Annotated in this window: 51 protein-coding genes (1 of these 51 cut by a window edge); 18 read left to right on the top strand and 33 right to left on the bottom strand. The window is 73.7% G+C overall.

What is annotated here, in order from left to right; all coding sequences use genetic code 11:
• Positions 1-32, bottom strand: the 5' portion of a protein-coding gene (locus tag IE217_RS05700; RefSeq protein ID WP_190176611.1) for an AIM24 family protein. The gene continues 646 nt to the left of window position 1, outside the view; the window shows 32 of its 678 coding nt (coding positions 1-32); it begins with the start codon at positions 30-32; its stop codon lies off the left edge, out of view.
• 38 nt (positions 33-70) lie between these two features.
• A complete protein-coding gene (locus IE217_RS05695) occupies positions 71-1,321 on the bottom strand; it encodes a serine hydrolase domain-containing protein (RefSeq protein ID WP_373297962.1) in 1,251 nt (416 codons plus the stop codon).
• Positions 1,322-1,634: 313 nt separating this feature from the next.
• Here IE217_RS05695 and IE217_RS05690 point away from each other — a divergent pair, with 313 nt between their 5' ends.
• Positions 1,635-3,425, top strand: coding sequence for a M4 family metallopeptidase (locus IE217_RS05690; RefSeq protein WP_190176610.1), 1,791 nt, complete (start codon positions 1,635-1,637; stop codon positions 3,423-3,425).
• Between the two features lie 74 nt (positions 3,426-3,499).
• Here the strand turns inward: IE217_RS05690 and IE217_RS05685 are convergent, their stop codons facing one another.
• The 3 genes from IE217_RS05685 to IE217_RS05675 are packed head-to-tail and all read right to left on the bottom strand — an operon-like array spanning position 3,500 to position 7,043.
• The gene (locus tag IE217_RS05685; RefSeq protein WP_190176609.1) at positions 3,500-3,877 is read right to left on the bottom strand and encodes a UBP-type zinc finger domain-containing protein; all 378 of its coding nucleotides are present in this window, start codon (positions 3,875-3,877) and stop codon (positions 3,500-3,502) included.
• Complete coding sequence (locus IE217_RS05680) at positions 3,874-5,370, bottom strand: ATP-binding protein (RefSeq protein ID WP_190176608.1); 1,497 nt, start codon at positions 5,368-5,370, stop codon at positions 3,874-3,876. Before IE217_RS05680 ends, IE217_RS05685 begins: the two co-directional genes overlap by 4 nt.
• Positions 5,367-7,043 (bottom strand): NAD(P)/FAD-dependent oxidoreductase, encoded by a 1,677-nt coding sequence (locus tag IE217_RS05675; RefSeq protein ID WP_190176607.1) that lies wholly within the window; start codon positions 7,041-7,043, stop codon positions 5,367-5,369. The genes IE217_RS05680 and IE217_RS05675 overlap by 4 nt, the downstream gene beginning before the upstream one ends.
• Before the next feature lie 221 nt (positions 7,044-7,264).
• On the opposite strand from IE217_RS05675, the gene IE217_RS05670 reads away from it, so the two are divergent.
• Positions 7,265-8,137 (top strand): universal stress protein, encoded by an 873-nt coding sequence (locus tag IE217_RS05670; RefSeq protein ID WP_190176606.1) that lies wholly within the window; start codon positions 7,265-7,267, stop codon positions 8,135-8,137.
• Between the two features lie 2 nt (positions 8,138-8,139).
• On the opposite strand, the gene IE217_RS05665 is transcribed toward IE217_RS05670, so the two are convergent.
• The 3 genes from IE217_RS05665 to IE217_RS05655 all read right to left on the bottom strand — a co-directional run bounded on the left by IE217_RS05665 (position 8,140) and on the right by IE217_RS05655 (position 10,921).
• A complete protein-coding gene (locus IE217_RS05665; RefSeq protein ID WP_190176605.1) occupies positions 8,140-9,411 on the bottom strand; it encodes a DUF4032 domain-containing protein in 1,272 nt (423 codons plus the stop codon).
• A gap of 10 nt (positions 9,412-9,421) precedes the next feature.
• Positions 9,422-10,192, bottom strand: coding sequence for an MBL fold metallo-hydrolase (locus tag IE217_RS05660; RefSeq protein WP_190176604.1), 771 nt, complete (start codon positions 10,190-10,192; stop codon positions 9,422-9,424).
• A gap of 96 nt (positions 10,193-10,288) precedes the next feature.
• Positions 10,289-10,921, bottom strand: coding sequence for an alpha-ketoglutarate-dependent dioxygenase AlkB (locus IE217_RS05655; RefSeq protein ID WP_190176603.1), 633 nt, complete (start codon positions 10,919-10,921; stop codon positions 10,289-10,291).
• Between the two features lie 198 nt (positions 10,922-11,119).
• Between IE217_RS05655 and IE217_RS05650 the strand changes: the two genes are divergently transcribed.
• Together IE217_RS05650 and IE217_RS05645 are read left to right on the top strand one after the other, a co-directional pair.
• Positions 11,120-11,827, top strand: a complete 708-nt coding sequence (locus tag IE217_RS05650; RefSeq protein WP_229865057.1) for a TetR/AcrR family transcriptional regulator — start codon at positions 11,120-11,122, stop codon at positions 11,825-11,827.
• A gap of 17 nt (positions 11,828-11,844) precedes the next feature.
• Positions 11,845-13,518, top strand: a complete 1,674-nt coding sequence (locus IE217_RS05645; RefSeq protein ID WP_190176602.1) for an FAD-binding dehydrogenase — start codon at positions 11,845-11,847, stop codon at positions 13,516-13,518.
• Positions 13,519-14,003: 485 nt separating this feature from the next.
• On the opposite strand, the gene IE217_RS05640 is transcribed toward IE217_RS05645, so the two are convergent.
• Positions 14,004-14,162, bottom strand: coding sequence for a hypothetical protein (locus IE217_RS05640; RefSeq protein WP_190176601.1), 159 nt, complete (start codon positions 14,160-14,162; stop codon positions 14,004-14,006).
• A gap of 188 nt (positions 14,163-14,350) precedes the next feature.
• Here IE217_RS05640 and IE217_RS05635 point away from each other — a divergent pair, with 188 nt between their 5' ends.
• On the top strand, positions 14,351-15,751 hold the full coding sequence (locus IE217_RS05635; RefSeq protein WP_190177002.1) for a M1 family metallopeptidase: 1,401 nt from the start codon (positions 14,351-14,353) through the stop codon (positions 15,749-15,751).
• 278 nt (positions 15,752-16,029) lie between these two features.
• A complete protein-coding gene (locus tag IE217_RS05630; protein WP_190176600.1) occupies positions 16,030-16,488 on the top strand; it encodes a DUF6098 family protein in 459 nt (152 codons plus the stop codon).
• A 92-nt stretch (positions 16,489-16,580) separates the two neighbouring features.
• On the opposite strand, the gene IE217_RS05625 is transcribed toward IE217_RS05630, so the two are convergent.
• Together IE217_RS05625 and IE217_RS05620 are read right to left on the bottom strand one after the other, a co-directional pair.
• Positions 16,581-16,835 carry a WhiB family transcriptional regulator gene (locus IE217_RS05625; RefSeq protein ID WP_190176599.1) on the bottom strand — a complete coding sequence of 85 codons (255 nt, stop codon included), beginning with the start codon at positions 16,833-16,835 and terminating at the stop codon, positions 16,581-16,583.
• A gap of 146 nt (positions 16,836-16,981) precedes the next feature.
• Positions 16,982-18,202, bottom strand: coding sequence for a saccharopine dehydrogenase family protein (locus IE217_RS05620; RefSeq protein ID WP_190176598.1), 1,221 nt, complete (start codon positions 18,200-18,202; stop codon positions 16,982-16,984).
• A 263-nt stretch (positions 18,203-18,465) separates the two neighbouring features.
• On the opposite strand from IE217_RS05620, the gene IE217_RS05615 reads away from it, so the two are divergent.
• Positions 18,466-19,185 carry a TetR/AcrR family transcriptional regulator gene (locus IE217_RS05615; RefSeq protein WP_190177001.1) on the top strand — a complete coding sequence of 240 codons (720 nt, stop codon included), beginning with the start codon at positions 18,466-18,468 and terminating at the stop codon, positions 19,183-19,185.
• On the opposite strand, the gene IE217_RS05610 is transcribed toward IE217_RS05615, so the two are convergent.
• Positions 19,182-20,096, bottom strand: coding sequence for a LysR family transcriptional regulator ArgP (locus IE217_RS05610; RefSeq protein WP_190176597.1), 915 nt, complete (start codon positions 20,094-20,096; stop codon positions 19,182-19,184). The two genes, IE217_RS05615 and IE217_RS05610, sit on opposite strands and share 4 nt — an antisense overlap.
• Positions 20,097-20,165: 69 nt before the next feature.
• On the opposite strand from IE217_RS05610, the gene IE217_RS05605 reads away from it, so the two are divergent.
• Both IE217_RS05605 and IE217_RS05600 read left to right on the top strand, forming a co-directional pair.
• Positions 20,166-20,783, top strand: coding sequence for a LysE/ArgO family amino acid transporter (locus IE217_RS05605; protein WP_190176596.1), 618 nt, complete (start codon positions 20,166-20,168; stop codon positions 20,781-20,783).
• Positions 20,784-20,859: 76 nt separating this feature from the next.
• Positions 20,860-22,287 carry an MFS transporter gene (locus tag IE217_RS05600; protein WP_190176595.1) on the top strand — a complete coding sequence of 476 codons (1,428 nt, stop codon included), beginning with the start codon at positions 20,860-20,862 and terminating at the stop codon, positions 22,285-22,287.
• A gap of 17 nt (positions 22,288-22,304) precedes the next feature.
• On the opposite strand, the gene IE217_RS05595 is transcribed toward IE217_RS05600, so the two are convergent.
• From IE217_RS05595 to IE217_RS05585, 3 genes are all read right to left on the bottom strand, one after another.
• Entirely contained in the window at positions 22,305-22,760 is a 456-nt protein-coding gene (locus IE217_RS05595) for a cyclic nucleotide-binding domain-containing protein (protein ID WP_189703747.1), read from the bottom strand.
• A 281-nt stretch (positions 22,761-23,041) separates the two neighbouring features.
• Positions 23,042-24,523 (bottom strand): aminotransferase class I/II-fold pyridoxal phosphate-dependent enzyme, encoded by a 1,482-nt coding sequence (locus IE217_RS05590; protein WP_190176594.1) that lies wholly within the window; start codon positions 24,521-24,523, stop codon positions 23,042-23,044.
• A gap of 80 nt (positions 24,524-24,603) precedes the next feature.
• Positions 24,604-24,825 carry a 3-deoxy-D-manno-octulosonic acid transferase gene (locus IE217_RS05585; protein WP_190176593.1) on the bottom strand — a complete coding sequence of 74 codons (222 nt, stop codon included), beginning with the start codon at positions 24,823-24,825 and terminating at the stop codon, positions 24,604-24,606.
• Between the two features lie 118 nt (positions 24,826-24,943).
• Here IE217_RS05585 and IE217_RS05580 point away from each other — a divergent pair, with 118 nt between their 5' ends.
• The 5 genes from IE217_RS05580 to IE217_RS05560 all read left to right on the top strand — a co-directional run bounded on the left by IE217_RS05580 (position 24,944) and on the right by IE217_RS05560 (position 28,368).
• Positions 24,944-25,396 carry an ATP-binding protein gene (locus tag IE217_RS05580; protein WP_190176592.1) on the top strand — a complete coding sequence of 151 codons (453 nt, stop codon included), beginning with the start codon at positions 24,944-24,946 and terminating at the stop codon, positions 25,394-25,396.
• A 211-nt stretch (positions 25,397-25,607) separates the two neighbouring features.
• Positions 25,608-26,516: a SigB/SigF/SigG family RNA polymerase sigma factor gene (locus IE217_RS05575; protein ID WP_190176591.1), complete on the top strand. Its 909-nt coding sequence runs from the start codon at positions 25,608-25,610 to the stop codon at positions 26,514-26,516.
• Between the two features lie 10 nt (positions 26,517-26,526).
• Complete coding sequence (locus IE217_RS05570) at positions 26,527-26,811, top strand: DUF5133 domain-containing protein (protein ID WP_308432689.1); 285 nt, start codon at positions 26,527-26,529, stop codon at positions 26,809-26,811.
• Between the two features lie 213 nt (positions 26,812-27,024).
• Positions 27,025-27,858 (top strand): DUF1206 domain-containing protein, encoded by an 834-nt coding sequence (locus tag IE217_RS05565; RefSeq protein WP_190176589.1) that lies wholly within the window; start codon positions 27,025-27,027, stop codon positions 27,856-27,858.
• 78 nt (positions 27,859-27,936) lie between these two features.
• Positions 27,937-28,368, top strand: coding sequence for a hypothetical protein (locus tag IE217_RS05560; RefSeq protein WP_190176588.1), 432 nt, complete (start codon positions 27,937-27,939; stop codon positions 28,366-28,368).
• Between the two features lie 43 nt (positions 28,369-28,411).
• On the opposite strand, the gene IE217_RS05555 is transcribed toward IE217_RS05560, so the two are convergent.
• The 11 genes from IE217_RS05555 to IE217_RS05505 all read right to left on the bottom strand — a co-directional run bounded on the left by IE217_RS05555 (position 28,412) and on the right by IE217_RS05505 (position 46,162).
• The gene (locus IE217_RS05555) at positions 28,412-30,661 is read right to left on the bottom strand and encodes an FUSC family protein (protein WP_190176587.1); all 2,250 of its coding nucleotides are present in this window, start codon (positions 30,659-30,661) and stop codon (positions 28,412-28,414) included.
• A 175-nt stretch (positions 30,662-30,836) separates the two neighbouring features.
• Entirely contained in the window at positions 30,837-32,219 is a 1,383-nt protein-coding gene (locus tag IE217_RS05550; protein WP_190176586.1) for an NAD(P)/FAD-dependent oxidoreductase, read from the bottom strand.
• Positions 32,220-32,550: 331 nt separating this feature from the next.
• Complete coding sequence (locus IE217_RS05545) at positions 32,551-34,323, bottom strand: PP2C family protein-serine/threonine phosphatase (protein ID WP_190176585.1); 1,773 nt, start codon at positions 34,321-34,323, stop codon at positions 32,551-32,553.
• Positions 34,320-35,714, bottom strand: coding sequence for a SpoIIE family protein phosphatase (locus IE217_RS05540; RefSeq protein ID WP_190176584.1), 1,395 nt, complete (start codon positions 35,712-35,714; stop codon positions 34,320-34,322). The genes IE217_RS05545 and IE217_RS05540 overlap by 4 nt, the downstream gene beginning before the upstream one ends.
• A complete protein-coding gene (locus IE217_RS05535; RefSeq protein WP_190176583.1) occupies positions 35,714-36,154 on the bottom strand; it encodes an anti-sigma regulatory factor in 441 nt (146 codons plus the stop codon). The genes IE217_RS05540 and IE217_RS05535 overlap by 1 nt, the downstream gene beginning before the upstream one ends.
• Positions 36,154-36,579, bottom strand: a complete 426-nt coding sequence (locus IE217_RS05530) for an STAS domain-containing protein (protein WP_190176582.1) — start codon at positions 36,577-36,579, stop codon at positions 36,154-36,156. Before IE217_RS05530 ends, IE217_RS05535 begins: the two co-directional genes overlap by 1 nt.
• A complete protein-coding gene (locus IE217_RS05525; protein ID WP_190176581.1) occupies positions 36,576-37,475 on the bottom strand; it encodes an STAS domain-containing protein in 900 nt (299 codons plus the stop codon). The genes IE217_RS05530 and IE217_RS05525 overlap by 4 nt, the downstream gene beginning before the upstream one ends.
• A 385-nt stretch (positions 37,476-37,860) precedes the next feature.
• On the bottom strand, positions 37,861-38,262 hold the full coding sequence (locus IE217_RS05520) for an STAS domain-containing protein (protein WP_190176580.1): 402 nt from the start codon (positions 38,260-38,262) through the stop codon (positions 37,861-37,863).
• Positions 38,263-38,387: 125 nt separating this feature from the next.
• Positions 38,388-39,272: an SDR family oxidoreductase gene (locus IE217_RS05515; RefSeq protein ID WP_190176579.1), complete on the bottom strand. Its 885-nt coding sequence runs from the start codon at positions 39,270-39,272 to the stop codon at positions 38,388-38,390.
• Between the two features lie 106 nt (positions 39,273-39,378).
• A complete protein-coding gene (locus IE217_RS05510; protein WP_190176578.1) occupies positions 39,379-41,844 on the bottom strand; it encodes a SpoIIE family protein phosphatase in 2,466 nt (821 codons plus the stop codon).
• 37 nt (positions 41,845-41,881) lie between these two features.
• Positions 41,882-46,162 carry a HAMP domain-containing protein gene (locus tag IE217_RS05505; protein WP_190176577.1) on the bottom strand — a complete coding sequence of 1,427 codons (4,281 nt, stop codon included), beginning with the start codon at positions 46,160-46,162 and terminating at the stop codon, positions 41,882-41,884.
• 284 nt (positions 46,163-46,446) lie between these two features.
• Here IE217_RS05505 and IE217_RS05500 point away from each other — a divergent pair, with 284 nt between their 5' ends.
• From IE217_RS05500 to IE217_RS05490, 3 genes are all read left to right on the top strand, one after another.
• Entirely contained in the window at positions 46,447-46,830 is a 384-nt protein-coding gene (locus IE217_RS05500; RefSeq protein WP_190176576.1) for an STAS domain-containing protein, read from the top strand.
• Between the two features lie 160 nt (positions 46,831-46,990).
• On the top strand, positions 46,991-47,362 hold the full coding sequence (locus IE217_RS05495; RefSeq protein WP_190176575.1) for a PRC-barrel domain-containing protein: 372 nt from the start codon (positions 46,991-46,993) through the stop codon (positions 47,360-47,362).
• A 160-nt stretch (positions 47,363-47,522) separates the two neighbouring features.
• Positions 47,523-47,981, top strand: a complete 459-nt coding sequence (locus tag IE217_RS05490) for an ATP-binding protein (protein WP_190176574.1) — start codon at positions 47,523-47,525, stop codon at positions 47,979-47,981.
• Positions 47,982-48,005: 24 nt separating this feature from the next.
• Here the strand turns inward: IE217_RS05490 and IE217_RS05485 are convergent, their stop codons facing one another.
• The 3 genes from IE217_RS05485 to IE217_RS05475 all read right to left on the bottom strand — a co-directional run bounded on the left by IE217_RS05485 (position 48,006) and on the right by IE217_RS05475 (position 50,824).
• Positions 48,006-48,440: an ATP-binding protein gene (locus IE217_RS05485; protein ID WP_190176573.1), complete on the bottom strand. Its 435-nt coding sequence runs from the start codon at positions 48,438-48,440 to the stop codon at positions 48,006-48,008.
• Positions 48,441-48,523: 83 nt separating this feature from the next.
• Positions 48,524-48,763 carry a hypothetical protein gene (locus tag IE217_RS05480; RefSeq protein WP_190176572.1) on the bottom strand — a complete coding sequence of 80 codons (240 nt, stop codon included), beginning with the start codon at positions 48,761-48,763 and terminating at the stop codon, positions 48,524-48,526.
• A gap of 153 nt (positions 48,764-48,916) precedes the next feature.
• Positions 48,917-50,824 (bottom strand): AMP-dependent synthetase/ligase, encoded by a 1,908-nt coding sequence (locus IE217_RS05475; RefSeq protein ID WP_190176571.1) that lies wholly within the window; start codon positions 50,822-50,824, stop codon positions 48,917-48,919.
• A 152-nt stretch (positions 50,825-50,976) separates the two neighbouring features.
• Here IE217_RS05475 and IE217_RS05470 point away from each other — a divergent pair, with 152 nt between their 5' ends.
• The gene (locus tag IE217_RS05470) at positions 50,977-51,210 is read left to right on the top strand and encodes a DUF6480 family protein (protein WP_190176570.1); all 234 of its coding nucleotides are present in this window, start codon (positions 50,977-50,979) and stop codon (positions 51,208-51,210) included.
• Between the two features lie 25 nt (positions 51,211-51,235).
• Here the strand turns inward: IE217_RS05470 and IE217_RS05465 are convergent, their stop codons facing one another.
• From IE217_RS05465 to IE217_RS05450, 4 genes are all read right to left on the bottom strand, one after another.
• Positions 51,236-52,324 (bottom strand): glutamate--cysteine ligase 2, encoded by a 1,089-nt coding sequence (locus tag IE217_RS05465; protein ID WP_190176569.1) that lies wholly within the window; start codon positions 52,322-52,324, stop codon positions 51,236-51,238.
• Positions 52,325-52,459: 135 nt separating this feature from the next.
• Positions 52,460-54,688: a 1,4-alpha-glucan branching enzyme gene (gene glgB, locus IE217_RS05460; RefSeq protein ID WP_190176568.1), complete on the bottom strand. Its 2,229-nt coding sequence runs from the start codon at positions 54,686-54,688 to the stop codon at positions 52,460-52,462.
• A gap of 4 nt (positions 54,689-54,692) precedes the next feature.
• On the bottom strand, positions 54,693-56,081 hold the full coding sequence (locus IE217_RS05455) for a maltokinase N-terminal cap-like domain-containing protein (protein ID WP_190176567.1): 1,389 nt from the start codon (positions 56,079-56,081) through the stop codon (positions 54,693-54,695).
• A gap of 29 nt (positions 56,082-56,110) precedes the next feature.
• A partial coding sequence (locus IE217_RS05450; RefSeq protein WP_190176566.1) for an alpha-glucosidase C-terminal domain-containing protein occupies positions 56,111-56,464 on the bottom strand: 354 nt, incomplete at its 5' end.

The following is a 56,464-nucleotide window of genomic DNA, read 5'->3' as shown; positions in this document are numbered from 1 at the left end:
ACGTGCTCGCTGGAAAAGAGATCACCCTTCATGCGGGCATCGTGGCCCGGAGGGGCCCGTTCCGCCAAGATCACTGGGCGAAGTCGTTCACCACCTTTCGCCCGTCGGCCGGTACCGCCTCGCGCGCCTTCGCCTTCTTGCCGCAGAACGCCGACTCCAGGGTCCGCAGCATCGTCAGGTGCACCGCGCTGTTGTTGGAGGTGTTCACCATCGCGCTCAGGCTGCGCCGGCCGTCCTTGGAGGCGAACGCGTAGGTGTAGAAGCCCTGGACGGCGCCGGTGTGCCCGTACACCGACACCCCGCACGACAGGTCGCGGCGGCGCAGCCCGAGGCCGTACGCCTGTGCCGTGCCCGCAGGGATCCAGCGCTCCATCTCGGCGAGCTGCGCGGCGGGCAGCAGACGTCCGCCGAGCAGGGCCGACAGGAAGGTGTCCAGGTCGCGGACGGAGGAGATGAGGGCGCCCGCGCTCTGCGCCCAGGAGGCCGTCTGGTCGGTGGCGTCCACCAGGCTCGCCTTCGCCTCGTCCGGGGTGAGGTAGCCGTGGGCGTGGCGGCCGGGGATCCTGGTGTCGGGGTGGACGTAGAAGGTGTCGGTGAGCTTGAGCGGCTTGATGATGCGGTTCTCGTACTCGGTGCGCACCGAGTGGCCGGTCAGCTTCTCCACCAGCATCCCGGCGACGACGAAGTTGGTGTTGGAGTACGCGTAGACGGCGCCGGGCGCGTGGGTGCGCGGGTGCTTGAGGGAGCGCGCCACCAGGTCGCGGTAGGTGAAGACCTTGGTGCGCACCGCCTCGAAGCCGCTGACGGTGTGCGCGAACATGTCGTTGGTGTAGTCGTACAGCCCGCTGCGGTGGCTGAGCACGTGCCGCACCGTGATCCGGTCGTCGGGCAGCAGGCCCGGCAGGTAGTGGTTGACCGAGGTGTCGAGCCGCACCTTGCCCTCGGCGGCGAGCTGCAGCAGGACGACCGCGGTGAAGGTCTTGGTGACGCTGCCGATGCGGAACCGGTCGGCGGTGCTCATCGCCTCCCCGGTGCGGCGGTCGGCGACGCCCTCGGTGGCCCTGTGCACGACCGCGTGGTCGTTCCAGGCCGTGGGGTGGTCGTCGATCCGCGCCATCGCGCCGGGCGCGCCCTGGCCGAGCGCGGTGCGCAGCAGGCGGCCGAGCGCCGCGGTGTCCGGCGCGGGCAGCGCGGTGGCGGCGGCGTCCGGGCGGGTCCCGGCCGTGCCCGCCCGGCCCTGGAGCGCGTGCGCCGGCCCGGCCGCCAGGGTCAGCACCAGCGATCCGAGTACCGCACTCCTGCACATCGTCCGTGAGGTCATACGAGTCCTCTCCCGTCTCCGCTCGCGCGTGGGTCCGTGCGAGATCGATCACATCGGGGCAACGCAACCATCTCTCATCGCGTCACATCTCCACGGACGACACACAGTTGGTCATCCGCTGATCACTGAGTGGGGTGGATTGGCAAAGGATTGCCATGGACTGCGCGGAATGGATCATTCGTGCTTTACATGTGCATGACTGATCCATAAGGGTTCGTTGGCGGGGCCCGACCAGCCCCCATGGCGCAACGCCGCCATGTCCCGGGGCGGTTGGCGATCCCGGCCGCCTTCACTGACGAAGGAATCCTCAAGAGTGCACAGACCCCACATACGCACCGTGGCGGTCGCCGTCGCGGTGGCGACGGCCGCCACGGGGCTGGCCGGCACGGCGCTCGCCCTTCCCGGCGCGGGACCGGACAGCGCAGCGGCGGCCACGTCCGCCGCCGCCCCCGTCGTGCAGGCCGCCCGCGCGGCCGCCTTCGCCCACGCCTCGCAGACCGGCGTCGGTCAGGGGGACGACCTGCGGGCCCAGGACGTCATGCTCGACCCCGAGGGCGCGCGCCACGTCCGCTTCATACGCACCCACCAGGGCATGCCGGTCCTCGGCGGCGACCTCGTCGTCCACCTCGACCACGGCCTGGCCTACACCGGTGTCACCCGGGCCGCCGGCCACGACGTCGAACCGGCCACCACCAAGGCCAAGCTGACGCCCGAGCAGGCCGCGGCCAAGGCCGCCTCCGTCGCCAAGGGCGACGCGGGCACCGCCCACCTCGTGGTCGACGCCCGCGGCGGCGCCTCCGCCCTCGCCTACCAGGTGCAGGTCACGGGCAGCGCCACCACCGAGAGCGGGGGCTCGCGGACCGTCGTCGTCGACGCCCTCACCGGCAAGGTGCGCAGCAACACGCCCGACAGCGACGAGTTCCTGTCCCCGAAGCTGATCGAGGCCCTGCGCGAGCGCGGCGAGACGCTCGACCCCGCCACGGACAACGCGCCGCTGCCCTCCGGCCTCACGGCCGCCGGCAGCACCGCCGTCACCTACCCGCGCACCGTCACGGGCTCCGGCTCGTCGCTGTTCGTGGGCACGGTCTCCCTGACCACCACCCAGACGGCCCGCACCAGCTTCCTGCTCAAGGACGCCACCCGCTACGGCACCGAGACGCGGGACGCCAAGAACAAGCTGCTGGAGAACTTCTCCAAGGGCACGAAGATCACCAGCACCACCAACAAGTGGGGCAACGGCTCGGTCTCCAGCCGCACCAGCGCGGCCGTGGACGCCCAGTACGGCATCACCAAGACCCTGGACTTCTACAAGAAGACCTTCGGTCGCAAGGGGATCGCCAACAACTCCAAGGGCGCCCAGGCCATGGTGCACTTCGGCAACAAGATCGCGAACGCGTTCTGGGACCCGACGTGCAACTGCATGCTGTACGGCGACGGCGACGGCACGATGTTCAAGAAGCCGCTGGTCGCCCTCGACGTCACCGGTCACGAGCTGACCCACGGCGTCGTGGAGGCTACCGCCAAACTCGAGCCGACGTACGTGGACGCCAACGGCAACCAGTTCGGCGAGCCCGGCTCGCTGAACGAGTCGCTGGCCGACATCTTCGGCTCCAACGTCGAGTTCTACGCCAACAACCCGAAGAACCCGCCGAACTACCTGATCGGCGAGAAGCTGGGCCTCGCGCAGAAGTTCCTCCGGCGCCTGGACCACCCCTCGCTCGACAAGCTCGAGGGCACGATCGACTACTGGTCTGCCAGCACCTACTACACCGAGGTGCACGCCGGCTCCGGCGTCTCCTCGCACGCGTACTACCTGCTCGCCGAGGGCAGCGGCAAGAAGACCATCGGCGGCGTCGCCTACAACTCGCCCACCTACGGCGGCCTTTCGGTGAAGGGCATCGGCCGCGCCAAGGCCACCGCCATCTTCTACCGGGCGCTGACCCGCTACATGGTCTCCACGACCGACTTCCACGACGCGCGCGTCGCGACGCTGAAGGCGGCCAAGGACCTCTACGGCGCGAGCAGCACCGAGTACAAGACGGTGGACCGGGCCTGGGCCGCCGTCAACGTCACCGCCGCCAACACCCCGGCGGACCGTCACTGACGCGTCCGCACGGCCGGCCGGCCACGCTGACACGGGGATGCCCCGCCCTCGGGCGGGGCATTCTCATGCCGGGCTCAGCGCAGCGTGTCCGCCCAGTTCGCCGGGACCCGGCCCGCCGGTCCCGGAACCGGCTGGCCGACGGGGTGGGAGGCCGGCGGGGCGAGCTCGGGGCCGGAGTCGTACAGCTCGTCGGTGTCGTAGTTCCAGAACCAGGACTCGCCCGGCTCGTAGCTGCGGATCAGCGGATGCCCGGTGGCCCGCCAGTGGGCGGTGGCGTGCTTGGCGGGGGAGTCGTCGCAGCAGCCGATGTGGCCGCACGCGGCGCAGCGGCGCAGGTGGAACCACCAGCTGCCCGCCGCCTCGCACTCCACGCAGCCGCTGCCGCTCGGCGGCACACTGGTGTCGATTCCGTCGGTGCGGCCGGTTGTGTCGTTTCCCTGGTCACTGGTCATGCGGGCTCCTCGGACGTGAGCGGGACGCCGTCGGCGGACGGGTCCGGCGCCGGGCCGTCCCCCTGCGCCGCGGCCAGCGGCAGCAGGACCTGGAAACGCGTGTCGCCCGGCACCGACTCCACCCGCAGGGTGCCGTGGTGCTTGTTGACGACGATCCGCCAGGAGATGTCCAGGCCCAGACCGGTGCCGTGGCCGACCGGCTTGGTGGTGAAGAACGGGTCGAAGATGCGGTCGCGGATCCCGGCGGGCACCCCCGGCCCGGTGTCGCCGAACTCCACCAGCAGGTGCTCGTCCCGCCGCGCGGTGCGCACCGTCAGCGTGCCCTCGCCGCCGGCGTCCCGCATCGCGGAGACCGCGTTGTCGATGAGGTTGGTCCACACCTGGTTCAGCTCGGCCGGATAGCAGGGGATCCTCGGCAGCGCGCGGTCGTAGTCCTTGGCCACCGTGATCCGCGAACCGATCTTGCCCGACAGCATCAGCAGCGTGCTGTCCAGGAGTTCGTGCACGTCGGCCACCTGGTAGGGGGCGCGGTCCAGCTGCGAGTACTGCTTGGCGGCGTCCACCAGGTGCGAGACGCGGGTGGTGGAGTCCGCGATCTCGTCCATCAGCAGCTCGGTCTCCACCGTGTAGTTGAGCCATCCCACGGCGCCCGGCAGGATCTCCGCGTCCACCGCCGCCGCGACCTGCTCCAGCCAGTCCACGTCGAGCCCCGCCTGCACGAAGGTCGGCGCGAGCTGCCAGCCCTGCTCGATGCCGTGGTCCTCGAGCCAGTCGGTGAGGGCGTCCTCCCGGTCGGCGGCCTCCAGCGGGGTCAGCGCGGGCGCCTTGGCGACCCGCTCGGCCGTGCGCTCCTGGATGTCGATGAGCCCGGCCAGCTGGTCGGGGGAGAAGGGACTGCCGGCGATGACGGCGAGCTTGCGCCGCATCTTCGCCACCCGCTCCCGCAGGGACGCCGTCGCCCGCACCGCCGCCGCGGCCGGGTTGTTGAGCTCGTGCGTCAGCCCGGCCGACAGCGAACCGAGCGCCAGCAGCCGCTCCCGCTGGCCGATCGCGGCCTGGGTGTTCTTCGACCCGAAGAACAGGCCCTCCAGAAGGTGCACCGCCATCGGGAACCACTCGCGCATGATGCTCGCGAACGTGTCCGCCGGCAGCACGAAGAACCGTGTCGGCGCGGTCACCCGCATCGAGTTGTTGTAGACCTGCCGCACCCGGTCCCCGATGTACGCCTGCATCGCGCCCGCGTACACCCCGCGCTGCGAGGTCCGGGTCACCTCCACGTCGTCCCCGCCGACCCGGCGCGAGAGCACCACCGTGCCCTCGAGCATCACGTAGAAGCAGGTCGCCGGGTCGCCCTCCGCGTACACCGGGCCGGGCTCGAAGCCCTCCACCCGGCCCTCCGCGCACAACCGGCCCAACTGCTCGGCGGACAGCTTCTCGAACAGGAACAGCGACCCGATCTCCTGCGCGCTGCACGGCAGCGGCCGGCCGCTCACGACTGCTCCAGGTACCGGTGGACGAGCATCACGGCCATGGCTCCCTCTCCGACGGCGGAGGCGACGCGCTTGGCGGACTCCGCGCGCGCGTCGCCCGCCACGAACACGCCCGGGACGTTCGTCTCCAGGTGGTACGGCGGCCGGTCCAGCTCCCAGTCACCGGGCGGCCGCCCGTCCGCGGTCAGGTCCGGCCCCGCCAGGATGAACCCGCGCTCGTCGCGCAGCACCGTGCCGTCCAGCCAGTCGGTCAGCGGGGCCGCGCCGATGAACACGAACATCCAGTGCGCGTCCACGCGCTCCGTCTCGCCCGTAGCCGTGTCCCGCAGCGTGAGCTGCTCCAGATGGTCCGTGCCGTGCGCCGACTCGACGACGGTGCCGGTGCGCACGTGAATGTTCGGCGCCTCCTCGATCTGCTGGATCAGGTAGTACGACATCGACGCCGACAGGGACGCGCCCCGCAGCAGCAGCGTGACCGACTTCGCGCCCCGGGACAGGTACATCGCCGCCTGGCCCGCGGAGTTGGCGCCGCCGACGATGTAGACGTCCTGGCCCTGGCAGGCCGGCGCCTCGGTCAGCGCCGAACCGTAGTACACCCCGCAGCCGGTGAGGTCCGCGCAGCCCTCCGCCGCCAGCTGACGGTACGACACCCCGGTCGCCAGGATCACGCTGTGCGCGGCGACCGCCGAGCCGTCCGAGAAGCGCACGGTGCGCGCCGCGCCGTTGACCTCCAGGCCCGTCACCTCGCGCGTGGTGAGGATCTCCGCGCCGAACTTCGCCGCCTGCCGGCGCGCACGCTCGGTCAGCTGGGCGCCCGAGACGCCGTCCGGGAAACCCAGGTAGTTCTCGATGCGCGAGCTCTGGCCCGCCTGGCCGCCGGTGGCCGAGCGCTCCACGAGCACCGTCCGCAGCCCCTCCGAGGCCCCGTACACGGCGGCGCCGAGTCCGGCCGGACCGCCGCCGATCACCACCAGGTCGTAGAAGTCCGCCGCGGGCGTGGTCGCCAGGCCCACCCGGGCCGCGAGCTCCGGCGCCTCCGGCTCCACCAGCGGCGTGCCGTCCGGCGTGACCACCAGCGGCAGCCGCTGCCCGTCCTGCCCGGCCGCCAGCAGCAGCCGCCGGCCCTCGGGCTCGTCGGAGGAGTACCAGCGGTAGGGCACCTGGTTGCGGGCCAGGAACTCGCGCACCTCCGAGGAGCGCGCGGACCAGCGGTGACCGACCACCTTCGTGCTCGGCACCGGACGGTGGTCGCTGCGCCGCCACGCCTGGAGCAGGTCGTCCAGGACGGGGTACAGCTTCTCCTCGGGCGGGTCCCAGGGCTTGAGCAGGTAGTGGTCCAGGTCGACGACGTTGATCGCGTCGATCGCCGCGCCCGTGTCCGCGTACGCGGTCAGCAGCACCCGCCGCGCGCCCGGATACACGTCCAGGGCCTGCTCGAGGAACTCGATGCCGTTCATCCGCGGCATGCGGTAGTCGGCGAGGATGACGGCGACGAGGTCGCCGCGCAGCTTCAGCTCGCGCAGGGCCTCGAGCGCCGACTCGCCGGACTCCGCGCGCACGATCCGGTACGACTGGCCGTAGCGCCGCCGCAGATCCCGGGCCACGGCGCGGGAGACCCCCGGATCGTCGTCCACGGTCATGATGACGGTCCGCGCGGGCTCCGCGACCTGTGTCATGTGTGAGTCACCCCGAGCACTCGGATCGGCGGCCGGCACGCCCCCGTCGTCTCCGCGCCGACTCCCGCCCATCGTATGTTCGATCGCCCCGCGGCGCTCACGAAAAGCACCGCGCCCGCGACCGCGGACGGCGGGGTGGCGGGGGGTGCTCCCGGACCGGGCGGGCGGCGTGGGGAAGACTGGGACCGGCACATGTGGACCGACCCGAGGAGGCAGACGGCATGACGCGCCCGGTCACGGCAGGGGTGGACGGATCGCAGGAGAGCCTCGCGGGGCTCTCCTGGGCGGCCCGCGAGGCGGTGCGCCGGGGGCTGCCCCTGCGCGTGGTGCACGCCTGGCGCTTCGAGGTGCACGACGCCTTCGACCTCGGCGACCGGGAGGCGCAGCGCGACCTGGTGCGCACCGCGGTCGACACGACCGTACGGACCGTCTGCGAGCGGCACCCCGAGCTGACGGTGACCACCGACGTCGTGGAAGGCGCGGCCGCCGAGGCGCTGGTCGCCGCCGCGGCCGACGCGGAGCTGCTGGTCCTCGGCTCGCGCGGACAGGGCGCGCTCGTCGGCTTCCTCGTCGGCTCCGTGGGACAGCAGGTGGTCGCGGAGTCCGCGCGGCCCGTCGTCCTGGTGCGGGCCGGGGACGAGGCGGCGGCGGAGGCCGGCGGCCGGGAGATCGTGGTCGGCCAGCACGGCGCCCCCGAGGACAGCGCCGAGGCCCTGCGCTTCGCGTTCGAGACGGCCGCCGCCCGCGGCGCCACCGTCCGCGCGGTGCGCGCCTGGACCCTGCCGCCGGTCTTCGCCTACAGCCCCGGCTCGCTGCGCCTCCTCGACGAGGCCGGGGGCCTGGAGCCGTACGAGAAGAAGGGGCTGGCCGCCGCGCTGGAGCCGTGGCGCGAGCGCTTCCCGTCCGTCCCCGTCGTCGAGCACGTGGAGATGGGCAGCGCCGGGCAGGTGCTGCTGTCCGCGGCCGGCCACGCCCAGCTGCTGGTCGTGGGACGCCGGGCCCGCCGTACCGCCGTGGGCGCGCGGATCGGCTCCGTCGCGCACGCCATGCTGCACCACGCCGGCTGCCCGGTGGCGGTCGTCCCGCACACCTGAGTTCAGTCCCCGGCCGGCTCCGGCGTCCTGCGGGCCGCGGGCAGGATGTTGTCCACGTAGTCCCGCACGGCCGTGTCCAGCCCGATGTCGTGCTGGGCCCGCTCGGAGAGGTACCACCGGTGCTCCAGCACCTGGTGGTACAGCTCCGCCGGGTCCATGTCGCCGCGCAGCTCGCGCGGCACGGCCCGCACGGCCGGGCGGAACACCTCCCGCACCCAGCGGTGGGCCAGCACCTCGGGGCGGGCGGCGTGGGGGTCCCCCCTGCTCGAGCGCAGCCGAGAGCTTGGGGGAGGGTCGCCCGGGGCGTAGTCGTCCTGGGTCGCCATCCAGCTCTCCAGGTCGGTCAGCAGCCGCCGGGCCTGGTTCTCCTCGGTGTCCAGACCGGTCAGCCTGAGCAACTGCCGCTGGTGGTGGCCGGCGTCGACGACCTTGGGCACGAACGTGACCGTGTCGCCGGTCGGGGAGGACTCGATCTGCATCTCGGCGACGTCGAAGCCGAGGTCGTTCAGCCGGCGTATCCGGCGCTCGATGTAGTGGTGCTTGCCCGCCGGATAGACCGACGTGCGGGTCAGCTCCTGCCACAGCCCCCGGTAGCGGGCGCAGATCTGCGCGCCGAACCCGACCGGGTCGACCGAGGGGTGCAGCGCGCCCGAGGCCTCCAGGTCCAGCAGCTCCCCGCTGATGTTCACCCGGGCGAGGTCCAGGTCGTACTCGCGCTGGCCGTCGCTCAGCCGACGGTGCAGCTCGCCGGTCTCGGCGTCCACCAGATAGGCGGCGTACGCGCCCGCGTCGCGCCGGAAGAGCGTGTTGGACAGCGAGCAGTCGCCCCAGGCGAACCCGGCCAGGTGCAGCCGCACCAGCAGCACGGCGAGCGCGTCCATGAGCCGGTGCATGGTGGCCGGCCGCATCGTCGTCTCGAACATGGAGCGGTACGGCATCGAGCCGCCCAAGTGCCGTGTGATCAGCACCGGTTCCAGGGGCTCGCCCGCGCTGCCGGTGCGGCCGGTGACCACCGCAAGGGCGTCCACCGCGGGGATGCCCAGCCGGTCCAGGTCCCGCAGCAGCTCGTACTCGCGCAGCGCCGGCCGCTCGGCGAGCTCCTTGACGGCGACGGTCTCCTCGCCGGCGCGGGCGTAGCGCACCACGTGCCGGGAGATGCCGCGGGGCAGCGGCACGAGGTACTCCTCGGGCCACTCCTCCAGCGGCGTCCCCCACGGCAGTTCGAGCAGGAGGGCCGGGTGCTCCGGGTTGGTGGCGCTGATCTGCAAGGCCATGGCACGCAGCCTAGACGGGTGCCGCCCGGCGCACCTGCAGTGCGTGTTCCCTGGCCCGCTGCGCGGCCAGCCTCACCGGTCCGTGGTGCACGGGGCCGTGCCCGGGCAGCATCACGTCGGCGTCGAGCCGCTCGAGCGTCGCCAACGAGGCCAGCGCCTGGGCGCGTTCGTGGTGGAACATGTCGGGCAGCAGCTGCGGCCCCCGGATGCGCGAGGTGGGGTGGCCGCTCACCAGGGCGTCGCCGGAGATCACGACGCCGGAGTCGGGCAGGTGGAAGACCGCGTGGCCCTTCGTGTGGCCCGGGGTGTGCACGGGCACCGGCCTGCCCGGCAGGTCCAGCGCGCCGGTCACCGGGAACGCCTCCGGCACGGTCACCGGCACGTGCGCGGTGCCGCCCACGCGCAACGCGTGCACGACCCAGGGCAGCACGCCCGGCCGCCAGCCGTTGCGCAGCACCTGCCCGACGCTCACCTGGTGCAGGAACTCCCGCCGGGCGTGCGGGACTTCGGCCTCGTGCAGGTGCACAGGAGTGCCGTAGGTGCGGCGCAGGTACTCGGCGGAGCCGAGGTGGTCGTTGTGGGCGTGGGTGATCAGCACGGCGGCCACCGCCTCGGGCGAACTGCCCACCTCCCTCAGGGAGTCGAGCAACCGCTGCCGGTCGCCCGGGTAGCCGGTGTCGACCAGCGTGGCCGCGTCCCCCTCGGTCACGATCACCCAGTTGGTGTTGCTGCCGTGCACCAGGTAGGTGTTGTCGGCGACTTGCCGCATGTCCGTCCGCATCGATCTCCCCGCATCCCCGGGCCGCTGCCCGACGGCACAGCCAACCAGACGCGCTCACGGTCCTGACAGGGGGTGCTCGCTCCGCCCGCTTCCCTCTCAGCGCACACCCGACGGCCGGAACTGGACGCTGATCCGGGGCTCGCTGACGCGGGCGCTCTTGGGCACGCAGTGCTCCCAGGTGCGCTGGCAGGAGCCGCCCATGACGATCAGGTCGCCGTGCCCGAGCGGCCGCCGGACCGTGGCGCCGCCGCCTCCCAGCGGGCGCAGCAGCAGGTCGCGGGGTGCTCCCACGGAGAGGATCGCGACCATGGTGTCCTCGCGCGCGCCCCGCCCGATCCGGTCGCCGTGCCAGGCCACGCTGTCCCGGCCGTCGCGGTAGTAGCACAGCCCGGCGGTGACGAAGGGCTCGCCCAGCTCGCCGGCGTAGTGCGCGGACAGGGCGTCGCGCGCCTCGGCGAGCACCGGGTGCGGCAGGGCGTCGCCGGCGCCGTAGAAGCTGAGCAGCCTGGGGACGTCGACGACGCTGTCGTACATCTTCCGGCGCTCGGCGCGCCAGGGGACCTCGGCGGCCAGGCGCTCGAACAGCTCGTCGGCGCCCGCGAGCCATCCCGGCAGGACGTCGATCCAGGCGCCGTGGCCGAGCACGGTGCGGCGCAGCCCGTCCAGCGGGCCGAGCCGGAGCTCGTCGGCCTGGTCGAACAGGGAGCCCTGGAGGTGGTGCGCGGTCATGGGTCCGAGCGTACCCCTTAATCGAATACATGTTCCTGTCGCGTGCCGGTGGACAGGGAGTGGACAGGGAGTACGCGGACGGCGGGGTCTTGAACGGCGACCGCGGTGATCTTCGGGCGTCCGAATTCCCGAGGTGGCGGGCCCTTTGGATACACGGGTGTATCGGATACATTCATGCATCGAGGAAGGGGGTCGGGCATGCCGGTACGCGACGAGGAACGGCGCGAGGGCGGTGCCGCGCGCGTCACCAGGCGCCGGGCGCGCACCCGGGCCAACCTGCTCGACGCCGCCTTCCGGGTCTTCGCCGCCAAAGGCTTCGGCCGGGTGTCGATCGAGGAGGTCTGCGAGGCCGCCGGCTACAGCCGGGGCGCCTTCTACTCCAACTTCGCCACCCTGGACGAGCTGTTCTTCGCCCTGTACCGGGAGCGCGCCGACCTGATCGCCGACCAGGTCGCCGGGGCGCTCGCGGTGGACGGCCCAGACCTGGACGTGCCGGCCGCGGTCGACCGGGTCACCGAGGTGCTCCTGCTCGACCTCGACTGGCTGCTGGTCAAGACGGACTTCCTGGTGCACGCCGCCCGCGACCGCTCCGTCGCCCGGACCCTGCTGGAACACCGCGCCCGGCTGCGCGCCGCCGTGGCCGACCGGCTCGCCCGGGCCCGCAGGCACACCGCGCTGCCCGCCGTGCTCGGCGACGCCGACGGCGCCGCCCACGCGGTCGTCGCCGCCTACGACGGCGTCACCACCCAGCTGCTGCTCGACAAGGACGTCGACGGCGCACGCGCCTGGCTCAAACAGCTGCTCACCGCGCTGCTCACCGGCGGCGAAGGCGGCCCACCGCACCCTGTGCACCCCGTAGAGCCCGTACACCCGGTGCACCCCGAACATCGGACACGAGAAAACTGAGGAAGGAGACGGTCGCCATGGACGCGGACGTCATCGTCGTCGGCGCGGGTCTGGCCGGCCTGGTAGCGGCCCACGAGCTGACCAGCCGGGGCCGCCGGGTCGCCCTCGTCGACCAGGAGAACGCCGCCAACCTCGGCGGCCAGGCCTACTGGTCCTTCGGCGGGCTGTTCCTCGTCGACTCCCCGGAGCAGCGCCGCCTCGGCATCAAGGACTCCTTCGAACTGGCCTGGAACGACTGGCAGGGCAGCGCGCAGTTCGACCGGCTGGAGGACGAGGACACCTGGGGCGCGCGGTGGGCGCGGGCCTACGTCGAGTTCGCGGCGGGGGAGAAGCGGTCCTGGCTCGCCGGGCACGGCATATCCCTGCTGCCCACGGTCGGCTGGGCCGAGCGGGGCGACCTCAGGGCGGACGGCCACGGCAACTCCGTGCCCCGCTTCCACATCGCCTGGGGCACCGGGACGGGCGTGGTCGAGCCCTTCGCCCGCCATGCCGAGCAGGCCGCGCGGGACGGGCTGCTCACCTTCCACCACCGGCACCGCGTGGACGAGCTGATCGTCGAGTCCGGCGGGGCCCGGGGGGTGCGCGGCACGGTGCTCGCCCCGGACGACTCGCCCCGCGGCGTGGCCTCCAACCGCGACGCGACGGGCGCCTTCGAGCTGACCGCGCAGGCAGTGATCGTCACCAGCGGCGGCATCGGCGCCAACCATGACATCGTGCGGCGCCACTGGCCCGAGCGGCTGGGCACGCCGCCGGCGCGGATGGTCACCGGCGTCCCCGCGTACGTCGACGGCCGGATGCTCGACATCAGCGCCGAGGCCGGCGCACGGCTGGTCAACCGCGACCGGATGTGGCACTACACCGAGGGCATCCAGAACTGGAACCCGATCTGGCCCGGCCACGGCATCCGCATCCTGCCCGGGCCCTCCTCCATCTGGCTCGACGCCCTCGGCCGCCGGCTGCCCGACCCCTGCCTGCCCGGCTACGACACGCTGAGCACCCTCAGGCACCTGCGGACCACCGAGGACATCGCGGGCCACGACCACTCCTGGTTCGTGCTGACCCGGCGCATCGTCGAGAAGGAGTTCGCGCTCTCCGGGTCCGAGCAGAACCCCGACATCACCGCCAAGGACCGCAAGGCGGTACTGCGCGACCGGCTGCTGGGCAAGGGGGCGCCCGGGCCGGTGCGCGACTTCCTGCGCCACGGCGCGGACTTCGTGGTCGCCGACACCCTCGAGGACCTCGTGGCGAAGATGAACGCGCTGACCGACAAGCCGCTCCTGGAGGCCGCCGCGGTACGGCGCCAGATAGAGGCCCGCGACCTCCAGGTCACCAACCCCTACAGCAAGGACGCGCAGGTCCAGGGCATCCGCAACGCCCGCCGCTACATCGGCGACCGCCTCGGCCGCGTCGCCGTCCCGCACCGCGTCCTCGACCCGGCGGCGGGCCCCCTCATCGGTGTCAAGCTGCACGTCCTCACCCGCAAGACGCTCGGCGGCATCCAGACCGACCTGGACTCCCGCGCGCTGGGCGTGGACGGCCGGCCCGTCGAGGGCCTCTACGCGGCCGGCGAGGTGGCGGGCTTCGGCGGCGGCGGAGTGCACGGCTACAACGCCCTGGAGGGCACCTTCCTGGGAGGCTGCCTCTTCTCCGGCCGAGCAGCGGGCCGGGCGGCGGCGCACGCTACGTCCTGAACGCGGGGCCACTCACGCGGGGTGGGCCGCCGGCGCCGGCACTGGCATCGCGCGGGCGCGAGCGCTTGTGCAGGGCGTGGCGTGAAGGCCGGGTGGCCCGCGTGGGAGGCGCGTGCGCTCACGCGGAATGTGCGCTCACGCGATGCGTGACGCTCACCCGGGGCGTGACTCGCGGGAGGGGCCGACCCGCTGGCGCGGGTCATGGCGACTCGGGCCGCGTGGCGCATGCGCGGGTCACGGAACCCGGGGGGTGGCGCTCGTACGGGCGGGCGGGCGGGCTTGCACGGGCGTGGCCTTCGCGGGCGGGGTGGGCCGCCGCGCGGGGCGTGCCGCTCATGCCGGGCACGCCCTCGCGCGCGGCGCGGCGCTGAAGCGTGGTTGTCCGCTCCCGCGGGCGGGTGGCTCCGCTTCCGGCCGCGGGCGGCTCACTTGTTCAGCGGCTCCGCCGGTACCGCGGCGCGGCGCTCCTCCTGACTTGGAGGCGGTCAGGACGCAACCCGGCCCTGGCGGGTCAAGTCGCGGACGCAGGTGAGGAGTTCGGCGGCATCCGGGGCGGCCGGGTCGGCATCGTAGCGGTGGCGGAACCGCTCGTGGGCGCCCTCGCCGGAGTGGTACCAGCGGCGCGGTTCGGTGGACGGCGTCATGGCCTTCGGCAGCTCCCGGTGTGCGGCGCGGCACGACTTGGCCCCAACGAGGGGGATGAGCGCCGCGCACGTCCTACGCTGTGGGTCTTGATCATCCGCCGCATCCGCACGGACAGCCCCGAGGAGTACCTGTGACATCCCTTCAGAAGCGGCCCGCCCGGCGCGGCGCCGTCCTGCGGCGCGAGGCCGTGGCCGCCACCATCCCCGTCGCCGTGGCCGCGCTGCTGGCCGCCGCGGGTCCCGCGAGCGCCGGCACCGGTGCGGCCGGACCGACCGCACCGGCGGGCTCGGCCGGTTCGGCCGGAGCCGGGGACCCCTACTTCCCGCTCGCCGGGAACGGCGGATACCACGTCAGCCACTACGGCCTCACCCTCGCCTACGACCCGAAGACCGGGCACCTGGACGGCACCGCCGTGCTCACCGCGCGGGCCACCCAGCGCCTGACCCGCTTCGACCTCGACCTCAGGGGCCTGAAGGTCACCGGCGTCACCGTCGACCACCGCAAGGCCGCCCACCGCCGCGACGGCCAGGAACTCGTCGTCACCCCGCGCACCGCCCTGCGCAAGGGCCACGAGTTCCGTGTCACCGTCACCTACAACGGCACCCCGGGCCCCGTCACCGACCCCGACGGCTCGCTGGACGGCTGGATCCCCACGGACGACGGCGCGTTCGTCGCCGGCGAGCCGCAGGGCGCGATGACGTGGTTCCCCGCGAACAACCACCCTCAGGACAAGTCGTCGTACGACTTCACCATCACCGTCCCCGCCGGGCACACCGCCGTGGCCAACGGCGTCCTGCGCGGGCAGCGCACCGCGCACGGCCGCACCACCTACCGCTGGCGCCAGTCGGAACCGATGGCCGCCTACCTCGCCACCGCCACCGTGGGGAAGTTCAAGGTCGAGCAGTACACCACACGTGACGGGGTCAAGGTCTACAACGCCGTCGACCCGCGCGAGGCGGCCAAGGCGGCGCCCGTGCTGAAGGAGCTGCCCTCGGTGCTGGAGTGGGAGAGCCGGCTGTTCGGGCCGTACCCCTACCGGGCCGCCGGGGCCGTCGTCGACCACGCGCCCCAGGTCGGCTACGCGCTGGAGACCCAGACCCGCCCCCTGTACGACTCGGCGCCGGCACTGAGCACCCTGGTCCACGAGAGCGCCCACCAGTGGTTCGGCGACTCGGTCTCGCTCACCCGCTGGAAGGACATTTGGCTCAACGAGGGCTTCGCCACCTACGCGGAGTGGCTCTACGACGAACAGCACGGCGGCCCCAGCGCCCAGAACGCGTTCGACACGCTGTACGCCCGCCCGGCGGACGACAGGTTGTGGGCCTACCCGGCCGGCGACCCGGGCAGCGGCGCCGCGATCTTCGGCACCCCCGTCTACGCCCGCGGCGCCATGGTCCTGCACGAGCTGCGCAAGGCCGTCGGCGACCGCACCTTCCTGCGTATCCTGCGCACCTGGGCGAGCGAGCACCGCTACGGACACGGCACCACCGCGCAGTTCACCGCGCTCGCCGAGCGGCAGTCGGGCAAGGACCTCAAGTCCCTCTTCCACACGTGGCTGTTGACGAAGGGCAAGCCCGACAAGGCCTGACCGCCGCTCACCGGGCCGCTCACCGGGTGCGCCGGAGCCGTGGCCGCCGCGCGGTCCCGCTGCGGACGGGCTGCCCGGCCGTGCCGAGGACCGCCCCGGGGGATCCGCCACGGCACGGCCGGGCACCGCCCGCCGCGACCGCGCGGCGAGCCCGGCGCCGGGAGCGTCCTCACCCTGTGCCTGGCCGCCGCCGAGAAGCGGAGCTTGTGATTCCGGGCTGATTCCGTTCCGTCCGGCGCGGGTACCCCGAGCCCCTGAGGCGAGAGGGAGAGCACGAGATGAGCGCATCCGACGCACCGGACGACCTGCGGGTGGTGCACGAGCTGGCCGACCTCGCCGCCCTCGTGGGCCGGCGCCGCGGCCTGTACGTCCGCTGGTCGCGGGGCCCGGAGACCGACCTCGACGCCACTTCCAGCACCGACGAGCTCACCGGCGTGCCGATGCCGGGCCTGTCGGCCAATCCGCTCGACGTGGAGGACTGGTGGGGGGACCGCCCCGTGGAACTGTGGGTCGCGCGCCGGCTCTACGACTACGCCCACCTGCCCCACGACAAGGGCCCCGGCGTGCGCCCCTGGGTCCTGGAGGGCCATGAGACGGGCCGGGGCCCCGACAACGAGCCGCTGGTCGTGGACGTGGAGCCGCTGTGCTGGATCGGCTCCCATGTCATAGAGGAGGCCCGCGACGCGGTGGCCCGCCAGGAGCCGGAGTGGGGTACCCTGCGCCGGTCCGGAGGCTGACCCCTGGCCCCTGAGGGGCTTCAGGCGCTGATCCCCGGCTCCTGCGGCGCTCCCGGCGCTGATGCCCGGCCCCTACTTCCGGTCCGCGGCCGCTATCCGTAGCGGCGGCGGGCGGTCGCGCGGCGGCGCTTGAGGGCCCGGCGTTCGTTCTCGCTCGTGCCGCCCCAGACGCCGATGGCCTGGTCGGTCTCCATCGCCCACTCCAGGCACTGCTCCTGCACCGGGCAGCGACGGCAGACCGCCTTGGCCTGTTCCGTCTGAAGCAGCGCCGGACCGGTGGTGCCGATGGGGAAGAAGAGGTCGGGGTCCTCCTGGCGGCACGCGGCGCGGTCTCGCCAGTTTTCCATGAGAAAGTCACCTGCGATCGAAAGTCGTCCGTGCCTGGTCAGTTGCGTACCCGGCATCGGGTGACCTCCGGACGCGGGGGCAAAACCGCGGGATTGGCCGGCCGTGCGGACCTTCGCAGAATCCGCACAGGCCGGCTCGCCCGCGCTCAGCCCTCGCGCATGCCCCAGGGGGAGCCGTACTCGGTCAGCAGGTCCAGGAAGGGCCGGGCCGGGAAGGCCTCCGGGCCCAGCACGCCCGCGCCCGACCAGACGCCGGCGGCGACCAGCTCCAGCGCGACGACGGGGTTGACCGCCGTCTGCCACACCACGGCCTGGCAGCCGTACTCGGCCATGGACCACTGGTTGTCGACCACGTGGTACAGGTACACCTCGCGCGACGCCCCGTCCCGGGTGCCGCGCACCCACGTGCCCGCGCAGGTCTTGCCGTGCATGCGCCCGCCCAGCGTCGCCGGGTCGGGCAGGCACGCGGCGACGACGTCCCTGGGCGAGACGGCGACCGGCCGCCCGTCCGGGCCCGGCACGGTGACGGGGTCGGTGCGGTCCAGGCCCAGCCGGTGCAGCGTCTTGAGCGTGTCGATGAACTCGCCGCCCAGCCCGTACTTGAACGTGACCCGCCGCGCGTCGACCCAGCGCGGGACCAGCAGCACCTCCTCGTGCTCGACGTTCACGCACTCGACCTTCCCGATGCCCTCGGGGAAGTCGAACACCTCGGGCTCGCTGAAGGGTTCGGTGGTGAACCAGCCCCGGCCCTCCTCGTAGACGACCGGCGGGTTCAGGCACTCCTCGATGGTGGTCCAGATGCTGAAGGAGGGCGCGAAGTCGTAGCCGTCCACGGTGAGGTTCGCGCCGTCGCGGACGCCGATCTCCTCGATCTCGTCGAAGAGTTCGTCGGCCGCGTGCCGCGCGAACACGTCGGACAGGCCCGGCTCCACCCCCATCCCGACGAGGGCGAGCAGGCCCTCCCGCTCCCAGTCGGCCGCCTGCGCGAACTGCTCGTCGCCCAGCCTGACCCCGCACTCCTCGTACGGCCGCTCGGGGTGCGGCCGGGACAGGGACATCGCCATGTCCAGGTACCGTGCGCGTGCGGTGCGCGCGGCGCGGAACAGCGGCATGACGAAGCGCGGATCGGTCGCGTTCAGCAGCACGTCGCAGCGGTGCCGGGCGAGCAGCGCGGCCACCGCCGCCTCGTCGGAGGCGTCGACGCGCTCGGCGAGGAAACGGCCGTCGCCACCGAGGGCCGCGACCGCCGACTCGGCCCGCGCGGGGTCGTAGTCGGCGACCACCACGGCCTCGAAGAAGTCGCGGCGGGCCGCGATCCGGGTGATCGCCGTGCCGACGCCACCGGCGCCCACGAGCAGTACACGCATGACGAGAACTCCCTGTCGTATCCGGGGTCGGGCGGTTTCCACAACGGACGAGGCGCGCCCTCGGTCGTGACAGCCGTGATACAACTCCGGCGTATCGCGTAAGGTCAATGGCGTTGGCATAAGGGACCTGGCGGCCCGACAGGCCCGACAGGCCCGGCGGCCCGACAGGCCCGGCGGCCCGACAGGCCTGGAAGCCTGAGCTGCCCGGGGCCGGAGTGGCCCGGGGCGTGAGCTGCTCGGGGCCGGAGCGAGGAGGAGGCATGGTGCCCAAACCGGTGGTGCCCGAGGAGAAGCGGCGCCGGCGGCGGCCGACGCGCGGTGGCACCGTGCTGTCGGAGCGGCTGATCGTCGACACCGCGCTGCGCCTGCTGCGCGAGCACGGCAGCGCGGGCCTGAGCGCCCGCCGCCTCGGCCTGGCCCTCGACTGCGACCCGAGCACCCTGTACCGCTACTTCCGCGGCATGGACGACCTGACCCTCGCCATCGGCGACGCGCTCGTCGGCAGCGCGTTGCGCGGCTGGACGCCCACGGGTGACTGGCGGGCGGACCTGCGGTCAGTCGGCCTGCGCGTCCACGCCGCCTACGTCGCCCACCCGCAGGCCGCCCTGGTGACCGCCAACCGGGTCACCGGCCGTCCGCACGAACTGGCCGCCGACGAGGCCGTCCTGCAGGTGCTGCGCGGGGCCGGCTTCCCGCTCGCCGAGACGGTGCGGATCTACCACGCCTTCGTCGACCAGACGCTCGCCTTCGCCGCCCTGGACGCGGCCTCGCTCGCCCTGCCGAGCGCCGCCCTGCGCGCCGACGAGGAGATGTGGCGCTCCACCTACGCCCGGCTGCCCGCCGCCACCCACCCGCGCATCGCCGAGGCGGCCCCGCTGCTGGCCACCCGCATGGTCACCAGCGCCTACCCCACCGCACTGGACATGCTCCTGGACAGCGCGGGGACCACTCTCGCCGCCCTGCGTGCGGAGGCGGACGCCTAGATCCCGTCCGCCCCGGTGCGCAGGGCCTCGGCCGCCGCCTCGGCCACCGCGTCCGCGAGGGCCGCCAGGGCGGGGGAGTGCAGCCGCCACTGCTGCCAGTACAGCGGGACCTCGGCGTGGCGGTCCGGGTCCAGGCGGGTGAGGCGGCCGGCCCGGAGCAGCGGCACGGCCTGCGTCTCGGGCACCATGCCCCAGCCCAGGCCCGCGGCGACCGCGTCGGCGAAGCCCTCCGAGGTGGGGACGTAGTGACGGAGCGCGCTCGCCGCGCCGTGGCCGCCGCCCAGCCCGCGCACGAAGGCGTCCTGGAAGTCGTCCCGCCGGTCGAAGACCACCACCGGGGCCTCGGCGAGCACGTCCCGCAGCGCGCGGCCGTCCAGGTGGCGGGCGGCGAAGCCGGGGTGCGCGACGGGGACGTAGCGCATCCGGCCCAGGGACCTGACCGAGCAGCCGGGCACCGGGTCCGGGGCGGAGGTCACCGCGGCCATCACCCGTCCTTCGCGCAGCAAGGCCGCCGTGTGGTCCTCGTCCTCGCGGTGCAGTTCGAAGCAGAGCCGCGGCTCCCGCGGCACGCGAGTCAGCGCGCCGAGGAACCAGGTCGCCAGCGAGTCGGCGTTCACGGCCACCGGCACCCGCGTCGGCTCCCCGGCCGTGCTCAGGCCCAGCTCGGACGAGGCGTCCCGCTCCAGCCGGGCCACCTGCCGGGCGAACCGCACGATCACCTCGCCCGACTCGGTGGGCCGCACCGGCTTGGTGCGCAGCAGCAGTACCCGGCCGGTGCGCCGCTCCAGCGCCTTCACCCGCTGGCTCACCGCGGACGGGGTGACGTGCAGGGCGGCGGCGGCCGCGTCGAAGGTGCCCTCGTCGACCACCGCCAGCAGGGTCCGCACCTGGTCGAGGGGAAGCTCCGTCATCACGTCCGCTAATGGTACGTAAGAATCTTTAGCTGTACGCGCGGTGATCGGCTCCGTAGCGTCGGCGGAGTGAACCACGCACTGACCGCCCTCGCGGCCGGCTTCGGCACCGGCCTGTCACTGATCGTCGCCATCGGCGCCCAGAATGCCTTCGTCCTGCGTCAGGGCGTCCGCCGTGACGCCGTGCTCGCCGTCGTCGGCATCTGCGCGCTGTCGGACGCGCTGCTCATCTCGCTCGGCGTAGGAGGGGTCGGCGCGGTGGTCGTGGCCTGGCCGGGCGCCCTCACCGGCATCGGGCTGATCGGCGGCGCGTTCCTGCTCTGCTACGGCGTGCTCGCCGCCCGCCGGGTGCTGCGGCCCGCCGACTCGGCGCTGCGCGCGGACGGCGAGGCGGCGGGCTCCCGGCGGCGGGCGGTGCTCACCTGCCTGGCGATGACCTGGCTGAACCCGCACGTCTACCTCGACACCGTGTTCCTGCTCGGCTCGCTGGCCGCCGACCGGGGCGCGCTGCGCTGGACCTTCGGGCTCGGGGCCGCGCTCGCCAGCCTGTGCTGGTTCGCCGCCCTCGGCTTCGGCGCCCGGCTGCTCGGCCGCGTCCTCGTCCGGCCCTCGGCCTGGCGGGTGCTGGACGGACTGATCGCCGCGACCATGGTCACCCTCGGCGTGACGCTCATGGCCGGAGCCTGACGGTTGCGGCACCCGGGCCGCCCCCGGGAGTACGACGGACACGGCCGTTGCTGCGATAGTGACCCCGGACAGAAAGATGTATCGAGCAACCAGGAAGCCCGTGGACACCAGCGAGAGCACCGACAGCGGCACGGCACCCGGGGCGGGGACCGGCGCGGACCCCGGCGCGGGGGCGGGGGCGGACGCGGCGGAGAGCGCCGCACCGGACGGCCCGGCCGCCCGCGGCGCGGCATCCGGCCCGGCCGTGCCGGATCCAGCCGCACCCGTGCGCCGCGGCTGGCGGCGCTGGGCCATGGACACCCGCCCGCTGCACCGCCCCGCCTTCCGCCGGCTGTGGTCCTCCACCATCGTCACCGCCGTCGGCAGCCAGCTCACCGCTGTCGCCGTGCCCAAGCAGATCTACGACATCACCGGCTCCTCCGCCTGGGTCGGCTACGCCAGCCTGGCCGGGCTGGTGCCGATGGTGGTGTTCGCGCTGTGGGGCGGCGCGGTCGCCGACACCGTGGACCGGCGCAAGCTGCTGCTGGTGACCAACAGCGGCATCGCCGTCACCTCGCTGCTGTTCTGGGCGCAGGCCGCGAGCGGGCTCGGCTCCGTCGCGGTGCTGATGGTGCTGCTCGCGGTGCAGCAGGCCTTCTTCGGCCTCAACTCCCCGGCCCGCAACGCCTCCATCGCCCGGCTGGTGCCCGCGGAGGAACTGCCCGCCGCCAACGCCCTCGGCTCCACCGTCATGCAGACCGGCCTGGTCGCCGGACCCCTGCTGGCCGGGGCGCTCATACCCGTGATCGGGCTGCCCGAGCTGTACCTGATCGACGCGGTGGCGCTGTGCGTCACGGTCTGGGCGGTGCTGCGGCTGCCCGCGCTGCCGCCGCTCACCGCGTCCGCCGCCCGCGGCGCCGGGCTGCGCGAGATCGCCGCCGGGTTCCGCTACATCTCCGGCCACCGGGTGCTGCTGCTGTCCTTCCTCGCCGACATCATCGCCATGGTCCTCGGCATGCCCCGAGCCCTCTTCCCGCAGCTCGCCGCGCAGACGTACGCCCCCTACGGCGAGGGCCTCGCGCTCGGCCTGCTGTTCGCGGCGATCCCCATCGGCGCGGTGGCCGGCGGTCTGTTCTCCGGCACCTTCTCCCGGGCGCGCCGGCACGGCTGGATGGTCATCGGCGCGGTGATCGCCTGGGGCGTGGCCGTCGCCGGGTCCGGTCTCAGCTCCAGCCTGTGGGTGGCCGTGGCGTTCCTCGCCGTCGCCGGCGTCGCCGACATGGTCTCCATGGTCTTCCGCGGCGCGATCCTGCTGTCCGCCGCCACCGACGAGATGCGCGGCCGGATGCAGGGCGTCTTCACGGTGGTGGTCGCGGGCGGCCCGCGCCTGGCCGACGTGCTGCACGGCACCGCCGGTTCGGTGCTCGGCCCCCGCGCGGCCGTCACCGGCGGCGGACTCCTCGTCGTCGTGCTGATGATGGTCCTGGCGGGGGCCGTGCCGGCGCTGCGCCGCTACCGCGTCTGACGGCAGGGCCCGGGCCGCTACAGGCCCCGCCCCCGGGAGATCGTGTACTGCTCCAGCAGCTTGCCGCGGGTCAGCTCCAGGCGGTGGGCGAGGATCTCGGCGACCGTGCGCACCAGCGAAAGGCCCAGCAGCGGGTCCTCCACGCACACGGCCAGCACGGCCGAGGCGTCGAACTCGTAGGCGCGCACCTGGCTGAAGGCCTCGGCCCCGAAGTCCCAGGTGTACGGCGGGAACAGCCAGGACCAGCCCAGCAGGTCGCCCGCGCCCAGGCTGCCGACCGTGACCCGCCGCGTGGCCGTGACCTGCTGGTCCAGATGGACGGCTCCGGAGCGGATGACCCAGAAGCGGTCGGCCGTGCCGCCCGCCTCGAAGATCCGGGCGTCCTCGGGGAAGGACACCTCGTGGGCGAGCTCCATCAGACGTTCGCGCTGCTTCTGGGGGAGGGCGGTCAGCAGTTTTATCGCTTTGGTCATGGCCCGGGGCTCCTCGCCGGCGATGGGTTCCGCGCATGTGCCTCAAGCCCATTTCAGCGGCTCGGCACGGAGCGGGCACCTCGGCGGTACGGGTTCGCCGTGTGCGGGCGTTAAAAAGCCCTGGCTGGACGGGGGAAGCCAACCAGGGCCGTATGCGGCGGCGCACGGGGGACGTTGGGGTCGACCCCGTCGCCGCGTATGTATGAACGATAAACCAACTGAGGTGGTTTCACGCAGCCGGGAGCGGGTCACGTGACCGGTTTCACTCCGGTGTCACACCCTCACCCGGCGGAGTCGCCGGCCACCACCCTCACGGAGCCCATGCCGGGGTCGTTCGCGTCCGGCAGGTTCATCCCCGCCGCCTGCCCGGTGGTGAGGTAGCGCAGCACCGGCTCGGTCAGCCGCTCGCCCGGCAGCACGGCCGGGATGCCCGGGGGATACGGCGTGATCATCTCCGCCGCGACGCGGCCGGCCGCCTCGCTCACCGGCACCTGCTCGGCGGGGCCGAAGAACGCGTCCCGCGGCAGCAGCGCCTGCTCCATGCGCAGCTCGCCCGGGGCCGGGACGTCGACCCGGGGCGCCGGGGAGAGGCCGGGCGCGGCGCCCGCGAGGTCCTTCAGCGCGGCCAGCAACTCGTCGGCCGTTCCACGGTCGTCGCCGTGGGTGAGCTGGGCGCCGATCCGGCGGTGGTCGTTCAGGTGGGCGTCCACCGCGCGGTGCTCGCGCAGCCAGTCGGCCGCCTGGTAGCCGGTGACGCCGAGCCCGGTGACGTCGATGACGACGGGCAGCGGATCGAAGTCGTCGGCGAGCGAGGGGCCGCAGAAGTCGTCCCGGTCGTTGACGTGCAGTCCGTCGATGGCCTCGATCGCCGGGCGCACCTCGGCCGCCAGTGCCAGCGCCCCGCCGACGAGTTCACGGCCGCGCAGCGCCATCTGGCGGCGCCAGCCGTCGAGACCGGCGAAGATCAGCACCGACGGGCTGGTCGTGCCCAGCAGGTCCGCCCGTGCCTTCAGCAGCTCCGGAGGCACCAGGCCGCCCTGCAGATGGAAGACGGAACCCTGCTCCAGTCCGCTGCCCATCTTGTGGATGCTGGTCACGCAGATGTCGGCGCCCGCGTCCATCGCCCAGGACGGCAGAGAGGGGTGGAACGGCAGGTGCGCGCCCCACGCCTCGTCCACCACGAGCGGCACCCCGCGCCGGTGGCACACCTCGGCCACCGCGCGCACGTCCGCGCAGGCGCCGTACGGCGTCGGGCTGGTGAGCAGGGCGCCCTTGGCGTCGGGGTGGGCCTCGAAGGCACGCTCGAACTCCGCGGCGGACGGGGGATGGGCGATGTGCCGCTCGGCGTCCCAGCGGGGTTCCACCCAGACCGGCTGGATGCCCGACAGGACCAGCCCGGAGGCGACCGACTTGTGGGCGTCCCGGCCGATCAGCAGCTTCTCGTGCGGGCCCGCGACGGCCAGCATCGCCGCCTTCACCGACAGGGAACTGCCGCAGGTGGTGAAGAAGGTCTGCTCGGCGTGGACCGCGTCCGCCATCAGCTCCTCGGCCCGCTGCAGCACCTGGCCGCGCATGAGCCGGTCGTCCAGACCGCCCGAGGCCAGTACGTCCCCCAGGAACACCGCGTCGCCGAGCACCGCGCGTACGGCGGGGTCGGCGCCCCTGGCCTGCTTGTGCCCGGGTGGCGTGAACGACAGCCGCCCGGCGCGGTGGTACTCCTCGAGGGCTTCCAGGATCGGTGCACGGGTGTGATCGACAGACATGGCCGCGCGGGTACCCGGACCCGCGCACTCCAGTCGGCCGCTTCCCGGCCCGGCCCTCCCGGCCGGCGGCAGACCGCCGGTCAGCCCTGCGCCGGCCGGCGTCCCGGGGTCAGGATCTCGTCCAGTACGCGCAGGACGGTCTCGTAGCTCACCACCCGGACGGCCGCCTCGCGCGCCGCCTCCGTGTCGTCCGCGCCGAGGCTCTCGCGGCGGCCCCGCCACCGGTGCTCCTCCTCGGCGGCGCAGGCCCTGGCGCGCTGGATGCGCCGCAACAACTCGTCCGAGTCCACTACTTCGGTCATGCCGTCCGCGTACCCGCTCCCGTCGCTCCGTAGGCCCCGCGCGGTGCGAAGCCGCATGTTTGCCCGCTCCCGCCGGGGCTAGCCGGATGGGGAGACCCGCGGACCAGGGAGCGAGGAGATGTGCGAGAAGCACAGGACCGATTCCGATTTCCTCATCGAGCAGTCGTACGCCGCAGGCCTCTGCGCGCATCCCGGGCCGTGTGAGCCCGCCGACGCCCGCCGGGTGGTGGAACGCGTGATCAGCGAGTGCTGCCGCAGCACCCACACCCGGTGCGACGCCCACGCCCTCTCCGACGCCCAGCTCGTCGCCTCGGAACTCACGACCAACGCCATCCTGCACGGCGGCGGCATGACCGACTTCCACGTCGACGTCGTCGGACGCGGCGTACGGGTCTGCGTGAGCGACCGCAGCGACCGGCTCCCGGTGGCCCGGCCGCCCGTGGACCGTCAGGGCCGGCGCCCGTCCGGCGGGCGCGGCTGGCCGATCGTGTGCCGGCTCGCCCAGGACGTCCAGGTCTGCGACCTGCCCTCCGGCGGCAAGTGCATCACGGCCGTGGTGCCCCTGACCTGAGCGGGTGGCGCCGAAGCATTGCCCGCTGCAAAGGATTGCCCGAAACGGAGTTTGCCCGTCCGACTCCCGGGCAGACGGAAACTCGTGCTTCGGACCGGAGGCGCGTCGGCGGGAGCGGCACGACTGCTCCGGTAGGCCCTCCAGGTGCCACCGGACAGTGCGATCCCTTCCGCGGTCATTCCCTGAAACCACCGTTCAGGAGCGATTCCGCATGCTCATCGATATGTCGACAAGCCGCCCTGGCGCCCACGAAGACCACGCCACCCCCGCGGGACCCGGAGCCCGGGAGGACCACGCCGGACCCGCCCGGCGGCAGCACGACGACGCTCCCGAGACCGCCGCCCTGTTCAGGCGTCTGGCCGACGCCGGGGAGGGCCCCGAACGGGACGCCGTCCGCGATGAACTCGTCACCGCGTGGCTGCCCATGGCCCACCGCATCGCGGGCCGCTTCCGAGACCGCGGCGAGTCGATCGAGGACCTTCGGCAGGTGGCGGCGCTGGGACTGGTCAAGGCGATCGACCGGTTCGACCCGGACCGGGGGGCCTTCGAGAGCTACGCCGTGCCCACCATCACCGGTGAGGTCAAGCGGCACTTCCGGGACCGGATGTGGGCGCTGCGCGTGCCCCGCCGGGTCCAGGAACTGCGCAACAAGGTGCGCGTGGCCCGCCGCGAGCTCACCCAGCACCCGGGCAGCCCCGAGCCCTCGGTCGCCGCCATCGCGGCCCACACCGGGCTGACCGAGGAGGAGGTCAACGCGGGCATGGAGGCGCTGGAGAGCTTCAGCACCCTGTCGCTGGACGCCGAACTCGCCACCGGCGCGGACGGCTACAGCCTCGCCGACACCCTGGGCTCGGCGGACGGCTCCTACGACACCGTCGTCGACCGGGAGTCGGCCAAGGAAGGACTGCGCCGGCTTCCCGAACGCGAACGCGCCATCCTCTACATGCGCTTCTTCGAGGACATGACACAAAGCCGCATCGCCGACCGGCTCGGCATCTCCCAGATGCACGTCTCCCGTCTGATCAGCCGCAGTTGCGCCCGGGTGCGCAACGAGGTGATGGCGGAGCGGACCGGCCGCCGCGGCAACCCGACCCGGCCCACGAACACCACTGGAGCGTGACCGAGTGCTGATGCCCCACCCCGAATTCCTGCGCAGGCTCCTCGACGAGTACGAGACGGCGCTCGCCGAGGAACAGCGCACCGCGGCGAGCGGCCGGAGCACCCGGTCGCAGGACCTCGCGTACACGCTCTGCGTGTCGACGGGCACGCGCGCGGTCGGCCCCGCCCTGGAGGCCGCCCACCGGATGCTCGCGGCCGCGGGGGCCCCTCGCGCCGCCGCGCGGGTACCCGTCACTCCGGTGACCAGGACCGCCCCCGTGACCGGTGACGCACGGGTGACGCCCCAGCCCGCCTGAGCACCGGCGGTCCTCCCGCCTCAGCACTGGCGGCCCACCGCCTGAGCACCGGCGGCCCTCCGCCGCCGTACCCGCCATATTCCGTCGTATCGCGCCGTACCCCGCTGCCCGCGTGCGTTTCCGAACGCCCGCGGGCAGCGGTGTGCCCGCCCGCACCGCGGACGCCCGGTGTGCCGGGGGCGAGCCGGGGCATCCGCTTGTCCGGAGGTGGAGATGGACACGAGTGCCATGGCCCGGCCCGCGCGGACGCGAGTCCGGCGCGCGGCGAAGGGTTCGGTGACGGAGGGGGCCGCGCGGGCCGGACTGGCCGCACGCGGCGTGATCTATCTGCTGGTCGGGGTGCTGGCGCTGCGGGTCGCCTTCGGCGACGGCGGGCAGCAGGCCGACCGCGAGGGGGCGCTCGCCGCGCTCTCGCACGAGCCGCTCGGCGCGGTGCTGCTCTGGGCGCTGGGCGCCGGACTGGCCGGGATGGCGCTGTGGCGGCTGTCCGAGGCGGTGTTCGGATCGGCCGGGCCGGACGGCCGCAAGCCGGGCAAGCGGCTGCTGGCCGTCGTGCGGTGCGTGTTCTACGTCTGCGTCGCCTGGTCCGTGCTGTCCTTCGCGGCCGGAAGCGGCCGGAGCAGGTCCAGCGACGAGCAGTCGAGGGACCTGACCGCCCGCGCGCTGGGCGTGCCGGCCGGCCAGTGGCTGGTCGGGGCCGTCGGCGTGGGCATCGCGGTGGCCGGCGTGTGGATCGGCGTGCAGGCCGTGCGCCGCTCCTACCACGACAAGCTGAAGCTCGGCGCGCTCTCGCGGCGGACCCGGCGCCTGGTCGACGTCACCGGTGTCGGCGGGGGCAGCGCGCGGGGGCTGGTGTTCGCCGCCGCGGGCGCCTTCGCCGTACGGGCCGCGGTAGACGCCCGGCCCGACAGGGCGAAGGGGCTCGACGACACCCTGCGCTCGTTCGCCGGCACGCCCTTCGGGCCGTGGCTGCTGGTGCTGGTCGCGGCCGGGCTGGTGCTGTTCGGGCTGTTCTCCTTCGCGCTGGCCCGCTGGCGCCGGGTCTGACCGCCGTTCCCCCGACGATTTTTCGCGCCGGCCCCGCCCGTCGAGTCTGAGGCCGTCCCCGAGGGGAACACGGAGCGGATGAACGATGACGAGCTTCCGCACGACGGCCGGGCCGTGGAGGTCTACCTCGACCTCCTGCGGGTCCGCATGCCCGAGGAGGACTACGCGCAGCTGCTCGACGTCGTCGACCCGGTCCTGCGGGCCATCGACGAGCAGGGCGTGCCCTCCGCCGACTTCCCCCTGGACGCCGCCCAGGCCGAGGGACTGCCCCAGGAGATACGGGACGAGGCCGCCCTGGTGATCGCCACCGCGGTCACCGGCAGGCTGGACAACGAGCTGGTGGTGCTGGACATCGAGGAGACCGGCCCGGTCCGGGTGGTCACCGACGCGGCGACCGCGGCGGATCCCGGACGGCTGACCGAGATCGCCGACTACATCCGCGACCGCCATCGCGACACCGAGGAACTGCGAGCCATCGCCGAGGCGAGCGACATGCCCAGCGACTTCTGAGCCGCGCCCCCGCCAAGACCCCGGCCGAAGCCCGGCGTCGCCGTCACCGACCGGGTTCCGGCACCGGCACCTCCAGCGGACGGGCGAGGCCCAGCACCGCCTCGTCCAGCCGCTGCAGATGCCGCAGCACCCGGTCGGTGACACGGCCGTAGCGGCTGCTGCCGGGTGCCGCGTCCTCCAGCATCGAGGCGATGCTCGGTCCCGTCTCCATCGCGTCCTCGCAGTGCTCGTCCGTCAGGTGCGCGCTGATCACCGAGATGTTGTGGGTGATCCGCGCGCAGGCCCGGCGCAGCCGCGGGTCCGCCGCGATCGAGGGATGGGTGGGCAGCAGCTCGGCCGTCGCCGCCAGCGAACGCGCGTGGTAGGCGCACGTCTCCAGCAGGGCCACGAGGTACTGGGCCGTGTCGCGCCTGGTGCGCAACGGAGTGATCGGGTGCGTCAGGGGCTGGGTGGCCGAGCGCAGGTCGCCGAGCGCCCGGTCCAGATCGCGTGCCCGGTCCAGCAGGTCGTCCCCCGGACCACCGCTCAGCTGCTCGACGGCGGCCCCGGTGACCTCGGACAGCCGCCGGAGCACGGTCACCAGCAGTTCGTTCGTACGGCGGTCGGTGCGCACCGGCAGCACCAGGGCGGCGGCGATGATCCCGCAGGCGGCACCGAGCGCGGTCTCCTCCACCCGCAGCACCAGCACCTCCCAGCTGTACCTGTGCAGCAGCGTGTAGAGCAGCCCCAGCGCGGCGGTCACGAAGAACGACATCAGCGTGTACGACAGCGGGGCGGTGTAGAACATCGCGAAGACGAACAGCAGCACTATGCCCAGCGCGGTCCACGTGTGCGGACCGACCAGGCCCGCCAGCAGGATGCCGGCCACCACCCCGAGCACGGTGCCCAGCAGCCTGCGGTAGCCCTTGACCACGATCTCGCCCGTGGAGGAGGTGTTGATGAAGACGATCCAGCAGGTCAGCACCGCCCAGTACCAGCGCTGGCTGGAGAGGAACTCGCCGCCGACGATCGCCAGCGCCGACCCCACCGAGACCTGCACCGCGGCCCGTGTGGTCGGCCGCCGCAACCCGGTCGGGGCCTCCTGCTCCTCCCGCTCGCCCTCCTCGGCGCCCTCGATGGCCGCGCTCTCGGCGTCCAGCTCCTCCCGGGAGCGGGTGGTGGCGGGGGAGTCGTCGGACTCGTCCTGCGGGCCGTCCAGTGCGACCCTCAGACCCATGACCGCGCGAGCCGCCTCGCCGATGCCGCGGAAGACGTCCTGCACGGGGGCCGATGCGGGCGGCAGGTTCTCCTCGTCGCGGTAGCCGAGGAGCCGGTTGCGCAGGTGCGACATCGCGGTGCCGCCCTCACCGACCGGCCGCAGCACCAGTATGCGCAGCGCTCCCAGGTCCCGGCGCAGCATGTCGCGGGCCCGGTCCCGCACCGGCAGCTCGCCGCCCGAGGGCACGGGCGCGCCGGGCAGGTGCAGGGTGAGCGTGTTCGTCCGCTCGGCGCTGCGGGCGTTCAGGAGCAGCAGGCCCAGCCGCTCGGCGGCGATCTCGGCGCCCGCGATCCGCCGCTGCACCAGCCGCGCCACGGCCTCGTCGGCGGTGCCCTCCTCCAGCCGGCCCTGGATCATCATGGCCGTCTCGTGCAGCCGGGCCGTGCCCTCGCGCACCGTCTCCAGGGCCTTGTCGGCCTCGTCGGGGCCCGCGTCCAGCAACTCGATCTGGGCGGAGACCAGCTGGGCCAGACGCACCCGGAACGCCTCGCGCAGCCGCTGGAGGATGCCCGCGGGCGTCTCGTACACGATCACGAAGCGGACCAGTGCGCTGCACCCGAACGCGACGGCGAGCACGGCGTACAGGCCCGGCAGCGTCGCCGCGGTCGCGCCGACGAACAGGGACATGAAGTAGATCTGGAAGCCGATCAGGCCGAGCGCGTTGCCCCGGTCACCGAACCGGCGGCTGTAGACCGCGCAGAAGATCAGCGCCACGAAGAAGACGTCCCCGGCCACCACACGCGTGTTGAGCAGCGCGGCCAGCGACACCGACGCCAGTGCGACGGGCAGTCCCAGGGCGAGGGTGACGGCCTGCTGGGAGCGCTGCTTCTCGCGGATCGCGAAGGACGCCACCATCGACGCGATGGCGCCGCCCACCAGATGGGTGACGGGGGAGCCCAGCACGGCGAGCACGGCCAGGGTCAGCGCGAGCGAGCCCGCCGTACGGGAAGCGGCCGCGAGCCTCAGCAGCCCCGGATCGGACGCCGCGACGCGGTCGCGCACCCTGACCCAGAGCGACCCCTCCGCTGCCCTCACGCCGCCGTACTCTCCCGTTCCACGTGATCACCGGTCCTCCCAGCATGGCACTCCGCGGCCGGGCCGCTTCCCACGGCCCGGCCGCGCCCCGCGGACGCCAGCGGACGCCCGCGCCCGCGTGCACCGCCGCCCGGCCGGCGCCCCCGGCGCCGCCGTCGCCGTCGCGCGCGCGGCGTCAGGGCTGTCCGGTCCCGGCCCCGGCCCGCCGCTCCACGTGCTCGCGCACCTGCTCCGGCGTCATGTACGCGTCCGTGTACTCGAAGTCCTTCAGCTTGGCGGGCTTGCGCGCCTGGAAGCCGGTCCGCACGAAGTCGTCCCCGGCGATGGCGTTGAGCAGCCAGTTCGTGGCCACCCTGGTCTTGGCGACGTTCGTGCGCAGCGCCCCGAGGTGGTAGCCGCGGGCCACCGTCTGGGCGGGCAGCCCGTGCAGCTCCACGCCGAACGGCTTGGCGACCGCGTCCGTGCCGCCCAGGTCGACGACCAGGCCGAGGTCCCGGTGCTCGTAGGGCCGCATGGGCTCGCCGCGCAAGGTCGCGATGACGTTCTCCGCCACCCGCTTGCCCTGCCGCATCGCGTGCTGCGCGGTCGGCGGGCACACCGCGCCGTCGCCCTTGGCGAGGTCCGGCACGGCCGCCGAGTCGCCGAGGGCGAACACCCCGTCGTAGCCCGGCAGGCACATCTCGGGGGTCACCGCGAGCCGCCCCTTGATCGTCTCGGCGCCGAGGGTGGCCATGAGGGGGCTCGCCACGACGCCCGCCGTCCAGATCAGGGTGTGCGTGGGCACCACCCGCCCGTCGGTGAAGGTGACCTCCTCGGGACCGGCCTTGGCGATGGACACCCCGAGCGAGATCTCGATGCCGCGCCGCCGCAGCACCTCCTGGGCGGAGCGGCCCAGCTTGTCGCCCAGCTCCGGCATGAGCTTCGGCGCGATGTCGATCAGGTGCCACTTGATCAGGGACGGGTCGAGGCGTGGGTAGCGCTTGACGGCGGCGTGCGTCAGGCGCTGGAGACACGCGGCCGTCTCGGTGCCGGCGTAACCGCCGCCCACCACCACGAACTGCAGCCGCGCGGCCCGCTCGGCCGGGTCCTCGCTGGCGTCGGCCAGGTCCAGCTGGGTGATGACGTGGTCGCGGATGTAGGCGGCCTCCGCGAGGGTCTTCATGCCGAAGGCGTGGTCCGTCAGACCCGGGATGTCGAACGTGCGGGTGACACTGCCCGGAGCCATCACGATGTAGTCGTACGACTCCTCGACGACGCGGTCGGTGACGGTGCGGACCACGCAGACCTTGGCCTTCAGGTCCACGCCGATCGCGCCGCCCGGGATGATGCGGGTGCGGTACTTCCTGCTGCGGCGCAGGGACACGGCGATCGACTGGGGCGTGAGCACCCCGGAGGCCACCTGGGGCAGCAGGGGCAGATAGAGCTGGTAGGCGAACGGCGTCACCAGGGTGACGTCGGCCTCGTTCGGGGAGAGCCTGCGTTCCAGACGGCGTACGCACTCCACCCCGGCGAAGCCTGCGCCAACCACCAGGATCCTGGGTCGTGTCACGGTGTTCATCCCTTCTGCGGCTCCAGGCGGTCTGCCTCGACGCCATGCGCCTGCCCCTGGATCGCCGATTCGCACCTCGGCGATCCGTCCTCACCGGTCCATGGGGCCCGGCCCGGGCCCGCGACCGGACACACGCGCCGAGCACCACGATGCCCCCACCGGGGGCCGTCCGCACCAGGCGGAACGCCCGCACGAGTGCCCGCGACGGCGCGATCCATGACGGCGGCCCGCGCGGGCGGCGGGCCGGACCGGACCGCGGGGCCGGTGCGGGCCTCTGGTGCGAACGGGTGCCCGGGGCGAGGGGCCCGGGGCGAGTGGCCGTACCCGGTCGCGGGGGCGGTCAGGCGTGCCGGTCGCCCGCGGCCGCCGATGCCGGCGTGGTCGCCGCGGGCGGCCCTGCCGCGCTGTCGATGTGGCACAGCAGCAGACACACGTCGTCGTCGCGCTCGGAGTCGCTCAGCATCGGCTCCAGCAGGCGGTCGGCCGAGCCCTCCAGGTCGGCGTCCAGCTCGGCCGACGCGAACGTCCCGAGCGCGGCCGCGAGACGCTCGACGCCCGGGTCTATGCCCTGTGCGCGCCGCTCCACCAGCCCGTCGGTGTAGAGCGCCAGCGTCGAACCGGGGGACAGGCGCACGGTGTGGTCGCCGATCTCCTGCCGCAGCGGAATGCCGAGCATCGCGCCGGGCTTGGCGTCCAGCACGCGCACCCGCCCGTCCGGCATGCGCAGCATGGGCGGCGGATGACCCGCGGCGGCCCAGGTGAGAGTGGGGTCGTCCGGGTGGAAGCGGGCGATGACGGCGGTGGCGTACAGGTCGGGCTGGAGGTGGTGCAGGAACACGTGCAGCCGGGTCAGCAGCTGCCCCGGGCTGCCGCCGTCGACGGCGTAGGCGCGCAGCGCGGTGCGCAGCTGGCTCATCATCACCGCCGCGTGCAGCCCGTGGCCGGTGACGTCGCCGATCACCGTGATGAGGCTGCCGTCCGGCTGCCGGAAGGCGTCGTACCAGTCGCCGCCGATGTTCAGCCCGCGCGTCGCCGGAAGGTACCGCGCGGCCAGGCCGAGGCCCGGCGTGGTGGGCAGGTCGGTGAGCAGCGCGCGCTGGAGTGTCTCGGCGATGTCGCGGTTGTGCTCGAAGCGGCGCGCGTTGTCGATGGCGATGCTGGCCCGCCGGGTCAGCTCGATCAGCATGACCGCGTCGTCGGGGTCCCAGCGCCCGCCGGGCGGCGACAGCGTGAGCACGCCCTGCGGCGCCCGCCGCGTGGGCAGCGGAATGCACAGCAGCGGGCGCGCCGGGTCCAGCGCGGACGGCGGCCGGTCCTCCACGCCCGGCATGCCGCTCGGGTGGTCCGCCGCGTACTGCGGCCGCCCGGTGCGGGCGGCGAGGACCGCGGCCGCCGGATGCGGCGCGGGCCGGGCCCGCTCGCCCTCGTGGTCGAACAGCCATACGTCGACGCTGCCCGCGTACCGCGGAACCAGCAGGTCGGACAGGAGCCGCACGATCTCCTCGTGGTTGAGCGAGGCCGTCAGCACCGCGCTGGCGTCCGCGAGGAAGGTCAGCCTGCGGCGGGCGTCCTCCGCCTCCGTGCGTGCCTTGCGCTCGGCGGCGAACGCCTCCCGCTGCGCCCGCCCGGCCGCGTCCAGCTCGGCGTGCAGCGCCAGTACGCCCTGGTTGGTCTGGTGCAGCTCCTCCCGGTGGAAGGCGACCAGTTTCTCCTGCTCGGTGAGCCTGTCCAGGGCGGCCGCGGTGTCCTCGTCGGCGCCCAGCAGCGCCTCGGCGAGGGCAGCCGCGTCGCCGGGGACCTCGCCGTCCGGCGGCTCGCCGGGCTCGGGACAGGCGACGGCCGTGCGCCACGGCGGCTCGCCGGCGGCGCTCGCGTCGCGGGCCGGTGTCACGGTGATGTCCAGCAGGCCCTCGCCGTCGCCCCGGCCGGGGCCGCGCACTTCCAGCGTCCAGGTGCCGCCCTTCGTCAGGCACTGCCGCAGGCGGGCGCTCAGGGCGGTGGCCAGCCGGGTGCGCTCCAGCGTGGGCACCCCGTGCGCGGCGGCCAGGCGGGCCACGGCGATCCGGGCCCGCGCGGCGTCGGTGACGGTGCTGATGCGCCAGGTGTGGGTCATGGGCGCTCCGGCGGGTTCGGAGCCAGTACGGCCACGGCGGTGTCGTCCCGTACGGGGCGGGCGGAGCTGCTCGCGTCGCGGATCGTCACGGCGGCCACCAGCGCGGGGTCGGCGGTGAGCAGGCCCGGTTCGGCGGGCGGGGTCCAGCGGCTGGGCAGGCCGTCGCTGTGCACGACGAGCAGGCTCTCGTCCGTCCAGGGCAGCCGGGTCTCGGGCAGGTTGGCGTGCCGGTGCACGCCGACGATGCCCGGCCGGGACAGCAGCGGACGCCAGGAGCCCGCCTCGCGCAGCCGCGCCCCGATGTTGCCGATGCCGGCGAAGCGCAGCACCCTCTCGCGCAGGTCGAGCTGGGCCACGGCGACGGCCGCGCCCCGGGTGCCGCGCAGCGCGGCGTCGAGCTGCCGCAGCAGTTCGGCGGGGGAGAGGCGGGGGGAGCGGTGCAGGGCCTCCACCGCCGCGGCGGAGGCCCGCGACGCTTCCGGGCCGTGCCCGAGCCCGTCGGCCAGCAGCAGCGTCCGCAGCTCCCCGGCACCCGCCCAGGCCCACGCGTCACCGGAGTACTCCGCCGCGGCGTACGGGACGTTGAGCCCGCCGGCGCGCACGCCGGTGCGCCCGGACCCTGACGGCGGGGAGGGCACCGCGCCGGTCGCGTCGGGCGACCGGCCGGGTTCGCCGGACGTCCAGCCCGTCGCGCCGAGGGACGGGTCGGTTTTGCCGGCGGCCGGGTCGGCGGCCCGCCCGGCCGGGTCCGTCGGCCGTCCGGCGGCGGGGTGCGCAGGGCGCTCGGCCGCGGGGTCGGTCGGCCGTCCGGCGGCGGAGTCGGCTCCCCGTCCGGCCGCCGGGTCCGCCGGCCGTCCGGCCGCCCGTCCGGGCGCGGGGTCCGTCTCCCGTCCGGCCGCCCGTCCGGGCCCGGGGTCCGCCTCCCGCCCGGTCGCTCGGTCCGCCGGGTGTCCGGCCGCTCGTTTGGGGCGGGCCGGCCCGAGGCGGGCCACCGCCACCGTGCCGCGGCCGGGTGTGCTGTGCAGGTGGAAGTCGTCGGCCACCCTCCGGCAGGTGCCCAGTCCCGCGCCGAGGGAGTGGGCGGTGGTGTAGCCGTCGCGCAGGGCGGCGGCCACGTCGGCCATGCCGGGGCCGTGGTCGACGGCCGCGATCTGCACCACCGCGGACCGCCGCGCGCCGCCCCCGGCGTCCGGCGGCGACACCACCTCGACGACGAGGCGGCCGCCCGCGGCGTGTTTGAGCAGGTTGGTGGCGAGCTCGGTCGCCACCAGCGCGGCGGCGTCGGCGCGGGCCCGGTCCAGACCGGCCAGCTCCGCCGCGCCCTCCGCGGCGACCCGGGCGTCGCGCACCCGGGTCGAGTCGTGCACCGGTACGTCCCACACCCGCGGCATCAGGCCTCCTCGCGCGGGAGCGGAGGCCGGACCGACCAGCTGGTCACCGTGACGGTGGTGCCGGCGCCGGGCGCGCTGTCGATCGCGAACTCGTGCACCAGCCGCCGGGCCCCGCCCAGCCCCATCCCCAGGCCGTCCCCGGAGGTGTAGCCGTCGGTGAGCGCGCGGTCGAGGTCGGGGATGCCCGGACCGTCGTCGGCGAAGACCAGGCGGAGCCCGTTCACCCGCCCGCGGACCACGTGCGCCGCCTCCATCCGGCCGCCGCCGCCGTGCACCAGGGTGTTGCGTGCCAGCTCGCTGGCCGCCGTGACCAGCTTCGTCTGGTCGACGAGGCCGAACCCGAGCAGGGCAGCCGCCTGGCGCACGTGCTGGCGCACCCACACCAGGTCCATGTCCGAACGGATCGGCAAGCAGGCCTCCACGCCCGCCGCGGTCTCCATCACGGGCTCCCCTGGCGCGTGCCGCCCGGACGGGCCGCCGGGTGCGCGTCCCCGCCGCCGACGAGCCGTATGGCGTCCTCGGTGCTCAGCGCCGTACGCAGCCCCGGCAGGAACAGACCCAGCTCCACCATGGTGATGGCGACCGCGGGCCGCATGCCCGCGACGACCGTCTCGGCGGCCAGCAGCCGCGCCTTGGCCGCGATCTCCGCGAGCACGCGGCCGAGGAAGGAGTCGACGATCTCCACTCCGGAGACGTCGATGACCACTCCCGCGGCCCGGTTGCGGGTGATGGCCTCGCCGATGTCCTGCTGGAGCTGTTCGGCCGTGCTGTCGTGCAGGTCTCCCTGGAGGGTGACCAGCAGCACGTCGCCGAGCCGGAGCACCGGCACGTGCCCCGTGACGGGCGGGGGGAAGTCCCGGGTCACCGCTCACCCGCACCGTGGGACGCCTCGCTGACGATGTCGGTGCCCAGCTTGCGCAGGGCGTAGCCGAGCGCGTCGGCGAGGGTCGCGCGGGTGACGACCGTACCGAGGTCGAGTCCCAGGTGGACGATGGTCTGCGCGATGGCCGGGCGGATCCCGGAGACCACGCACTCCGCGCCCATCAGCCTGGCCGCGGCCACCGTCTTCATCAGGTGCTGGGCGACCAGCGAGTCGACGGTGGGCACCCCGGTGATGTCGAGGATCGCGAACCGCGCCCGCTGTTCGACGACCGACTCGAGCAGCGTCTCCATCACGATCTGGCTGCGGGCGCTGTCCAGCGTCCCGATCAAAGGTACGGCGACGATGCCGTCCCACAGCTGGATGACGGGCGTGGTCATCTCCAGCAGTTGCAGCCGCTGCCGGTCGATGAGGGCCTGGCCCTCGCTGAGCGCCGTCTCCATCACCACCAGCCGCAGGGTGCCCATCAGAACGGTCAGTACGTTGGTGGCCTCGCGGACCGCCTCCGGAGCGGCGTCCGGCAGGTCGGCGACCAGCAGGTCGACCGTGGGCGGGCGGAGGGCGTCCACGTCGTGGGACACCTGCGAGGGCGTCAGCCCCGTCCGGGTGCGGGCGGAACCGATCTGGGACAGCTGTTCGCGTACGACCAGGAAACCCGGGGCCTCGGGGTCCGCCGACAGGTCCGCGCCGGCCACCTGAGCCAGCGCCTCGACCACGGTCCGCCCCGCCTCCACCGCCTCCTCCCGGGAAACGGTGAACACGGTGCGGAACAGCGTCTCGTCGGCCCACCGCTGAGCGATCTGCTCCCTGCGCCGGAGCAAGAACCCCCCGACCTCCCGCGCCGCCGTTCCACCCTGCCCCGCAGCTCCGTACTCCGGCACCTACCGCTCAACTCCTCGTCTGTCCTTGCCCAACATTGCATTCCCCTCACGTCTCCGACGCGGACCGCTGGTGTCCTGTGGCAGCGCGCTTGCGCCCGCGCCCTCGGGTGGCCCAGGCTGCCTCGAGAGGCGGCCGACCCGGCACCTGTGGTGCCGGGCCCGCGCCGCGCCGGTCCCGGCGGGCGACCGCGCTTCCCGCTCGTCGATCCCGCGCGCCCCGTCTCCACCCTGTCGTCCAGGCGCGTACACCGCCTTGGCGGCCCGCCCTCCGGGATCGCCCGCCGGCTCGACGCTCCGCCGGGACGCGGCACGCCCGGTGGGCCCTGACGCACCCGGCGGGCCCGGTGGTCGCCGGGCCCGCGCCGCCGCCCTGCCCCGGCCCGCCTCAGAGGGCCGGGTCGCCGGAGGTCTGGGGGCCCTCCGGCTGGCGTTCGGCCAGGGCCAGGGCCTCCTCCACGGTTTCCGAGACCGGGACCGTGATGCTGACGCCCGTCAGGTCCAGGATCCGCCGTACCGCAGGGGCCGGGGCGATGATGTGGACGCTGCCGGGCAGTTCGCGTACCTCCTGGTAGACCCGGAGGATGATGTTCATGCCGGAGGAGTCCATGAAGGGGACGCCGGACAGGTCGAGCAGGAAGTGCCGCCGGCCGTGGTGCAGCTGGTTGGCCAGGTGGGCCTGCAGCTCGGTCGCGGTGTCGACGTCCAGATAGCCCTCGACCGTCAGCAGGGCGACGTCCTTGCGAGGCAGGGTGACCTCGACGGACAGCGGGTTCTGGGCAAGGGTCACGAGTACCTCCAACGAGTGCTTGCGGCCAGTGCCGGGCACCCGTGTCGGCGACGCGTGGTGACCCGCACTGCGCCCGCGCGCCTACCCGCGAATCAACCGCTCATGCGCACACCCTGCCGCCACCCTCACGGCAGCGGCGTGCCGCCCGTCGCGTTGAGGACCTCGGCCGTGATGAAACTCGCCCGCTGTGAGGCGAGGAACACATACGCCGGCGCCATCTCCGCGGGCTGCGCCGGCCGCCCGAGCGGCGCCTGCTTGCCGAACTCGGCGGTGTCCGGCAGCGTCGCCGGGATCAGCGGCGTCCACACCGGCCCCGGGGCCACCGCGTTGACGCGGATCCCGTCACCGGCGACCATCTGCGCCAGTCCCTGCGTGAACGTGACGATGGCGCCCTTGGTCATGGCGTAGTCCAGAAGGTGCGGACTGGGCTTGTACGCCTGCACGGACGTGGTGTTGATGATCGAGGCGCCGGGACGCATGTGCGGCAGTGACATCCGGCACAGCCAGAACATGCCGTACAGATTCGTCCGCACCACCCGGTCGAACTGCTCGGTGGAGATGGCGCCGATGCCGTCCGGCTGGGACATCTGGTACGCCGCGTTGTTCACCAGCACGTCGATGCGGCCGAACTCCGCGACCGCGCGGTCCACCAGCTCCCGGCACCGGTCCTCCTCGCGGATGTCGCAGGCCACCGGCACCGCGGTGCGCCCCGCCTCCTCCACCAGCCGTGCGGTCTCCCGAGCCTCCTTCTCCTCCTCGGGAAGGTGGGTGAAGACCACGTCCGCGCCCTCACGGGCGAAGGCGATCGCCACCGCGCGGCCGATGCCCGAGTCGCCGCCGGTCAGCAGGGTCGCCCGGTCGGTCAGCAGGCCGCTGCCCCGGTAGGACTCCTCGCCGTGGTCCGGCGGCGGGTCCATCGGGCCGGTCCAGCCCGGGTGCTCCTGCTCCTGCTGGGGGAACTCCGGCCGCGGATGGCGGGTCGTGGGGTCCTGCGGGCGGTCGTCGGCCATGTGGGCACCTCCGTGGGGTACACCCGGATCGGTGGGTGTGCGTCGCCGCGTCCAAGTGCCCCGGCACGCGCGCCGCACACCCGGCGAAACGGGTGAACCCGGGAAGTCACCCGAGCCGTATGCCCACCAGACAGGTGTCGTCGTCCGTGTCGGACCTGCTGTACGTCAGCAGCCGGTCCAGCTGCTGGTCCAGCGTCCTCGGCGCCGAGCGGGCCGTGGTCAGGAGGTGGGTGAGCGACTCCTCCACGGAGCGGTCCCGCCGTTCGATCAGGCCGTCGGTGTACATCAGCAGCGTGTCCTCCGCCGCGAGCGCCACCTCGGCCTCCTCGTACACGGCCTCCGGCACGGCGCCCAGCAGCATGCCCTTGACCAGGGGCAGCGGCGCCGCCTCCGGGCCGCGTACCAGCACCGGCGGCAGATGCCCGGCCCGGGCCCAGCGCAGGGTGCGCCGCGCGGGGTCGTACAGGCCGCACACGGCGGTGGCGGTGACCGCGCCGGTCAGATGGTGCGCCACGATGTTCAGCCACGACAGCAGCTGGCCGGGGCCCGCGCCCGTCACCGCCAGACCGCGCAGCGCGTTGCGCAGGACGACCATGCTGGTGGCGGCCTCGATGCCGTGCCCGGCGACGTCGCCCACGCACAGCAGCACCAGCCCGGACGGCAGCACCACCGAGTCGTACCAGTCGCCGCCCACCAGCTGCTCGGTCTCGGCGGGCCGGTAGCGCACCGCGATCTCCAGTCCGGGCACCTTCAGCGGCGCCTGGGTCGGCGGCATGATCGCGTGCTGGAGCTGAAGGGTCAGCCGGTTGCGCTCGGTCGCCTGCTGCTCGGTGTGCGCGAGCTGGTCGCGGGTCGCGGCGAGCGCGACCTCCGTCCAGTGCTGGGCGGAGATGTCCTGGTAGGCGCCGCGCACCAGCAGCGGCCGCCCGTCGGTGTCGAGGACCGGCTCGGCCACCAGCCGGATGTGCCGGGTCACCCCGTCCGGCCGCTGGAGCCGGAAGGCCGCGGACGCCGGACGGCGGTGGTGCAGCAGGGTCCGCAGGAACCGGCCGATGGTCACCGCGTCGTCCGGGTGGGCGTGCGCGGGCAGCGACTCCAGCGGCACCGGCGTACTCGACGGGGGACGGCCGTACAGGTCGAACAGCTGGTCGTTCCAGGTGATCTCGGCCGTGAGCAGGTTCTCCTCGAAGCCGCCGATCCGGCCGAGGCGCTGGGCGTGCTGGAGCAGGCTCGCCAGCCGGGCCGTCTCGTCCTCGATGCGCCAGATCAGCAGCACGCAGTTGCCGTGCCGGCTGATGCTGATGTCCGCCACCGCCGACAGCGACACCTGGTCCACGAGCGCCGTCAGGTGCATGCGGTGCGCCCGGAACGGCTCACCCGTGGCGTACACCCGCTCCACGCGCTGGAACAGCTCGCTCTTCCCGGCGGCCATGGGGAAGGCCTCCAGCAGCAGCGCCCCGCTGACCACCGCCCGCGGCCGGCCCCCGGGGTCCAGGAAGCGGCCGTTGACGTGCTGGATGCGGAAGTCCACCAGCTGTCCCGAGCCGTCGACGTACGGCACCAGCACGAGCGCCGGGTCGTGCAGGCCGTCGGCCAGGTCCATCAGCTCGGCCGCGTCCGGCAGGACCCGCGGCTCCTGGCCGGCGTCCTGGCGGGGCGTGTACGTCTCCAGCGTGTGCGCGCACAGCTCGGCCAGCGCCTCAACCTGCCGCACCACCTGCGGCGGCTGCGGCTCGAGCGGCCGGGACCAGGCGATCTCCAGTACGCCGTGGATGCGCCCCCCGGTGCCCGCGGGCACCGCCACGCGCCCGCCCTCCGGGTGCATGTGCCGGCCGACGGTGGGCAGACCCGTGTCGGCGAGCGACGCGAACCACTGGCCGGTCCGTTCGGTCAGCCCCCGCCGCGCCACCGTGGCCACCTCCGGCGGCACATAGCGCCAGCGGGCCGCCTCGGCCGGGGAGAACCCGGCGCTGCCCGCCAGGGTGAGCGAGCCGTCGGCGCCCGCGGCCCAGACCGCCACGGCGACCGCGCCCAGCGGGCGCAGCGCGTGCTCCAGCAGGGAGTCGGCCACGGCCTGCGTGTCGTCGGCGGCGAGCGCCCCGCTCTCCGCCGCGCGCAGCCGCACCGCGGCCGACTCGCGCTCCGCGGCGCCCGACGCGGCGGCGAGGAAGGCGTCGGTGACCTCGGAGACCCGGTCCCGGGCGGCCTGGTTGATGACCTCCACCGCGAACTCAAGCGGGGTCACGTCGGCCTGCTCGGCCAGCTCCGCGAGCTGCCGGGCGGCCTGCGCCGGGCCGCAGCCCAGCCGCTCCACCAGGATGCCCTTGGCCAGCTCGACCAGGGCCCGGCCCTCCGCCTCCGCCTGCGCCGTGCGCACCTCCCGGCGCAGCCGCTCCACGGTGGCGGCCAGCCGGCCCACCGGGGAGGTGGGGGGGACGCCCCCCACGTCCTGGTGCGCCGGGTCCCCGACGGCCGAGGCCGCGGCGTACGCGGACGGCTCCGGGCGCAGTCCGGCCACGGCCGGCTCGCGCGGCTCGGCGGCCGGCTCGCGTGACTCCTCCGACGTGCTCATGATGCGCACACTCCTCGGCTGGACGACGCTCGCGGGCTCACGCGGACAGCCAGCGCCGGACGCAGGCGATGAGGTCGTGGGTGTCGACGGGCTTGGTGACGTAGTCGCTCGCGCCGGACGCCAGCGACTTCTCGCGGTCGCCCGGCATCGCCTTGGCGGTGACCGCGATGATCGGCAGGTCGGCGTACCGCGGCAGCTTGCGGATCTCGGCCGTCGCCGTGTAGCCGTCCATCTCCGGCATCATCACGTCCATCAGCACCAGCGCGATGTCCGGGTGCTCCAGGAGCGTCTCGATGCCCTTGCGCCCGTTCTCCGCGTGCAGCACCCGGAAGCCGTACAGCTCCAGGATCCCGCTCAGCGCGAAGAGGTTGCGGGCGTCGTCGTCGACGACCAGGACGGTGCGGCCGTGGAAGGAGTCGTCGACCGGCGCGAGTTCCTGCGGCTCCTCGGCGCGCACCAGGGACAGCACGTCCCCGGGCTCCTCCGCGGACAGGTGCAGCGCGATGCGCTCGCGCAGCTCGTCCAGGCTGGAGAGGAACTCCATCGCCCCGTCGTCGTGGTGCGAGCGCAGCGCCTCGGCCCGGGCCACGTCCGGGCGGTGGCCGCTGTGGATGAGCACGGGCACGCCCGCGAGGGCCGAGTCGCCCGCCAGCGCCCGCAGGAAGCGGGACGCCTCGCCCTCGGGCATGTCCAGGTCCAGGACCACGCAGTGGAACGGCTCGGCGGCGAGCGCGCCCGCCGCCTCCTGCGCCCCGACGGCGGTGATGACGTCCACCGCGGGCGCTGCGCCGCCGTCGTCCGGGCCGTGCCGGGCCACGTCGGCGACCACGCTCTCGGCCACCAGGGTCAGCAGCCCGCGCGTGCGCTCCTCCACCACCAGCAGCCGGCGCGGCCGCTGCCGGGCCGCGCCGCCCTGCTTGACGGCGGCGACCTCGTCCCCGGCGGCGGCGACCAGATCGGCCGGCACCCGCTCCGGGGCACGGCCGCTGCCGAGCAGCTGCTCGAAGTCCGGGCGGGTCACGGGCAGGAACAGCGTGAAGGTGCTGCCCCGGCCGGGGGCGCTGTCCACCGCGACGGCGCCGCCGAGCAGATGGGCGATCTCCCGCGTGATGGACAGGCCCAGGCCCGTACCGCCGTACTTGCGGCTGGTGGTGCCGTCCGCCTGCTGGAAGGCGCCGAAGATCGACTCCAGGTGCTGCTCGGGGATGCCGATGCCGGTGTCCTTCACGCGGAACGCGACGACGGCGCCGCCCCGGACGACCCCCGGCGGCACCTCCTCGTCGGCGGCGGGCTCGATGCACAGCTCCACACCGCCCTGCTCGGTGAACTTCACCGCGTTGGACAGCAGGTTGCGCAGGATCTGCCGCAGCCGTGAGTCGTCGGTGAGCAGGTCGGCGGGCGCGCCGGCGGCGGTGGTGACGCCGAACTCCAGGCCCTTCTGGCTGGTCATCGGCCGGAAGGTGGCCTCGACGTACTCGATGAGCTGGCGCAGCGGCACCCGCTCCGGGGCCACGTCCATCTTGCCGGCCTCGACCTTCGACAGGTCGAGGATGTCGTTGATCAGCTGGAGCAGGTCGGAGCCCGCGGAGTGGATGATCCCGGCGTACTCGACCTGCTTCGGGGTGAGGTTGCGCGAGGGGTTCTGCGCGAGCAACTGCGCCAGGATCAACAGGCTGTTGAGCGGGGTGCGCAGCTCGTGGCTCATGTTCGCCAGGAACTCCGACTTGTACTTCGAGGCCAGCGACAGCTGCTGGGCGCGGGCCTCCAGTTCCTGCCTGGCCTGCTCGATCTGGAGGTTCTTCGCCTCGATGTCGCGGTTCTGCGCCGCCAGCAGCGAGGCCTTGTCCTCCAGTTCGGCGTTGGAGCGCTGGAGCTCCTCCTGCTGCGACTGCAACTCGGCGGAACGGACCTGGAGTTCGGCGGTCAGCCGCTGCGACTCGTCCAGCAGCTCGTCGGTGCGGGCGTTGGCCACGATGGTGTTGACGTTGACCCCGAGGGCCTCGCGCAGCTGCTCGAGGAAGTCGCGGTGGATCGGCCGGAAGGGGGTGACGGAGGCCAGTTCGATCACGCCGAGGACCTGGTCCTCGAACAGGATCGGCAGCAGCACCAGCGCGGTCGGCACGGCCCGGCCGAGCCCGGAGGAGATGGTGACGTAGCCCTGGGGCAGCTCGTCGACGGTGATGGTGCGGCGGCTGCGCGCGGCCTGGCCGACCAGCGAGCGCCCGAAGGAGAAGCGGGTGGGCCGCTCGTCGTCGTCAGGTCTGCCGTAGGAGCCGACCAGCCGAAGCTCGGGCCCGCGCTCGCCGTCCTCGGCGAGGTAGAACGCGCCGTACTGCGCCGACACCAGCGGCGTCAGCTCCTCCATGATCAGCTCGGCCACGACCGGCAGGTCGCGGTGGCCCTGCATCAGGCTGGAGATCCGCGCGAGGTTGGTCTTGAGCCAGTCCTGCTCCTGGTTGGCCCGCGTGGTCTCGCGCAGGGACTCCACCATGGAGTTGATGTTGTCCTTGAGCTCGGCGACCTCGCCGGAGGCCTCGACGGTGATCGAGCGGGTCAGGTCGCCCTCGGCCACCGCGCTGGCCACGGCGCCGATCGCGCGGACCTGGCGGGTCAGGTTGCCGGCCAGCTCGTTGACGTTCTCCGTCAGCCGCTTCCAGGTGCCGGAGACGCCCTCCACCTCGGCCTGGCCGCCGAGGCGTCCCTCGGTGCCGACCTCGCGGGCGACGCGGGTGACCTCGTCGGCGAAGGCGGAGAGCTGGTCGACCATCGTGTTGATGGTCGTCTTCAGCTCCAGGATCTCGCCGCGCGCGTCCACGTCGATCTTCTTCGACAGGTCGCCCCTGGCCACCGCGGTCGTCACCAGCGCGATGTTGCGGACCTGGCCGGTGAGGTTGTTCGCCATCGAGTTGACGTTGTCGGTGAGGTCCTTCCAGGTGCCCGCCACGTTCGGCACGTGCGCCTGGCCGCCGAGGCGTCCCTCGGTGCCGACCTCGCGGGCGACGCGGGTGACCTCGTCGGCGAACGCGGACAGCGTGTCCACCATCGTGTTGATCACGTCCGCGAGGGCGGCGACCTCGCCCTTGGCCTCCACCGTGATCTTGCGGGACAGGTCGCCGCGCGCCACGGCGGTGGCGACCTGGGCGATGGAGCGGACCTGACCGGTCAGGTTCGACGCCATCACGTTGACGTTGTCGGTGAGGTCCTTCCAGGTGCCCGAGACGCCCTTGACGTCGGCCTGGCCGCCGAGGCGTCCTTCGGTGCCGACCTCGCGGGCGACGCGGGTGACCTCGTCGGCGAAGGCGGAGAGCTGGTCGACCATCGTGTTCATGGTGTTCTTCAGCTCGAGGATCTCGCCGCGTGCGTCGACGGTGATCTTCTGGGAGAGGTCGCCCTTGGCCACCGCGGTCGCCACCTGGGCGACGTTGCGGACCTGGTTGGTCAGGTTGCCCGCCATGGAGTTCACCGAGTCGGTCAGGTCCCGCCAGGTGCCCTTGACGCCCTTGACGTCGGCCTGGCCGCCGAGGCGTCCTTCGGTGCCGACCTCGCGGGCGACGCGGGTGACCTCGTCGGCGAAGGCGGAGAGCTGGTCGACCATCGTGTTGATGGTGTTCTTCAGTTCCAGGATCTCGCCGCGTGCGTCGACGGTGATCTTCTGGGAGAGGTCGCCCTTGGCCACCGCCGTGGTCACCTGGGCGACGTTGCGGACCTGGTTGGTCAGGTTGCCCGCCATGAAGTTCACCGAGTCGGTCAGGTCCCGCCACACGCCCGCCACGCCGGGCACCTTGGCCTGGCCGCCGAGGCGTCCTTCGGTGCCGACCTCGCGGGCGACGCGGGTGACCTCGTCGGCGAAGGCGGAGAGCTGGTCGACCATCGTGTTGACGGTCTCCTTGAGCTGGAGGATCTCGCCGCGCGCCGGTACGTCGATCTTCTGGGAGAGGTCGCCCTTGGCCACCGCGGTCGCCACCTGGGCGATGTCACGCACCTGAGTGGTCAGGTTGCCCGCCATGGCGTTGACCGAGTCGGTCAGGTCGGCCCAGGTCCCGGACACCCCCGGCACCTCGGCCTGCCCGCCGAGCGTGCCCTCGGTGCCGACCTCGCGGGACACCCGGGTGACCTCGGAGGTGAACACGGACAGCTGGTCGACCATGCCGTTGAACACGGTCGCGATGTCGCCCATGAGCCCGTCGGCGTCCTCGGGCAGCCGTGTGCCGAAGTCGCCGTCCCGCACGGCCGTGAGACCGGCCAGCAGCTGGCGCAGCTCCCGGTCGCCCGGCACGGGCGGCACGGTGCCGGTGCTCTCGGTCCTGTCGCTGGTCATGCGCACCCTCGTCCCGCTCCCCGGGAGCCCTCGGCGGTGAGGGCTGGTGAACCCCCTCCGGGCCGTGGGCCCGTGTGTGTCGCTCGCGCGTTTTCGCATGTCATGCGGGTCGCGCGAAGAGAAAATACGCCGAAGGCTAACCCACCCGGGCCGCCCCGAACAAAACAATCGCGTCAACGGATCCCGTCCGCGAAGTCGTCCGGTAGAAGCGTGTGTCACCCACGGGAACCGGGGTAGCCGGACGGGTTGACGACCCGAACATCCCGGAACCCGGAAGCATCCGTATGACCACTGTGCAGCCTTCGCCCCTCACCCTCACCCTGGACAGCCGCGACCACGCCGTCGTGGTGCGCGTCGGGGGCGACCTCGATTACGCGGGCCACGACGAGTTCCTCCATGCCGTCACCACGCTGCTGGCCCGCCGCCACGCCGCCCGGCACCCGGTCCGCGAGCTGCGCCTGGACTTCTCCGGGCTCCGGGGCGTCGACTCCTCGGGCCTGTCCGCGCTGCTGCGGATCCGCCGCCGTACGGACGAGGCGGGCATCGCGCTGCACCTGGACGAGCGCCCCGCCGCCCTGGAGCGCCTGCTGGAGATGACCGGCACCCTGGAACTGCTCACCGCCCCGCCCGTGCGACCCGGCGTGGGGGCACGCCCGACGGGTTCCTGAGCGCGGCCCACGAGGCCGGACGCCGCTGAATGCGGTTGTCGCCGCAGGGTAGTTGGTGCGGTGAGAGCCCGTTCGTGAACCGGTTGGCGAGCCGTTCGTGACCTGTTCGTGGCCCGTTCACCAGGGGAGGCCCCCGTTCGCCAGGGGAGGAAGGAGCAGCGTGACCATCGACAGCGTCTGGTCGTATCCGCCGCAGGTCGCACGTCCGCGGGAACTGGACCTGACCGGCTTCGCGGTCGTCGCCACCGACGGGACCGTCGGCCATGTGGACCGCGAGGCGGACCCCGCCGGGATGCGGCACCTGGTCGTGGACACCGGGGTGTGGGTGTTCGGCAAGAGCGTGCTGGTGCCGGCCGGCGTGATCGCCGGCATAGACCCCGGGGAGCGCAGGGTGACGGTGGCCTGCTCGCGGGCGGAGATCAAGGCGGCGCCGCGCTTCCGCACCGACAGCGAGACCAGGGACCCCGGCTACCTCACGAGCGTGGGGGCGTACTATCACGGGCTGCCGCCACACGACGCGGCCACCGCCTGACCGGCGCCCCGCGCCCGGCCGGGCGCGCCGCTCCTATGCTGGAGCGGCCCACGGGCGCGTGAAGCCGCCCGGGGGTCCGGGCCCGCGGGGCCCGGGCGGCAGGAGCGAGCTCGCCACCGGGCGAGGCGGCGACGGAGGTGCCCCGGGCAGTGACCGAACGGTGAGAAGCGAGGAGCGACAGCGGGCGGAGGCCGGCGCCGGGCAGGGCCCGGCCGCGGTGACCAGCGCGGCCGAGGCGCGCGCGTACGCGCGGTCGGTGGTGCGGGAGAAATGGGACTCGCCGCTGCGAACGGCCCGCGAGGAGGACGTCGTCGACCTGCTGCTGGTCGTCTCCGAGCTGGTCACCAATGCCATCCGGCACGGCCAGGGGCTCGCCGGCTTCGATGCGGCGGTGGACGGCGACGGCGTACGGGTGGTGGTGCGCGACCGCAGCGACGTGGTCCCGCGCGGCGCGCTGGGCTCGGGCGAGCTGCCGCGCGGCCACCACGGCAGCGGCTACGGCTGGCCGCTGATCGTCCGGCTGGCCAGGGAGATCGCCGTCGACCGCCTCGACGGGGGCGGCAAGAGCGTCAGCGTCCTGGTGCCGCTGCGGGAGAGCGGCCGGCCGGACACCGCGTGAGAGCGCCGGCCACGGGCCGGTGTCTCACCAGGGCAGGAAGACGTGTACGTCCTTGCCGTGGTCGTTGACCACGACGCTGACCTGGTCGCACAGTGTGTGCACGAGGTGCCAGCCGATGCCGCCGCCACCGCGGCTGGGGTGGAAGGGACGCGGGGCCGGGGGAGTGGTGCTGGTGTCGCTCAGCGTCACGTGCACCCCGTCGAAGGTCCGGCGCATGCTCAGCGCGAAGGGACCCGGCGCGTACTGCACGGCGTTCGCGGCGAGCTCCGTGACGACCAGCAGTATGTCGTCGAAGTGCTCGGGGGCGGCCGGCAGCGAGGACTGCGCGAGGTCGTCGAGGAACTCCTCCGCGGCGAGGCGTGCACCCGTCACGTGGTGCAGCTCACCCGCGAAGCGAGCTGTGCGGCTCGGAATCCCCTCGGTAGCCAGTGTGTCGTCCCAATGCGGCTCGGTTGCCATCTCGCCTTTCCGGCCCGGTGCGCGCCGGGCGTCGTCCTTCTTTTCCCTTCCGTACCACAGTCTTGTTCCCAAGCGCGCGAAGCCTACGCGTCGCTCTCACCCCGCCGGCCCGCCGCGGCCGCCCGCGCCGCGCGCCGGTACGCGGCGACCAGCGTCCGGTGGGCACGGCCGGCGCGGGCCGACGCGGTGAGCAGGACGGGCAGGGCGAGCGCCAGGACGCACGCGGGCACCCACAGCCGCACGGCGGCGCTCCACGCGGCCACCGCGCCCACGGGGACGGCGAACAGGGCGCACAGCAGTTGCCGGCGGCGGTGGTGCGTCATGGGGGCGACTCTCTCACGCCGCGCCGGCGGCATGGTCGGCCGGAGGCCTGACGCCCTCCCCGCCCGGGAACGCCGACGTCGTTCCAGAAGACGCGCCGGACGCACGCGACAGCAGGTCTCGCGCACGGCCCGCGTCACGCCTGCCCGCGCCGATCAGCGGAAGACGTTGTCCGAGTCGTCCCAGTCGGCCGCAGCGTCGGCCGCCGCGCTCCGCCGCCCCGCACGGCCGCGCGCCTGGTACATGGCGTCGATCTCGAAGGCGTAGTGGCGCACGATCGCGTCCCGCCGCAGCTTCATCGACGGGGTGAGCAGCCCGCTGGCCACGTCGAACGGCTCGGGCAGGACACGGAAGACGCGAATGGACTCCGAGCGGGACACCGCGCTGTTGGCGGCCGCGACGGCCCGCCCGATCTCCTCCCGCAGCGCGTTCTCCTCACGGGCCTCGCGGCCCGGGGCGTCGCCCGGCAGCGCCAGCGCGGCGCGCCAGTGGATGAGGAAGTCCGGGTCGAGGGTGATCAGCGCCCCCACGCACGGCCGGTTGTCGCCGACGACCACCGCCTGGTGGACCAGCGGGTGCGCCCGCAGCCGCTGCTCCAGCGGGGCGGGCGCCACGCTCTTGCCGCCGCTGGTGATGATGACGTCCTTCTTGCGCCCGGTGATCGTCAGGTAGCCCTCGGCGTCCAGGTGCCCGATGTCGCCCGTGGCCAGCCAGCCGCCGCGCAGCGCGGCCCGGCTGGCGGCCTCGTCGCCCACGTACCCCTGGAACACCGACGGCCCGTGCACGAGGATCTCCCCGTCGTCGGCGACCTCGATCACCGTGCCCGGCAGCGCCTTGCCGACCGTGCCGGACTTCTCCGCGCCCAGCGGCTGCATGGTGATGCCGCCGGCGGTCTCGGTGAGCCCGTAGCCGTCGTGCACGTAGATGCCGATGCCCTCGTAGAACAGGGACAGTTCGCGGCTGAGCGGGGAGCCGCCCGACGTCGCGCGGACGACCCTGCCGCCGAGCGCGGCGCGCAGCTTGCGGTACACCGTCCGCTCGTAGAGGGCGTGCTGGAGGCGCAGGTCGAATCCGGGGCCCGAGCCGCGTCCGGTGCGCTGGCGCTCCAGGGCCTCGGCGAAGTCCCGCGCGGTGCCCGCGGCCCGCTCGAACAGGGCGCCGCGGCCCGACTGCTGCGCGGCGCGCAGGAAGTTCTTGTAGATCTTCTCGAAGACCGACGGCACGGCGTAGAAGTACGTCGGCCGGAAGGAGCGCAGGGCGGAGGCGAGGGCCGCCTCGCCCAGCTCGGGTTCATGGCCCATCAGGATGCCGCCCCGGATGCAGAGCCCCTGGATCATCAGGCCGTACACGTGGGAGAACGGCAGGAAGGCGAGGACGGAGCCCTGCTCGCCGGGCGGTGCCGCGGTGTGACCCCAGCCCGCCAGGAGCGTGTCGCAGGGGCTGGCCAGCGCGCGGTGGCTGAGCGCGCAGCCCAGGGCGCGCCCGGAGGTGCCGGAGGTGTAGGCGATCACCGCCGTGGCGTCCGGCAGCACGATCCGGCGCAGGGAGTCGACGGTGGTCGGGGGGATGCGCGCGCCGCGCTCCACCAGGTGCGCCAGCGCCCCCGCGTCCAGCTGCCACACGTGCCGCAGCCGCGGCAGGGTCGCGCACACCGAGCCGACGGTCATCACGCCCTGCTCGTCCTCGACGACGACGGCCACGCACCCGGAGTCCCGCAGGATGTGCTCCACCTGCTCGCGCGAGGACGTCGGATAGACGGGCACCACCTCGGCCCCGACCGCCCACAGCGCGTAGGACAGGACCGTCCACTCGTAGCGGGTGCGGGCCATGACCGCCACACGGTGGCCGGGGGAGATGCCGCAGGCCACCAGGCCGCGGGCGAGGTCGCAGACCTGGTCCCGCAGCTCCACGGCGGTCACCTCCTCCCAGACCGGCGAGGCGGGGTCCGGGCGGCGCGCGAGCACCGGCAGCGTCGGCCGCAGCTCCGCGGTCTCGAAGACGCTGTCGGCGAGCCCGCCGGTCAGGGAGGTGACGGCGGACGGAGCGAGGGCGAAGTCGCGCATGCGCTGCTCCTGGGGTTCACGGAGGGTGACTCCGCCGATGAGTACCGTTGTCGAGCGGGTCGAATGTAGCCCAGGCGGGCGCGCCCCGGGAGGGCGAACCGGGAAGTGGTGCCGTTTCGTTGATCTCGGGCGGATCGGGGGACTCGGGGCCCATGAGTTACGTCAATCCGGACCCCGATCCCCGCAGCACCCCCGGACTCGAACCGGGGGGCGGTGTGCCGCCCGGCGAGACCCCGCCGGCGGAGAGCAGCATGCCCGAGGCCGGTCCCCGCCAGCGGGACAGCACGTCCCGGGGCTGGGCGAAGGCCCCCCTCACCCTCATCCTCCTGCTCGTCCTGGTGATGGCCGTCGGCTTCCTGGCTTACGCCCTCGGGCTGATCTTCTGAGGACCGCCGCACCGGCGTGCGGGGTTCAGCCCTGGGTGCGCCGCACGCACTCCGTGACGACGTCCCGCAGGCCCTTGCCGTCCTCCAGCAGTTCGCGCTGCACCCGGGCGCCGTTGCCGCGGCGCAGCAGTTCCCCGACGGCCTCCTCGGCCGGGCGCAGGTCGCCGGTGGCCTCCAGCGCGTCGGCGACGTGCTCCAGCAGCGCCCGCAGCACGGCCTCGGCCGGCAGGCGCCGCATGGTCGCCGGGTGCAGCAGCTCCCGGGCGAGCCCGGCGCGGGCGGCCTGCCACGAGGCCAGCCTGAGCAGGCTCACACTGTGGTCCACCGGTTCGCCGCCCGCCCGCCAGTCGCGGGCCGCCGTCTCCACCAGGCCGCGGGCGAGGGTGGCGATCAGCTGGGCGGTGTCCGCGTGCAGGCACACGTCCGCGACCCTGATCTCCACGGTGGGGTACCGCTCCGAGAGCCGGGCGTCGAAGTACGCCATCTTCTCGTCGAGGATCACCCCGGTGGCCACCATGTCCGCCACCCGCCGGTGGTACCGCTCCGGCGACCCGAACAGCTCGGTCGGGCCGGCCGACGGCCAGCGGTCCCACACCCGGCTGCGGTAGCTGTCGTAACGGCTGTCCTGCCCCTGCCAGAACGGTGAGTTGGCGCTGATGGCCAGCAGCACCGGCAGCCACGGGCGGATGCGGTCCACGACCGCGACGCCCTCCTCGTCGGACTCCACGGCGACATGCACGTGCATGCCGCACACCAGCTGCTCGCGGGTGGCGATGCCGTACTGGTCGGCCAGCCACTGGTAGCGGCGGTTCATGCTGATCGTGGGGCTCACCGGGAGCGGTGAGGTGGCCAGCGCGGCGACCGCGCAGCCGATCTCCCCGGCGTGCCGGGCCGCCTCCTTGCGGCAGCGGACGATCTCCTCGCCGAGCCGGGCCATGTCCGTCCGCGGATGCGTGGCGAACTCCAGCATCTGGCCGTACAGCTCCTTCTCGAACACGTCCTGGTCCGCGTCGTTGGCCTCGGCCCGGGCGAGCACCGCCGCGGACAGCGCCTTCGGCTCGCCGGTCTCCGGGTCCACCAGGAGGAGTTCCTCCTCCACTCCGACGGTCCGCACCTTCCGCCGCCCTTCCCTCACTGTGCCGTGACACCGGCAGGCCGCCGGGTCGTACGACCCCGACTGCCCCGGGACGGCGGCCGGACACCTGGGTGCGGTTCACGGATCCGGCGGCCGGCCCGGGGCGGGCCGGGCTCAGGAGGGAGCCGGGTACGGCGTGAGCCACACCGTGGCCAGCGGTGGCAGCGTGAGGGCGATGTGCCCGTCCTCCGGCTTGACCGGGTCGGGGTTGGTCACGCCGCTGCCGCCGTAGCGGGCGGCGTCGGTGTTCAGGACCTCGCACCAGGCCGTGACCTCCTCGGGCACGGCGAGGCGGTAGCCCTCGCGCACCACGGGGGAGAAGTTCGACACCGACAGCAGCGGGGCGCCGGCCGCGTCGAACCGCAGGAAGGCGTAGACGTTGTCCTCGGCCGCGTCCACGGCGACCCAGCGGAAGCCCTCCGGGCTGGTGTCGCGCTGCCACAGCGCGGGCGTGGCCCGGTAGCGCGTGTTCAGGTCGCGCACCAGGTCCCGCACCCCGCGGTGGTCGCCCGCCGCGCAGTAGCCGTCGTCCAGCAGCCACCACTCGGGCCCGTGCTTCTCGGAGAACTCCCCGCCCTGCGCGAACTCCTGCCCCATGAACAGCAGTTGCTTGCCGGGATGGGCCCACATGAAGGCGAGGTAGGCGCGGTGGTCGGCGCGCCGCTGCCACCAGTCGCCGGGCATCTTCGACACCAGCGCCTGCTTGCCGTGCACCACCTCGTCGTGCGAGATCGGCAGCACGTAGTTCTCGCTGTAGGCGTACACCATCGAGAACGTCATCTCGTGGTGGTGGTACTTGCGGTGCACCGGCTCCTTGCTCATGTACTGCAGCGAGTCGTGCATCCAGCCCATGTTCCACTTCAGCCCGAAGCCCAGCCCGCCGGCGTCCGTCGGCGCGGTCACCCCGCCCCACGCGGTGGACTCCTCGGCGATGGTGACCACGCCCGGCGCCCGCCGGTAGACGGTGGCGTTCATCTCCTGGAGGAAGGCCATGGCGTCCAGGTCCTCCCGGCCGCCGTACTGGTTGGGCGTCCACTGGCCGGAGTCGCGCGAGTAGTCGAGGTAGAGCATCGAGGCGACCGCGTCCACGCGCAGCCCGTCGATGTGGAACTCCTCGCACCAGTACACGGCGTTGGCGACCAGGAAGTTGCGCACCTCGGTCCGGGCGAAGTCGAACTCGTACGTGCCCCAGTCCGGGTGCTCGGCGCGCTGCGCGTTCCCCGGCTCGTACAGCGGGTCCCCGTCGAAGCGGGCCAGCGCCCAGTCGTCCTTGGGGAAGTGCGCCGGCACCCAGTCCATGATCACGCCGATGCCGGCCCGGTGGCAGGAGTCGACGAAGTACCGGAAGTCGTCCGGTGATCCAAGGCGCGCGGTCGGCGCGTAGTAGGACGTCACCTGGTAGCCCCAGGACGGCCCGTAGGGATGCTCGGCGACCGGCATCAGCTCCACGTGCGTGAAGCCCATGTCCTTGACGTACGCCGGGAGCTCCTCGGCGAGTTGACGGTACGTCAGCCCTGGGCGCCAGGAGGGCAGGTGCACCTCGTACACCGAGAACGGCGCCTCGTGCACCGGGGTGTCCCCGCGGTGCGCCATCCACTCGGCGTCGCCCCACTCGTGGTGCGCGGCCGTCACGACGGAGGCCGTGTCGGGGGGCACCTCGGTGCGGCGGGCCATCGGGTCGGCCTTCAGGAACCGGCCGCCGTACTGCGAGGTGATCTCGAACTTGTACTTCACGCCCTCGCCGACCCCGGGCAGGAACAGCTCCCACACCCCCGCCGCGCCGAGCGAGCGCATCGGGAACGCGGTCCCGTCCCAGTACGCGAAGTCGCAGGCCACCCGCACACCGCGGGCGTTGGGCGCCCACACCGTGAACCGGGTGCCGCGCACGCCCTGGTGGGTCATGGGCTCCGCGCCGAGCGCCCGCCACAGCTGCTCGTGCCGGCCCTCGCGGATCAGGTGCAGGTCCAGCTCGCCGAGGGCCGGCAGGAAGCGGTAGGGATCGTGGACCTCGTACTCCTCCTGCTCGTACGCGACCAGGAGCGTGTACTCGGGGATCGCCTCCAGCGGCAGCACGGCCGAGAACAGGCCGTCGCCCTCGGAGACGAGCGGGGTGCGCCCGCCGTCCGTCACCACGCTCACCGCACGGGCGAACGGGCGCAGCGCCCGGACGGCGATCCCGCCCGGCACCGGATGCGCGCCGAGCAGCGCGTGCGGGTCGTGGTGCGCGCCGGACAGCAGGCGTTCACGGTCGGCGGGGTCCAGGGGCGGGGCCGCCCCGCCCGGTCCCGCCGCGGGCGGGACGGGTCCGGACGGCTCGGGAAGTGACGTGTCGCGCAGTGCCACCGGTTCAGCCTCCTCTCACGGCGAGACGTTCGATCGCCGCCATCGGTACGGCGAGCCAGTCGGGGCGGTGCCGGGCCTCGTACAGCACTTCGTACACGGCACGGTCCGTCTCGTAGGCCCGCAGCAGGGCGTGTTTCTTGCGGGGGTCCCAGCCGGCCCGGGAGGCGTAGCCGGCGCAGTACGCCTCCCGGCAGCGGCGCGCCCACTCCGGCCGCCAGGGGCGGCGCTGGCGGGCGGCGTAGTCGAAGGAGCGCAGCATGCCCGCCACGTCCCGCACCGGGGACTCGGGGATGCGGCGCTCGGCGAGGGGACGGGACGGCTCCCCCTCGAAGTCGATGACGAACCACTCGCGCCCGGCCCGCAGCACCTGCCCCAGGTGCAGGTCGCCGTGCACGCGCTGGGCGGGCGGCCCGGCGTCGCAGCTGGCCAGCGCGGCGAACGCGGTGCGCAGCCGGGTCGTGTACGGCTTCAGCGCGGGCACGCTGTGCGCCGCGGACTCCAGGCGCTCGGTCATCGCGGCCGCCGTGCGCCCGATGTCGCGGTGCGCCCCGGTGGGGAAGGCGCCCGCCAGCGCCAGGTGCACCTCGGCGGTGGCCTGGCCCAGCTGGTGCGCCTGCGCGGTGAAGTCGTCGCCGGTGGCCAGCGCCCGCAGGGCCAGGGTCCAGCCGTCGGCCGCGTCGCGCAGGAACGGCTGGAGCACCCCGAGCGTGGCCGGCTCCGGCTGGGTGGTCCGCAGCCAGGCCACGGGGGCGGGGACACGGCTGCAGCCCTCCCGGGCCAGCGCCCAGGGCACCTCCAGGTCCGGGTTGACGCCCGGCTGGATGCGGCGGAAGACCTTCAGGATGAACTCGTCGCCGTACACGATCGAGGAGTTGGACTGCTCGACGTCCAGCAGCCTGGGCACCAGGCCGCCGGGGATGAGGACCGAGGGATCGGCCTCGAAGCGCAGCGGGCCGGAGGCGCCCGGGTGCCGCAGCCGCTCCAGGAGCAGCTGCGCCGAGCGCGGGTCGCACAGCGCGTCGTAGATGGCGAGGCCGGCCAGCGGGCCCTCGACCGGCCGGCCGATGAACGCCCGGTGCAGCCGCGGGGCCAGCTGCTGCCGCACGCCGAGCAGCAGTTGGTAGCAGTCGGCGGGCGGCGGCACCACGGTGCCGGCCGGGGCGGGGACGCCGCCGTGGCCCGTGGGGACACCGGCGTGCTCGGCGTGGACCAGAAGATGCAGACAGCCCGGGAACAGCTCCGTCATCGACAGCAGCCGCAGATCGGTGACGGGCCGGTCCTTGCCGGCGAACCAGCGCTGCCGGGGCAGCCATTCGCGCAGCAGCGACGCCAGCGAGGCCATCGGCCCGGCCAGGGACGTGGGCACGGGTGTCAGGGATGCGGTCTTCGGCATGGTCACGCCTCCTTTCGTCGGCCGCACGCTCAAGCTCGCCGGCCGATCCGGGATGCGACTCGGGTGAGCCGGAACCAGTAGAAGCCGTGTCCCGCGAGGGTCAGCAGGTAGGGGAGTTCGCCGATGGCGGGGAAGCGCACCCCGCCGATGAGCTCGACCGGGTGGCGGCCGTCGAAGGCGCGCAGGTCGAGCTCGGTGGGCTGGGCGAAGCGGGAGAAGTTGTGCACGCACAGGACCAGGTCGTCCCTGTACTCGCGCAGGAAGGCGAGCACGGAGGGGTTGGAGGACGGCAGTTCCGTGAACGAGCCGAGTCCGAAGGCGGAGTTCTGCTTGCGGATCTCGATCATGCGGCGGGTCCAGTGCAGCAGCGACGAGGGGGAGGA

It is taken from the genome of Streptomyces naganishii JCM 4654, assembly GCF_014650575.1.
Taxonomy (GTDB): Bacteria; Actinomycetota; Actinomycetes; order Streptomycetales; family Streptomycetaceae; genus Streptomyces; species Streptomyces naganishii.
Note: the sequence above shows the minus strand (reverse complement) of the source record. Positions and strands in the feature narration are given on the sequence as shown.

Coding starts and splice junctions, on each gene's coding strand:
- IE217_RS05645 (WP_190176602.1), top strand. CDS start 11,845: ATGGACGCGGACGTCATCGTCGTCGGCGCGGGTCTGGCCGGCCTGGTA.
- IE217_RS05630 (WP_190176600.1), top strand. CDS start 16,030: ATGAGCGCATCCGACGCACCGGACGACCTGCGGGTGGTGCACGAGCTG.
- IE217_RS05625 (WP_190176599.1), bottom strand. CDS start 16,835: ATGGAAAACTGGCGAGACCGCGCCGCGTGCCGCCAGGAGGACCCCGAC.
- IE217_RS05485 (WP_190176573.1), bottom strand. CDS start 48,440: ATGGCAACCGAGCCGCATTGGGACGACACACTGGCTACCGAGGGGATT.
- IE217_RS05550 (WP_190176586.1), bottom strand. CDS start 32,219: ATGAACACCGTGACACGACCCAGGATCCTGGTGGTTGGCGCAGGCTTC.
- IE217_RS05685 (WP_190176609.1), bottom strand. CDS start 3,877: ATGACCAGTGACCAGGGAAACGACACAACCGGCCGCACCGACGGAATC.
- IE217_RS05610 (WP_190176597.1), bottom strand. CDS start 20,096: ATGACGGAGCTTCCCCTCGACCAGGTGCGGACCCTGCTGGCGGTGGTC.
- IE217_RS05655 (WP_190176603.1), bottom strand. CDS start 10,921: ATGACCGCGCACCACCTCCAGGGCTCCCTGTTCGACCAGGCCGACGAG.
- IE217_RS05570 (WP_308432689.1), top strand. CDS start 26,527: ATGCCCCACCCCGAATTCCTGCGCAGGCTCCTCGACGAGTACGAGACG.
- IE217_RS05505 (WP_190176577.1), bottom strand. CDS start 46,162: ATGACCAGCGACAGGACCGAGAGCACCGGCACCGTGCCGCCCGTGCCG.
- IE217_RS05695 (WP_373297962.1), bottom strand. CDS start 1,321: ATGACCTCACGGACGATGTGCAGGAGTGCGGTACTCGGATCGCTGGTG.
- IE217_RS05585 (WP_190176593.1), bottom strand. CDS start 24,825: ATGACCGAAGTAGTGGACTCGGACGAGTTGTTGCGGCGCATCCAGCGC.
- IE217_RS05660 (WP_190176604.1), bottom strand. CDS start 10,192: ATGCGGACGGACATGCGGCAAGTCGCCGACAACACCTACCTGGTGCAC.
- IE217_RS05545 (WP_190176585.1), bottom strand. CDS start 34,323: ATGACCCACACCTGGCGCATCAGCACCGTCACCGACGCCGCGCGGGCC.
- IE217_RS05575 (WP_190176591.1), top strand. CDS start 25,608: ATGCTCATCGATATGTCGACAAGCCGCCCTGGCGCCCACGAAGACCAC.
- IE217_RS05470 (WP_190176570.1), top strand. CDS start 50,977: ATGAGTTACGTCAATCCGGACCCCGATCCCCGCAGCACCCCCGGACTC.
- IE217_RS05560 (WP_190176588.1), top strand. CDS start 27,937: ATGAACGATGACGAGCTTCCGCACGACGGCCGGGCCGTGGAGGTCTAC.
- IE217_RS05640 (WP_190176601.1), bottom strand. CDS start 14,162: ATGACGCCGTCCACCGAACCGCGCCGCTGGTACCACTCCGGCGAGGGC.
- IE217_RS05515 (WP_190176579.1), bottom strand. CDS start 39,272: ATGGCCGACGACCGCCCGCAGGACCCCACGACCCGCCATCCGCGGCCG.
- IE217_RS05540 (WP_190176584.1), bottom strand. CDS start 35,714: ATGCCGCGGGTGTGGGACGTACCGGTGCACGACTCGACCCGGGTGCGC.
- IE217_RS05455 (WP_190176567.1), bottom strand. CDS start 56,081: ATGCCGAAGACCGCATCCCTGACACCCGTGCCCACGTCCCTGGCCGGG.
- IE217_RS05580 (WP_190176592.1), top strand. CDS start 24,944: ATGTGCGAGAAGCACAGGACCGATTCCGATTTCCTCATCGAGCAGTCG.
- IE217_RS05565 (WP_190176589.1), top strand. CDS start 27,025: ATGGACACGAGTGCCATGGCCCGGCCCGCGCGGACGCGAGTCCGGCGC.
- IE217_RS05475 (WP_190176571.1), bottom strand. CDS start 50,824: ATGCGCGACTTCGCCCTCGCTCCGTCCGCCGTCACCTCCCTGACCGGC.
- IE217_RS05500 (WP_190176576.1), top strand. CDS start 46,447: ATGACCACTGTGCAGCCTTCGCCCCTCACCCTCACCCTGGACAGCCGC.
- IE217_RS05650 (WP_229865057.1), top strand. CDS start 11,120: ATGCCGGTACGCGACGAGGAACGGCGCGAGGGCGGTGCCGCGCGCGTC.
- IE217_RS05665 (WP_190176605.1), bottom strand. CDS start 9,411: ATGGCCTTGCAGATCAGCGCCACCAACCCGGAGCACCCGGCCCTCCTG.
- IE217_RS05600 (WP_190176595.1), top strand. CDS start 20,860: ATGTATCGAGCAACCAGGAAGCCCGTGGACACCAGCGAGAGCACCGAC.
- IE217_RS05595 (WP_189703747.1), bottom strand. CDS start 22,760: ATGACCAAAGCGATAAAACTGCTGACCGCCCTCCCCCAGAAGCAGCGC.
- IE217_RS05590 (WP_190176594.1), bottom strand. CDS start 24,523: ATGTCTGTCGATCACACCCGTGCACCGATCCTGGAAGCCCTCGAGGAG.
- IE217_RS05675 (WP_190176607.1), bottom strand. CDS start 7,043: ATGACACAGGTCGCGGAGCCCGCGCGGACCGTCATCATGACCGTGGAC.
- IE217_RS05480 (WP_190176572.1), bottom strand. CDS start 48,763: ATGACGCACCACCGCCGCCGGCAACTGCTGTGCGCCCTGTTCGCCGTC.
- IE217_RS05670 (WP_190176606.1), top strand. CDS start 7,265: ATGACGCGCCCGGTCACGGCAGGGGTGGACGGATCGCAGGAGAGCCTC.
- IE217_RS05535 (WP_190176583.1), bottom strand. CDS start 36,154: ATGGAGACCGCGGCGGGCGTGGAGGCCTGCTTGCCGATCCGTTCGGAC.
- IE217_RS05620 (WP_190176598.1), bottom strand. CDS start 18,202: ATGCGTGTACTGCTCGTGGGCGCCGGTGGCGTCGGCACGGCGATCACC.
- IE217_RS05510 (WP_190176578.1), bottom strand. CDS start 41,844: ATGAGCACGTCGGAGGAGTCACGCGAGCCGGCCGCCGAGCCGCGCGAG.